The sequence below is a fragment of the Helicobacter zhangjianzhongii genome (genome assembly GCF_030249855.1).
GTDB lineage: Bacteria > Campylobacterota > Campylobacteria > Campylobacterales > Helicobacteraceae > Helicobacter_B > Helicobacter_B zhangjianzhongii.
In genome coordinates this window covers 115,343-173,013 of sequence record NZ_JANURN010000001.1, presented here as the reverse complement: position 1 = coordinate 173,013, position 57,671 = coordinate 115,343, and the positions used below count along the sequence as shown (strand labels likewise).

The following is a 57,671-nucleotide window of genomic DNA, read 5'->3' as shown; positions in this document are numbered from 1 at the left end:
TTATGCGATTTTCCCCCACGCTCTAGCCAAAGAGCTAGAATCCACCTTGCTGCGCACCTTTGGCTTTGGCTCTAGGGTGAGTATTTTGGAGCTAAGGAAGCATAAAGAGCTAGAGATGATCGCGGAGTTTATCTATGAAAATATCTTCTATCACTACACGCTTAAGCAGTGGCAATGCCGTCCAGAAGAGCTAGATCCTAGCGTGTTTGCGCGCGTGCCGATTCTCATCGCTAAAGATGATCGCTACTTCCCAGCCGACCCGTATCAAGGCATACCACTAGAGGGATATAGCGCGGCATTTGCCAAGATGATCACCAATAAGCGCATAGAAGTGCGACTTGGCGTGGAGTTTAGCGAGCTGGGATCTAGGGGGATAGATGTGGGGGCATTTGATAGGGTGTTTTATAGCGGGGCGATTGATGAGTATTTTTCCTATAAATTTGGCGAGCTGCCCTACCGCAGCCTAGAGCTAAAGACACTGCGCCTAGAGAGAGAGTATTTTGGCAGTAATTCTGTCATCAACTACCCTAAAAACTACGACTTCACGCGCATAATCGAGCATAAATACTTCCTAGATACCAAGTCCCCTCACACTATCATCACTTATGAATACCCCAAAAAGTGGCAGCTAGGCGATGAGCGATACTACCCAATGCCCACCCAAGCTGCCAAAGCTGCCTATGAAGCCTATGCTAATGAAGCTAAAAGTCTTAAAAATGTCTTTTTCATCGGGCGTTTGGGGGCTTACCAATACTACGATATGGACAAGGCGATAGAAGCAGCACTTAATCTCTATGCAAGCTTGTAGCGATACAATTCGCACATTTCACCACAAGGAGACACAATGCTACACATTCTAAAGCGCAAGCTAACGACACTTCGCCATCTGCTAAGCCAGCTCCACAGGCTTCCCTACTTGCAAGAAGCCCTAGCCGATCCAAATGGGCTTGGTGGCTTGCAGCTACGGCTCTTTAATGCGCACATTCCGCAAGCATACTACGGGATTTTCTACAATATGCTTCTACACACTGATAAAAACTCCTTAAGGGGGGGGGCAGAATCTAGCTAGCCACAAGCCTGTCTGTGTCGATTGTGGTGCGCACGCTGGGCTCATTAGCGATATTATCCTGCGATGTGGCGGGCTTGTCCATAGCTTCGAGCCTAATCCTTTCCTTTTCAAACTCCTAGAATCTAAATATACTAGCTGCAGCGATGTCATCTTGCACAATGCCGCGCTCTCCACGCAAAATGGGCAAATGGAGCTACACCTTGACTCACTCGTCTCACAAGGAAGCTACCTTGCAGGCAGTGGGGATAGCAGAGACTGGGAGTGCGGGATCACTCATCAAGTAAAGACCATAGACCTATGCGAGTATTTGCAAAAGCTTTTGCAAGAAGTCCCCAGAATCTACTTCCTAAAAATCGATATAGAAGGCGCGGAGTTTGAGATTATGCATAAGCTTTTAGACCTAGACTTGCACGAGAAAATCGAGTATATCGCGTGCGAGACACACGAGCGGTATTTCAGCGATGGAGAGCAAAAGATAAGCGACCTACGCGCGCACATCGCTAGCAAAAATGCGAAAAATATCTTGCTTGATTGGATTTAGATTCTAGGAGCTAGAATCTAAACGCTGTGGATTACTAAAGAAGCTGTGGCTGCGCCTTGCTTTGCCACGCCACTGCTAGCGCAGCGGCTCGCAATGACAAAGCTTAGATTCTAGCTCTATCTTGCTCGCGGTAGGATTTTCAAAAGTGGATTCTAGGGTTTGCAATTTGCTATCGCCCTGCAAAAGATTCTAAGATTTGCGGTGGGGCTGTGGTTGCTTTGCGGATTTTCTAAAGAAACTTCGCTTCGCTCGTTTTGGGGAAGGTTAGCGACCTTGGCGGTCGTGCCTTTCACAAAATCCGCAACACTGCGAAACACAAAACTGAAAGCGTGAGATAGCCAAGCAACTAGGCAGCAAGATTTTCAAAAGTGGATTCTAGGATTGTAGATGAGAAATCGGGGCTTTGCAAGCGCGTGCAAGGGCGCATACTAAAGCGTATGTAACCGCAGCGCGCGTGAAGCAATCGCCGATTTATCGCTACAAGCCGAATCCACCATTAAAGCACATAGTGCGCTATGTCGATGATCCTGTGCGCATACCCCCACTCATTATCATACCACGCCATAACCTTGCACATATTCCCTAGCGTAAAGCTCAAATCCTGCGCGATAATGGCACTGCGCGTGTCATTGAGAAAATCACTGCTCACCCCATAGCAAGAATCTATCCCTAAAATCCCCTGTAACGCGCCTTGAGACTCTGCTGCAAAAAGCTCATTGATCGCCCTAGAATCCACCTTTTGCGATAAATACGCGCTTAGATCCACCATAGAGACATCTGCCACAGGCACGCGCACGCTATGTCCGTGGATCTTATCCTTTAGGCTTGGGAGGACTTTGTAGAGGGCTTTTGCCGCGCCTGTGGAAGTGGGGATAATGTTTAGCCCAGCGGCGCGGGAGCGGCGTTTATCGCTTGCGTGGGCGACATCTAGGAGACTTTGGTCGTTGGTGTAGCTATGGATTGTCGTAAGGCTCGCTCGCTCAATGCCAAACTCCCTCTCAAGCAGCATAGCAATGGGAGCTAGGCAGTTTGTCGTGCAAGAGGCATTAGAGATGATAGGCTGCCCAGCATAAGCGGTGTGATTGACCCCTAGCACAAAGGTAGGGGTATCATCAGTCGCAGGGGCAGAGATGATCACGCGCCGCACGCCTTTATCAAGGTGGTGGGCGACATCGCTAGATCGCAAAAATAGCCCGCTAGATTCTATCACCACCTCTGCCCCTAACGCGCCGAAGTCTAAATCAAGCGGATTAGCACAGGAAAAAAGCGGTATCTCACGCCGAGCTAGCGGGGCTTGGGGGGCTTGCTTGGTGGATAAATCTTGCAAGGCTTCTTGGCACTTTTGCTCGATGATAAGCGTATTATAGGGGTTACCTTGCTTCAATCGCACGCTTTGCCCTAGCGCGCCGTGCATAGAATCCTTTTCTAGCAGGTAGGCGAGATTCTCCGCATTTGCCACATCATTGATCCCTACAATCTCTATATCTTGCTCCGCGCCTTTTCCAAGAGCCGCGCGCGCGATCGCCCGCCCAAGCCGTCCAAATCCGTTGATAGCGATCCTCATTGATGAGCCTTTGTGCGTGGGAATTTGCGCGTATTATACACCATTAGCACGCTTGCGCCATAGCGACTTTAGCAAAGATTTATTAGAGTTTTTTTATAATGGCTGGATTTTTTGCCCGCCTAGATTCTACTTACAGATTCTACTTTGCAAGCGCAAAGAGTTAGACTTCACACAGGAGCTTTCAATGCCCAAACGCACGGATATTACAACGATTTTGCTTATCGGCTCAGGTCCCATTGTCATAGGGCAGGCGTGTGAGTTTGACTACTCTGGCACACAAGCGGCTAAAACGCTTAAATCCCTAGGCTATCGCGTGGTGCTTATCAACTCTAACCCCGCTACGATTATGACAGACCCAGAGCTAGCAGATCGCACCTATATCGAGCCTATCACCAAAGAAGTCGTGCGAAATATCATTAAGTGCGAGAGAGTCGATGCGATTTTGCCCACGATGGGCGGACAAACCGCGCTCAATATCGCTATGGAGCTGCACGAGAGCGGGGCATTAGAAGGGGTGCAATTCCTAGGGGCAAAGCCAGAGGCGATCAAAAAGGGTGAAGATCGCCAGGCATTTAAAGAAGCGATGCTAAAAATAGGAATGGATCTGCCCAAAAGCCACTATGCCTACACAGAAGAAGAAGCCCTAAAGGCTGCTAGTGAGATCGGCTTCCCGCTCATTATCCGCGCGAGCTACACGCTAGCAGGTGGGGGCAGCGGCGTGGCGTATAATATCCAGGAGTTTAAGGCATTGGCAAAGGCGGGGCTAGAGGCAAGCCCTATTAGTGAGATTTTGATCGAAGAGTCTTTGCTAGGGTGGAAAGAGTATGAAATGGAGGTTATCCGCGATAGAAATGATAATTGCATAATCGTGTGCAGTATCGAAAATCTCGACCCTATGGGCGTGCATACAGGGGATTCTATCACCATCGCCCCAGCCCTAACCCTCACAGATAAAGAGTATCAAAGAATGCGCGATGCCAGCTTCAAAATCCTGCGCGAAATTGGCGTGGATACAGGCGGAAGCAATGTGCAGTTTGCCATAAATCCACGCAATGGCAGAATGACGGTGATTGAGATGAATCCGCGCGTATCGCGCAGCTCCGCACTTGCGAGCAAGGCTACCGGCTATCCCATCGCCAAAATCGCCACGCTGCTAGCTGTGGGCTTTAGCCTCGATGAGATACAAAATGACATTACCGGCACGCCGGCAAGCTTTGAGCCTAGCATTGATTATATCGTTACTAAAATCCCGCGCTTTACCTTTGAGAAGTTTCCAAAGGCGGATTCTACCCTTAGCACGAGTATGAAGTCTATCGGCGAGGTTATGGCGATTGGCGGGAGCTTCAAAGAGAGCTTGCAAAAGGCGTTATGCAGCCTAGAGTGTGGCTACTATGGGCTAAACTCACTCACAGATGATCTAAACCTAGCACGCAAAGAAAGCCGCCGCCCAAATGCAGAGCGGCTGCTGTATGTAGCAGACTGCTTCCGCTTGGGGCTTAGTGTAGAAGAGGTGCATAGTCTCTGCCAGATTGATAGGTGGTTTCTCTCACAAATTAGCGAGCTAGTCGCCGCGCAAGAGTCTATCACAAGCGATGTGCTAAATGACCCTGCAAGGCTACGCCGCCTAAAATCGCAAGGCTTTAGCGATAAGATGATCTGCTATGAGCTAGGCAAAAAAGAGCGGCTAGAGATGAGTGAGAGCGAGCTGTATAATTTGCGCAAAGAGATGGGCATAGTGGCGGCGTATGAGGAGGTGGATACTTGTGCGGCGGAGTTTCTTGCAAAGACGCCCTATCTTTACTCCACTTTTGTGCCGAGTGGGCGCGTTGGCTTTTTACTAAAGAAACCTGCTTCGGCTTCGCCTTGCACCGCTTCGCTGGTTTTGGCTAAAAATGGCGATTGCTGCGGCGAGTCTGCGCTCATTACCACTCAAGGTAAATCCCTTGACTCGCCTTGCAAAGCCCCATTTTTAGCTCAAAAATCCTTCCGCGAGGATATTGCCCTAGAATCCACTTTTGAAAAATGCGAACAAAAAGCACAAAAAGTGGATTCTAGGGGTAACGCTCAAAGTTTAAACAAGTCGCAGGCGGAAGGATTTTGCGATGATTTTGTGGGTTGTCAAGCGGTGGGCGAAGGGATTTACCTAAGCGGTAATGAGCAAGCCCACCGCGCAGACTCCCGCAAAAGCGCGCAAAAGCCAACGCTAGCCAAAGTTATGATCATCGGCGGTGGTCCTAATCGCATCGGTCAAGGCATCGAATTTGACTACTGCTGCGTGCATGCCAGCTTCGCCCTAGCAGATCTAGGCGTAAAAAGCATAATGTATAACTGCAACCCAGAGACCGTAAGCACCGATTATGACACCAGCGATATGCTCTACTTTGAGCCTATTGACTTTGAGCGCGTGCGAGCGGTGATTGAGAGAGAAAAGCCTGATGGCATTATCGTGCATTTTGGAGGGCAGACACCGCTAAAGCTAGCAAACTCACTCACCAAAATCCACGCCAACATCATCGGCACAAGTGCCAAAGTCATCGACATCGCCGAAGATAGAGAGAAGTTTGCCCACTTTATCAACGCACTTGGCTTAAAGCAGCCAGAAAATGGCATAGCCTATACCAAAGAGCAAGCCTTCAGCGTGGCAAGCCAGATCAGCTACCCTGTGCTTGTGCGCCCGAGCTATGTGCTAGGCGGGCGGGCTATGCGGATCGTGCAAGATGCCGATGAGCTGCGCGTGTATATGGAAGAAGCCGTGAAAGTGAGCGAGGACTCTCCTGTGCTGATTGATAAATTCCTAGATCACGCTATCGAGCTTGATGTCGATGCCATAAGCGATGGCAAGGAAGTGTATATCGGCGGGATTATGCAGCATATCGAAGAAGCAGGGGTGCATTCTGGAGACTCTACCAGCGTGCTGCCAAGTGTGAGTATCGCAGAAAATCTACTTGAAGAGATCCGCCAAAGCACGCGCAAAATCGCCCTAGAGCTAGGCATTGTAGGGCTTATCAATATCCAATACGCGATCCACAAAGACACGCTCTATATCATCGAAGTAAATCCTAGGGCTTCTCGCACCGTGCCATTTGTGAGCAAAGCAAGCGGGATACCGCTAGCAAAGGTCGCTACACGCGTAATGTGGCAAGGGGATTTGCAAGAGGCTCTAAAGTTTTATGATACGCATAATCGCATAGACTTCACCAAATCCCCACTAGAATCCAAGCCCTACACACATATCGCGGTCAAAGACTCTGTCTTTCCATTTCAAAAGCTTAGCGGTGCGGACTTGCTGCTAGGACCAGAGATGAAAAGCACCGGTGAAGTTATGGGGATTTCTACAAGCTTTGGGATAAGCTTTGCCAAGGCGCAAAATGCTAGTAAAAATACCCTGCCAAGCTCTGGCAAGCTCTTTTTATCCCTAGCAGATTGCGATAAGCCCTATGCCACACAGATTGCTAAAAGCTTCATTGAGCTAGGCTTTAGCGTGTGTGCGACTGAAGGCACGCACAGAGTGCTAGAGAGCGCGCAAATCCCATCATCGTGCGTGCTGAAAATCTCTCAAGGTCGCCCCAATATCCAAGATTTGATTATGAATAATGACATCGCGCTTGTGATAAACACCAGCGATGATAGCCAGACCAAAGATGACGCCAGAGAGATCCGCCGCCAAGTGCTTAAAAGCTCTGTGCCATACTTCACCACCATAGCCGCCGCGCTTGTAGGCGCAGAATCTATCCGCGAAATCCAGCACAATGACATCAATATCCCGCAAGCATTGCAAGACTTCTTTCAATAAGAAGCCTAAAGAGCCTTTGGCAGAGTATGTCGCGCTATTGTGTGAGCGATACGCTCTGCTAGCGTTCCGCCCAAAGGGTGCTAGCTTTGTGGTGCTATCTAAAAATGAAAAACATAAGCAAATCCTAGAATCCACTTTTGATAAACCTGCCGAAAATAAAAAAGTGGATTCTAGTGATGAAGCTTTTTCATCGTCATTGCGAGCCGACTTGTCGGCGTGGCAATCCATACAAACAAAAACACACACCCTAGAATCCACTTTTGATAAAAACGCACAAAAAATACAAAGCATAGCTTCTTTAGCAAAAGTGGATTCTAGTGATACTCCCATTTTTGCTACCGCAAAAACTATAGATTGCCACGCCACTGCTACGCAGCGGCTCGCAATGACAGAGAAAAACGCCAAAACACACAAAGCCAAACTTTCCAAACAACCGCCGATCTTCCTAGCCCAGACTGACACCACCGCCGGCTTCCTCTGCTCCTCCCCCACGCTGCTCAATCGCGCCAAGCTCCGCCCAAGTAGCCAAGCCGTGCTAAAGACATTTGCTAGCTTGCAGTGCGCCACACAAGAGCTACGAGTCCCTATATCTCACCGCCACTTTGTCCGCCGCGCGAGCAAGACAAGCGTTATCCTACCTAGTAAAAAATCCTTCCGCATTGTCAAAGAGCCTTTACATAGGGAGTTTTTGCGCTATTTTGGGGGTCTTTGCTCCACTTCTGCCAATCGCACCAAAGAGCCATTTTCCCTAGAGTTTGCTCTGCAAGTAGCCGATGTGGTGATCGTGGATTCTAGGGGGCTGTATGAGGATAAGCCAAGTGCGATCTACCGCCTATCACGCACACGCAAAAGACGCGCTAGATAATAAGGCTCAATCTCACCACAAAGGATAAGTATGGCAACACAACTAAATGCGATTAGGGGGATCTTGTAGGGATTCGGCTTTGGGTAATCATTGCACTGATTTCACAAATTTTGAGAGAACCGCAGACTTCAAGTCTAGCTCCCCCTCAAAATTTGTGAAAAACAGCACAAGCAATACCGCAAATCCTAGAATCCTAGAAGAAGAAAGCCAAGCCCCCACTCGTCATTGCGAGCTTTGCGGAGCAAAGCGTGGCAATCCATAAGCACAAAAAACGCAAAAGTGGATTCTAAGAAAAACGCCCAAATAGAGAAGCCCTAGAATCCTCGTTTTCACACAATGCGCTTTTTTGTCATTGCAAGACACTGCGCAAGCAGTGGCGTGGCAAAGCGTAGCTTCTTTAGAAAACAAGCGAAGTGGTGCTAAGTGTAGGCTATGCCAAGCTTATGGTAGAAATCGTCTTCCCAGAGACGACACTCACGCTTTTTGTCCTTGCCTTTTTGCTCTGCTACTTCTACGCACTACACTCTCCAAGCAAGCCCAAGTCCTATCTCCTTGCTCTGCTAGCTTTTGCCTTTGGCAATGCTGCAATCTATCTCAAAGAAGTCGCCTTTGTCATTATCTCTGGCTTTGGGCTAGCGCATATCGCCCTATCACTGCTTGAAAGTTTTATACGCACCAAATCCCTTACACTCACTAGGCGTATTTTTCTGCTTGATATAGCCCTAGCACTCTCTGGCGTGGTGTTTCTAGGGGCGTATGCCTACTTCACGCGCGGTGGCAGTGGGGACTACTCGAGTATGGAGGTGTATTCATCTGTGCGGCTTTTTGCCGTGCTTTTCTTAAGCGCACCTTTGCTTAGCATAGCACTGCCTGTGGCACTTGGCTTCCGCCTATATCGCGTGATAAAGGGCGATACTATCGATGTGTTTTGGGATAGTGTGGGGCTTAGCGCACTTGCCTATATGCTCGCATTTATCGCGCTTGGTATGGGGAGCTTTCATTATTTCACCCCGGCAAATATCCTAGCAAGCTTGTATCTGCTCTTTTTGCTAGGGCATTATGCGTGCATTAAGAGATGGGGATTTAGGGTAATTACCGCAGTAGTGCTGGCTATCTTGCTCACCTCATCAATCCCGCAAGGTATCCACTATCTCACTCTCTACAAAACGCAAAATAACAATATGAATGACACAATGCGCTATCTTGCTAGCTATCTTAAGAGCCACCCACACACGACCATCTACTTTGAAGGCTTTGGGCGTGGAGTGGATCGCTACTATAATGCGTGGAGTTATCCTGCGATATTTTCTATCCTGCCCACAATCTTTGGTGTAAGAGAGTTTGACATAGCCAGCAAAGAGCCTAATGGCACTTCCTTTAGCATAGATCCGCGCTCATCTCTAAGCTTTTTTAACTCCCAAGAAGTTAGCACCCCAGATTCTAGCGACTTGCTCATCATCACCGCACTAAGCGATATGGATATTGCGGATTCTAGGATTACAGAGCTAGAAAGCTCACAGGAGCTGTTGTTTAAGACAGACAATCACCCCTATTTCCCACAATACACGCTTATGAGCATAGGGGCAAAGCTCCTGCAAGATCTGGGTATTTCTCACCCTTTAAGCAATTATGGCAATCCCTACCGCCTCCCAGCCCAGAGCTATATCTTCCGCATTCCCTAGAGCAAGTAAAATGGGCAAAGTCGCGCCCTTTTGGTGTGATTTTTGAGATTTTCTGCTATAATCGCGCCTTGGCGGACGCGTAGCTCAGCTGGTAGAGCAACTGACTCTTAATCAGTGGGTCCAGAGTTCGATCCTCTGCGCGTCCACCACTTCTTACCTCCGCTTAAAGTCTTAGCAAAGTCATCTTATCTTCGCATCTATTCCACCGCTCACCACATTAGCCTATTTATTTATATCACGATCTTTGATACCCTAGAATCTAGTATTACACAAATATAAAAAATAATAATATAATACGCCAATCTTTTCACAAGGCTCATCGTGCAGACATCATTTCTCAAAGATTCTACCACGCGATCTCGTGTGGATATTTGGCGAGTTTTTCTCCTAGGGATAGTGCTATTTGTGGGATCATCTAGTGCAAAACTTGCTAATGCCACAGAGAATCACACCCTATCCATAGCCATATCCGCGCCTGTTGGTGCGCTCAATCCTCACGGCTATGGCACAAACGCAATGTTTGCGCAAAATCTCGTCTATGAGGGCTTAACCAAGCTTGATAAATCCGGCAATATTATCCCTAGTCTTGCGACCTCGTGGGACATTAGCCCTGATGGCAGAAGCTATACTTTCCACCTGCGCAAGGGCGTGCGCTTCTCTAATGGCGAGATCTTTGATGCCGATGTTGTTTTGCTTAATTTCACCTCTATTTTGCAGCACAGAGAACGCCACAGCTGGGTAGGGCTAATCCACGCGCTAGATTCTGTGAAAAAGCTTGATCCCTACACGATCGTGCTTACACTGAAATACCCCTACACACTCACACTAGATGAGCTAGCCTTTGTCCGTCCATTTCGCTTTTTGGCAAAAAGTGCTTTCCCTAGCGATCTTAATCTAACCACCTACAACCCCACCCCCATAGGCACCGGCGCGTATATGCTAGAGAGTAGCACTGCAAGCACAATAACTTTCCGCAAAAACCCTTACTATAAAGATTTTAGTAGCTCACAATCCCAAGCCAGCCCCCCTAAAACACCCTATTTTGACACCATCATCGCTAAAATCATCTTTGAGCCAAGTGCGAGATTAGCCGCCTTGCAGGCTAGACAAATTGATGCGATCTATGGGCTAGAGCTAGTCTCGCTTGATATGTTTAACACCGCGCGGAAAAATCCACGCCTACGCACCTACACAAGCGCACCGCTCTCCACCATACTCCTAGCCATAAATCCACGCACCAAAGCCCTAGAATCCACTTTTGCTCGCAAAGCCCTAGTGCAAGCCCTAGATACAAGCGCACTTATCCCAAGCGTCTTTGGCGATCTTGCCACGCAAGCTACAAGTATATATGCGCCAAACACAGCATTGCTACAATCTGTGCGATTCCCCAAGCTTCCGCCACATCAATGCGATATGGCACACACCCCCAAAGACCCCATAGAGCTAATCTACCCAAGCAACAACCCCCAGCAAAAAATGCTCGCACAAATTATCCAATCCCAAGCCAAAGCCTGTGGCATACCCCTACGCATAAAAGGCATAGAGCCTAGCGCGTATAAAAAGCATCTTATCAACAATACTTTCGAGCTTGCTTTCACGCAAACTTGGGGTGCGCCTTATGAGCCACTTAGTCATCTCTACTCAATGCAAAAAGAAGGGTATATCGAGTATAAGCTCCTGCAAGCCCTAGAATCCACGCGCGCGCAAGACTTCCACAAGCACACGACACAAGCTATCCACGCTAGCACGACTAAAGAGCTACAAGATCATCTCAACACTGCCCTATCGCTACTCTTTGATGCCTACATACTCTTCCCCATAGCCCACCAGCGCAATGCCGCCATTATGCGCAGTGAGATTAAAGGCGTAGAAATGGGCGCACTTGTAGTCGAGCTTCCTATAGCTGAGTGGTATCAATAATGCACAAAACTAGATTCTGGCATATAGCACGCCAAACACTTCAGCGCGTGCTTTACCTTATCCCTATTTTGCTTGTAGCGTCATTTGGGATTTTTATGCTACTGCGCTTAAGCGTGGGCGATCCTATCGCGCAGTATCTCACTCTATCCAATCTCCCCACCACGCAAGAAAACATCGCATTTTTAGAAGCAGAATTTGGGCTTGATACCCCTCTTATATCCCAATACATCGCGTGGCTATACAAGGCTATCACGCTAGATTTTGGGACTTCGTTTATGAGTGGAGAGCCTGTGAGTGCGGTCTTTTTCTCTCGCCTACCCATAACCTTAACGCTCGTTGGTATAGGGGTGGTGCTTATAGGGGTTTTTGCTAGCATTTTTGGGAGTATTAGCGCATTATATAAAGAGAGATTCCCAGATATTGTGATAAGTATTGTGTGTTTTATAGGGGCGTGTATGCCAAGCTTTTGGCTAGCATTTTTGCTGGTGTGGGTCTTTGCCATTACGCTAGGGTGGCTGCCTGCGGTGTGGGACTCTACTCTATCAAGCTTTGTGCTGCCTAGCATAAGTTTGGTATTTATGTCGCTTTGTGTTACGACAAGACTTTTACGCACAAGTATGCTTGAAGTGCTGGACTCTCGCTTTGTCCTCTATGCCAAAATCCGTCAGCTTCCGCGAGCAGTCATCACCTATAAGCATATTTTCAAAAATGCCATTCTCCCACTACTAGCGATAATGGGACTACACATCGGCGAGCTGCTAGGTGGTGCGCTTATTATTGAGAGTATCTTTGGGATACCGGGTATTGGGCTATATTGTATCCAAGGCATAGCCAATCACGACTATCCCATTATCCAATGCTTTGTGATCGTGCTATGCGTGGTTTTCACGCTGGCAAATGTGCTTGTTGATGTGCTATGTGCCTATCTTGATCCTAGAATTTCTCTGTAATGGATATGTATGCTAAAGCTCACTGCTATTTACACATCTTCGCCTAAAATCCACAAACACTTCCCACTACAAGGCAAGATCGCTCTTTGTGGTATCGCGCTTTTGCTACTTATATGCGCTTTTACTCCGCTTCTTAGCCCATATCAGCCCGATATGATCGATCTCTCCAAGCAGCTAGCCCCTATGAGCAAAGAGCATTTACTAGGCTGCGATCACTTGGGGCGAGATATTTTCACAAGGCTTGTTTATGGCGCGTATATCTCGCTTGGGGCAAGCCTTTGTATCATCGTGCTTGTGGTAGTGATCGGCATTTGTGTAGGTGGGGTGGCTGGGGCATTAGGAGGAGTGTGGGACAGGGTGATTATGCGCGTGTGTGATGTGTTTTTAAGTATGCCTACGATGATTTTGGCATTGTTTTTTGTGGGGGTGCTTGGCTCTGGACTATGGAATGTGATCATCGCTATAACGCTCACGCATTGGGCATTTTATGCGCGTATATCTCGCTCGCTCACGCTCTCTTTGCGATCTAAGGAGTATGTAGCTATCTCGTATATGCAAGGACAGAGCTTTTGGCAAAGCTTTAGACAGAATTTTCTCCCAAATTTATGTATCCATATACTTGTGCTTGCCACTATGGATATAGGGCATATAATGCTTCACATCGCTGGGCTATCTTTCATCGGGCTAGGCGTGCAGCCACCGCTCGCAGAATGGGGGCTTATGCTTAGCGAGATGAAAGACTCCCTATATAGCGCACCGCATTTGCTGCTATATCCCGGAGGCGCGCTTTTTATCACTATCGCGCTTTTTTCTCTGCTGGGAGAGAGCTTGAAGCGGTTTTTCACTACACATTTAGAAGATGTGCGTTATGGCTAAACCTCGGCTAGCACTCGCGCATATCTCTGTATCTTTTGGCACAAAGCCGCTGCTTACAGACATTAGCATATCGCTAGAATCTGGGCAAATCACCGCGCTTGTAGGCAGAAGTGGCAGTGGTAAAACACTCTGTGCCCTAGCCTTGCAAGGCTTGCTTCCCTCTAATCTCACACAAACTAGCGGATCTATCTTGCTTGATGACACGCCGCTTGCTACCGCGCATAAAGCTAGCGCGACTCCCATCATCGCAAGCATTTTGCAAAATCCCCGCACTTGCTTTGATCCACTTCACACGATGCAAAGCCACATTGCAGAAAGCGTGCGTGCGTGGGGCAAAGCCTATGATCCTAAGCAAATCGCTAGCTTGCTAGATACACTAGGGCTGGATTCTAGTGTGCTAGATCGCTATGCTTTTGCGATGAGTGGAGGTGAGCTACAACGAGTGATGATCGCTATCGCCCTGCTTGCAGATGCGCAATTTCTCATCGCCGATGAGCCTACAAGCGATTTAGACGCCATTGCTACGCAAGAGATTATGCAGATATTACAACGCATTTGCAAGGAGCGTGAGATAGGGATCTTGCTCATCACGCACGATACTAGGCTTATGCGCATAGCTGATAGAAGCTATCATATAGATGCTGGAAAGATCATTGATGATATAAGAGGTTTTTATAATCCATTTACACATACACCGATATATGATAGGCAAAAACTAGAATCCACTTTGAGACTTTTGCGCCTGCGACATATCAGCAAAGTCTATCCTATCACCACTGCTTCTGCCACCACTGCGCTAGATTCTATCTCGCTTGAGATATATGCAGGGCAGAGACTTGGCATTGTAGGTAGAAGTGGTAGTGGTAAAAGCACGCTAGCAAAGCTTATCGCACGCCTAGAGAGAGAGTCTAGCGGGCAGATCACCTACCCAGCGCATTGGCAGACTCACAAGAGCTTAAAGTCTCGCCGACATTTCTACTCCCATATTCAGCTACTTTTCCAAGATCCCATAAGCGCGCTAAATCCCAATCAAACTATTTGGCAGAGCCTAACGCAAGGGCTTCATCATCTCCGCGGCATTACTGATAAAGCCGCGCAAGAGCAAAAGATCTTCCCCATACTAAGCGCACTAGATTTAGACCGCGCACTTTTGCACACCTATCCTGCTATGCTTTCTGGCGGGCAAGCCGCTAGGATCAATCTCGCCCGCGCCCTTGTTGTAGAGCCACAGCTGCTAATCCTTGATGAAAGCACTTCAAGTCTTGATAGCCACACTGAAGCGATGATCCTAGATTTCATCGCTACAATGCACGCAAATAATCTCACAGACAAGCAACATCTAAGCGTGCTATGTATCACACACAATCTCGCCTTAGCACGCGCATTTTGCGATCGTATTGTGCTTATGGATTCTGGGAAGATCATTGAGATAGTCGCGCATAATGAGCCTTTCACAAGCCCACAAGGCAAATTACTAGAATCCACTTTTACTACCGCTGCCGCTTCTGCCGATAGTCGCGCCACATAATAGGACAAATAGTCGATAAATGGATCTAGATTCTAGGGCGGCTTGGATTCTCACTCTTGCTTATCTTCTCCCTCATCGCATTCCCCCTCTCTTTCTCCCTCACTCACCCCATCTCTTGGCTCATCGCTTATATCATCACTATGGCTAGTGTGGTTGAGCGATTTTGATTGTGGGATTGATTTTTTCGTCTTTGCTCCTAGGGCTTTTAATCTATCAAATCTAGATTCTAGCCCGCCCTTGCCTCGCAGCTTTGTATCCATAGCTGCTGCTGCACTTTGCGCACTTTGCAAGCCTCGCGCCATTTTGTCAAAATCACTGCACACATCGGCAAACTTATCATAAAACTTCCCGATCTCATCAAATGCCTGCTTGATATTCTTATCGCTTTGGATATGCTGCCAAGTGATAGCGATCGTCTTTAACGCCATAAAAAGCGTATGCGGCGTGGTGAGATAAATCTGCTTAGAATACGCATAGTCATACAAGCTAGAATCCGCCTCTAAGGCTAGATCTAAGATATTGTTATAGGGGATAAAAAGCAGCACAAAATCATAGGCATTTTCTATGTCTTTATAGGGTTTGCTTGCTAGCTCATCAATGCGCGCTTTGAGATTTTGCGCGATTTCTTGGGTGTTTATCTCTGTCTCATCATCGCAAGTTACGGCATTTGGCAGGGGGAATTTGGCATCGATGATGATTTTGCGCTTTTCATCAAGGCTGACAATCGCATCAGGGATATATCGCCCGCCTTGCGTGTGGAGCTGCTCTTGGAGGCTATACTGCCTACCTTGGATAAGTCCGCTACTCTCAAACACCCTTTTTAGCTGCAGCTCGCCGAAGTTTCCGCGCAGCTTTTTATCACCCTTTAGGATCCGCCCTAGCTCTTGCGCACTTTTGCTCATCTCTTGGGAGTATTTGAAGGCGTTGTCGATGTTTTCTTTCAATTTGGCTTCATTTTGCAAAAGATTTTTTTGATACTCTTCAACGCGTTGTTTAAGCGGCGTGAAAACCTCATCTAAAATCGCTTTAGAGTCCTTAGTGAGTGCGAGCTTATTTTCATTCAGCAAGGCGGTCTTTTGTAGCTCTAGGTGCTTTGCTAGCTCACTTTGCAAGGTGCTTAGAGAGAGTTTATACTGCGCTTCAAGCTTGGAGAGATCTTGCTCATATTTATCTTGCAGCTCTGTCTTTTGGCGAGTAGAGTCTGCGCGCTGCTCTTGGAGTCGCTCATTGGCAGTATTAAGCATAGCCTTTAGGCTGGCGATTTCTTGGAGTGCTTGGATATGGCTAGATTCTAGGGATTTGGCGGTGGATTCTAGGGCTTGGGTTTTGAGCCTGTCTTCTTGGCGAAGTGTCTCGCTTAAGTGCAAAGCCTTTTGTGCGGTGATATAGCGCGCATAGAGCAAAGCCCCTACCCCACCTAATCCAAACAACGCAATAAGCAAAATACTATCAAGCAATGTCATAGTGATCCTTGTGATCAAGTAGTATTGTAAGTGCTGGGTATTGTAGCGTAGAATGTAGCTAATGCGTATGAAGTAGCCCCTTTGCAAAGGGGCAGAGATTTTGGGCAATGCGCTAGAGTATTATGAAAGCCATACTAGTCATATAGAGACACTAGGTGCTAGCCAAAAGCAGCTTGACTTTGCTACTTTGGTGCATTTTGCGATCTCTCTTGTCGCGCCATTGTTTGAATACATTATGGATAGCAAGCACGAAGGCTTAATAATCGATAGGATTTTGCCTGAAATAATTGGGGTGGGTAGCAAAGCGCAGTGCAAAAAGCCCTTGCCTTTATCGCAAATGATGTAGATTTAAAGCAATTAGGCATTTTCTTAAAGAGTATTATGCGATTTTTGATCTGCTACTAGAATCCACTAGCAATGTCGATAATGTAGAAAAAGATTGCAATGGCTTTACCCCACTGCTCCTTGCCACAGAGATTGGCGAAGTGGAGTGTGTCAAAAAGCTTTTAGCCAAAGGTGCAAATAAAGAGCATAAAAATAGCGATGGCTACAATGCCTATGCGATAGCAGAGCATTTTCATCATATAGAGCTAATGAGCCTTTTGCGCTAAATACATAGCCCAAATCCTAGAATCTAGTGTCCTTCAAAAATGAGCGTGAAGTCTTCAAAGTTTGCATCATAGTTATTAGGTGCTTTAGAGCTAGGATTTGGGCTGCCCTCTAATGGGAGATCGACAAAATCATCTTGCAAGGGAGCTTTGGGGCTTGGGCTTTTTGGAGAGGTTTGGGGCTTGGGGTGTGCTTGCTTAGGCTTTGGGTTTTGGTTTGGGGCTTTTTGGAGAGGTTTGGGGCTAGAGTGCGGGGCTTGCTTAGGGGGTTTGGCATTTTGTATGCGGGCATTGATTGTGGCAGCGGATTTGTTTTTATCGTGCAGCTCTATCAATGTGCTTTGGTTTTTCACGCGCGAGTATTTGGGGATATAGGATTCTAGGGCGCGGATTTTTTTCCCAATGCTTAGATAGTAGGATTCTGCGAGTTTATTGCTCGCGCGATCTTTCTCCCATTTGAAGCCTTTGTTGTAGGATTTGATGATGTTTTTGTGATTGCCCTTGTGGTATTTATGCCAATACATCAGCGAGTCCAACGCCACTTGACTAGCAAACCTCCTATCATCGATAAGCAGCTGTCCCATAACATTGCGCGTAAAAGGCGTATCACTATAACTAGAGTAGTATTTAAGCACCACAGGGATATGCGCGTGATAAAGCCCAGCAGAAGGATCAGAAAAATTCATCATATATGCCCCAGCGCACGACTCTTGCCACGCGATTGCCGCCATTGTGTAGCCCATACCCTTTGGTGCGCCAAAGTTATAGGCGTAAATGATGTGATCTCTTTGGGCTTTGGTGAAGCGGTTGAGATTAGCGCACTCCACTTGGGGGAATTTCGCGCTAGGAGCTGCTTGCAATACGCTAAAGGCGCAGCACAGCGCAAGGATCGCAGATAGCTTGGGGGATTTCATAAAAGCCTTTTAATATTGGATTTGCTACAATGGCGCATTATACCCAAAGACAAGGACACTGATGTCATCTAGCGATTTGCAAGCAACTCAAGAGCTGCTAGTAGAGATTCTCACAGAAGAGCTTCCCGCACTCCCCTTTCTCAAAGAGTGGGGCAATATCGCGCACAAATGGGAGCAGGCATTAGCGCAGTTTCACATACAAGCCCCTTGCGAGCTACACTACACACCCCGCAGGATTGCTATTTATAGTCGTGCTTTTCCTACGCATACTGCTGCGCAGATACAAGAATTTTTTGGACCGCCTTTGGCGATAGCTTTTATTGATGGTGATAGGAGTAAGGGGCTTAGTAAAGCAGGGCTAGGGTTTTGTAAAAAGGTAGGGATGATAGATTCGACTTTGGGTGAGCAATTTGACAAGATTGAAAATTTTGTGAAAGGCACGGACAGGGAGTCCGCTAACCTTCCCCAAAATTTTCAAAACTTGCAAAGCCCCACCGCAAATCCTAGAATCTTGGGAGACAATCGGGGCGGTTTTGAAAACTCCGCACAGGATTCTAGCCCACAAGCTGAGTCCTTGTTGCAAGTAGTAGAAAAAGACGGCAAGCAAGTCCTCTATGTCCGCAAAACTCAAGCCGGACTAGAATCTAGGCAGGTGCTAGGCGAGATAGTAGTGGCATTTATCCGCTCATTACACTTTGGCAAGAGTATGCGCTGGGGGGACGCTCAAGAGGGCAGTGGGAGTGAGAGCTTTATCCGCCCGATCCGTAATATTATGATACTACTAGATTCTAGCGCGATAGATTCGGCTTTGGGTAGCCATAGCGGCGATTTTGTGGATTTTAGGGCAACCGCAGACCATCAGTCTAGCTCTGCCCCAAAATCCACAAAAAGCACCACTAGCCCCACCGCAAATCCTAGAATCTTGGGAGACAATCGGGGCGATATTGAAAAATCGGCTTCATCGTCATTGCGAGACACTGCGGAAGCAGTGGCGCGGCAATCCACACAAACATCGACACAAGCCCTAGAATCCACTTTTGATAATGCCAACGCCAAAACACAAAAAGCCCGATCACCGCAAACATTCGGTCAGCAAAGTAAAGCAGCGACACTCCTGCACCGCTCCTACACCCCCAAACAACAAGACCTCCTAGAATCCACTTTTGATAATGCCGCCCAAGAAATGTGCGCAAAGGAAGCGTGGGTGCAAATCACAGGGCTTGATGACTACTTACACAAGCTGAAAAATGGCGGCGTGATCCTTAGTGCTGATGAGAGAAAGCAGCGGATCTTAGAGCAGATCCAAGCCCTAGAATCCACTTTTAGCCTGCAAGTAGAGTTAGACTCTGCTCTTTTAGCCCAAATTGTCGCTATCACAGAGTATCCTACCGCGCTGCTAGGGGGATTTGATGAGCGATTTTTAGCCCTGCCAGAAGAGGTTATCACTACTTCAATGAAAGAGCATCAAAAATATTTTGCCGTGCGCAAAAATGGGCAGCTGTATAATGGCTTCATTGTCGTGGCAAACGCGCTTTGCGATGAGTTTAGTGCGATTATCAGCGGCAATGAACGCGTGCTAAAAGCGCGCCTAAGCGATGCAGAATTTTTCTATCGCAATGACTGCGCTATGCCATTAGACAAAAAACCTTTGGCAAGTATCGCCTATGTCGATGGGCTAGGCTCTATGCTAGATAAAACAAACAGAGAAGAGATTATCGGCGCGTATTTGGCGCGATTGTATGGGCTAGATAGCGCGATCATCACTCAAGCCCTTGCGTATGCTAAGGCGGATTTGCTTAGTGAAATGGTAGGGGAGTTTCCGGAGCTGCAGGGGATTATGGGGCATTACTATGCCCTAGCACAAGGACTCTCGCACGACATCGCTCAAGCCATTAAAGAGCAATACCTCCCAAATGGCGAGGACTCTGCCCTGCCAAGCAGCAAAATAAGCGCGATTGTAGCCCTTAGTGGGAAGCTTGAGAGCTTGCTTGGGCTTTTTAGTATCGGCACAATCCCTAGTGGCTCAAAAGACCCCTTTGCCTTGCGGCGTGCGGCAAATGGTGTGGTAAAAATCGCCCTAGAGTGGAATCTAGCCTTTGATGTGAAGCAGATCCTAGGCGATATGGCTAGAATCTGTGCCTATGATATTAGCCAAGAGAATCTCGCGCGATTGCAGGAGTTTATCATCGAGCGACTAGAATCCATTTTAGACATACCAGCACAAATTTTCCGCTCCGCTTCAAGGGGGACAAGCGCAGATCTCTGCACCATCGCTAGCAATGCCAAAGCCCTAGAATCCTTGCTTGTGCGCGATGATAGAGAAGCACTTATGGCAGTCTTTAAGCGCGTGGCAAATATCACTAAAGATATTATGGGGGATTCAGCTTGTGGGCTAGAATCGTGGATTGCTTCGTCGCGCTGTGTCGATAGACAACCAAGTCTTATCTCCTTGCGCGGCTCGCAAAACCACGATTCTAGCTCCACAATCTTAGAATCCCAAAACGAGGGCAAAAAACAAGCACAGGGTGAAAAATCCGCTTCATCGTCATTGCGAGTCTTGCGGCAGCAAGGCGAAGTCGCAGCAAGTTTCTTTAGTAAAGCCGAATCCACCAACACACAAGCGATTTTACAAAGTCTTGACACTTCACTCCTAACCCCCCCTGAATCCGCCCTCTACAACAAGCTCCTATCGCTCAATCTCCCCGCTCTCACGCATCCGCAGCATAAACTTGACGCGCTTTTTTCACTCAAAGAAGAGCTGGAGGTGTTTTTTGCTAGCGTGCTTGTCAATGATGAAGACCCAGCCTTGCGCCGCAATCGTAAATCACTACTTTATGCGATTTATGCGGAGTTTTGCACCATAGGGGATTTGAAAGAATTAGCCATTTAGGATTGCTATGCGCTTGGTGTGGTTGTGGATTATGATAGGGGCGGCTCTCCTAGCTAGCACACAAGAATCCCTAGAATCTACTATCCCTAAAGCTAAAGAAGCTCCTATATCATCACTAGATATAGGACTAAGTAGCGATACTAGTAGGACACATACATCATTTTTGCGGGTTAAAGACATTGATCTAGTCTCCTTTACCACTGCGGCGCATTTGGATTCTACTTTATTTAGTGCGCCCTTTGCCACGGGATATAGCGGACTATGGACAAAGCTATCGCTAGAGAGCGAGAGATTTTATGGATTCTACCTAGGGGGGGCGTTTTCTGCCATTGGGAAGCTTGCAGACTTTGCCGCTAGACCTATCACGCGCTATGATATGCAAACAGACCCTAGAATCTACTCTTTGCTTATCAATAACGATGAAGCAAAGGATCTCTTCTATACAAGCGATGCTGTGCATTTGCCAGCACTTTTTATAGGCTATGAGCATAAGAATATGAGCTTTCGTGTAGGGCGATATGATGCAGAATATGAGTGGATAGGAGACTACTTAGAGGGTGCGGAGATTTATGCAGATATAAAGGGTGTGCGCTTGGCACTTGGGGGATTCTACCGACAAACTTACGCCAACCCAGCAGAAAACACGCGCTATGGCTATATAAAAGATCTCTATGAAAAGCATCAAGGCTATGCGATCAATAAGCATTTTTACGCCGATGCAAATTACCAAAAAGAGCATTTTGGGCTGCGTTTATATGCAAACTATTTGGCTAGCTTGTATGTCGCTAGCGGACTTGCTGTGCGCTATACGAAGGACTTTGGATTCTGGGATTTGGGGATTAAGGCACACGGGACCTTTGTGAGTGCTGGGATACAAGACCCAAATCTTTGTGCCGACCCACAAGTCGCAGAGGAAGTGGGGCTTGCTTGCTATCAAAAGGGCAGCTTTGGCAAGCTTAATGGCGGCGTGGCGCATCTTGAAGGGCTGCTTGGCTTTGGCTACTTCCATCTCTCACTTGGCGCAGTGGTCAATGACAAAAATCAAGCCACAAATCTGCTGCCCATCTATGCGGATAATAACCCGCTTGAATACAACACTTACATTTATGGCGAGGGTGGGCGCACGGGGTATATTAAGCTTGATTATCGCGGGATAATGCTAGGCAAATCCTGTGAGCTAGGGGGGTTTATCGGGCTTGGAAGGACGATGTTTTTTGCCCCTGATGTGCATTACTCCAATCAAGTCGTAGGCGAGCTAGAGCTAGACTTCCCAAAAATCAAGTGGCACTTAACGCTTGTGTATTTAGATGAAGTGCGCTACTCTAGGACTTTGGTAAGCAAGCTCTGGGTAGGCTATAAATTTTAAACGATTAACACAATGGTTAAAAAATCTTTGTAGAATCCACTTTTCAACTATCTTTGGAGTGTAGCAAGGTGCTTGGGAACATACTTCTTGAAGACATATTTGGGGAGAATCTTTGTGGCTAAGGCGTGCCAGATCAGCATAGCCCTATGCTTAGGTGTATTGTTACACGCGCAGCCTATCAGCAAGCAAGCCTTTTTTGAAGCAGTGGAGCAAAATAGCATAAATCTCGTGCAAAACAAAGCACAATTTCAAAGCTTGCTAGAAACCCAGCGTGCGACAAACTCGTGGGAGTCGCCCTATACAGAGGTGGATACAGGCTTTGTCAAAAATGCTTTAGGCAAAAACGAAGTCTCTGTAACGGCACTTGTGATGCTCCGCCCTAAGCTTCCTTGGGTGCAAACACTTTTGCATAAGAGCCTGCGCATACAAATTGAGCAATATGATAAAGCTTATAAACTCTACAAAGAGCTAGCCTATATCGCTGCAAAACGACTCTATCTCTCCTATGTCCTTACCAAAGAAAAATACAATGTCGCGACACAAAGAGAGAGTAATTTCTACCACCAGCTACAAATCGCTAAAGCAAAGCTTGATGCAGGCAGTATGTCTAAAAAGGACTATATTAGCTTTAATAACTCCTACCTTGATGCCAAGCTTTTAAAAATGCAGACCCAAACCCAGCTCCTAGAGCTGCAGCGCACGCTACACCAGCTCCTAGGGCTTGTAGAAGCCCACACGATCGATCAAGAAAAAGTCGATGATGAGATTCTTGATAGCTTGCACGATATAGTTGTTGATAATCTACACTTTAGCTACACGCACATAGAGCCAGAATCCGCCTATAAACAGCTAGAGGTTTCACCATATTTGGATATCCTAGCCCTGCAAGCAAAGAATTATCAAACAAACGCCAAGCTCGCCAATCGCGACCGCTTTGAAGCCTTTGAGCTAGGTGGTGGGATCGCACACGCAGAGTCCAGCGACAATGCCCAGCTGCGATTTTCTATCCCGCTACCCATCACGCCCAAAAACACGCATTTAAAGCGCAAGTGGCTAGCCCTGCATAGCGGTAGTGTGCGTGAGAGCGAGATCACAAAAAACAATTTGCTCATCAGTGTGGATTCTTATCTTGATCAACTAGAATCCAAAAAAAGCTTCATAGAACTCCAGCAAGAAAATATCCAAAACAAAAAAGACCTAGTAGAAATGGGCAAAATCGCCTATGAATCGCAGAAAATCAGCTTGTTTGAATACCTAGCCTACCAAAATTCCTATATGGATAGCATTATCACGCTAGCAGATGCAAAGCTAGAGTATATAGGCATACAATCGCTACTTGAAGAAACCTTAGGGACAATGATAGGAGAAACACAATGAAACGATACATTCTAGGCGTGTTAATCGCATTTGGCACACTCTATGGCTACAAAGAAGTGCGCATAAGCCCTATCCAAGCACAAGGACTTGGGATCAAAGATATTGCCATAAAAAACCCAAGCATCACGCGAGGTGTGCCATTTAACGCATTTATTGACTTTGACAACAAAGACTCCACCACGCAAAGCTCTACCTTTGATGTTGTGGTAGTGGCGATCTATAAGCGAGAAGGTGAGCAGATACAACAGGGCAATGAGATTTGTGAGATTAGCTCTAATGAGTTAAATAATCTCTTTTTCGAGCTAGAAAACACCCAAAACAAGCACCGAGTCGCAGAAGAAATCGCCAAAAAAGATAAAGACTTATTCCAAGCTGGTGTCATCTCCCAGCGAGAATATCAGCAAAGCTATCTTGCAAGCAGAGAGCTTTATCTCAAGCTAAGTCAGCTAAGAAATACTTTCAAGCTTTTTGGGATTGATCCAGATAAACCTAGGGGGAATTTTGGATTCCGTGTTGTGGCAAGCTCTAGCGGGATCCTCTCTGTCGCGCCTAAAAATACCGGCGAGAAAATCCCAGCCTTTACCCCCTATGTAAGAATCTCTAAAAACAACAACCTCCTAGCGCGTATCAAAATCCCACTTTCTGTCTCCGACTATGTGCTACCCGGATCTAGGGTGTATAGTGAAAAAGGACAATATGTCGGTGAAATCACCACCATATCCGTAGTCGTGGATAAAAACAACAACTCCATAACCGCGATCGCCGATCTCAAAGAAGGCTCGTTTCGCGTAGGCGAGATTGCTGACATCTATATCGAAGGCAAGCAGCCCAAAGGCTCGTATATCGTGCCCTCAACGGCTGTGATTAAAAATGCTAAAGACAATCTCATCTTTGTCAAAACCCCCAATGGCTATCTCCCAAAAGTCGTGCAAGTCATAGAAAAGCGTAGTAAGTCCTTTATCATTGATGGCAAGGGCTTCAAGGGCAATGAGCAAATCGCCTCTGGCACACTTGTAGCACTAAAAGGGCTAATTAACAATATCGGGGTCGAGGGGCAATAATGCTAGCAAAAATCATCGAATGGTCTTTAATGCAGCGCATTATCATAATGATTTGCGCGTGTGCATTGCTGCTTTTTGGTGGGTATAGCTTTTTAAGCATTGCTATTGATGCATTCCCTGATGTCTCATCAACCCAAGTGCGCGTAGCTGTCAAAGCCCCAGGTATGGCACCAGAAGAAGTAGAAAACCGAGTCGTGCGCCCCTTAGAGCTAGAACTTCAAGGCTTACCTGGGCAGAAGCTCTTGCGCTCCACTTCCAAATATGCTATCGCGGATATTGTGCTAGATTTTGATGATAGTGTGGATATTTATCTCGCACGCCAGATGACAAACGAGCGGCTAGCAAATGTGCTAGCTGATCTCCCAAGTGGTGTTGATGTGCGCTTACAGCCTATTGTAACCCCACTTTCAGATATGTTTATGTTCACTATTGAGGGCAATATCTCTAATCTTGAAAAACGCCAGCTTTTAGACTTCATTATCCGCCCAGAGATTAGGAAGATCAAAGGCGTGGCAGATGTAAGCTCGCTTGGGGGCTTTGCCAAAGCCTTTGTGGTGATCCCGGATTTTAATGATATGGCGAGGCTTGGGGTAACGATAACCCAGCTAGAATCCGCTCTTGAAGCAAGTTTGAAAAATGACGGCGCAGGGCGCGTGGATCGAGATGGCGAAAACTTCTTGGTCAAAATCCAAAACGCCGCGCTCACCCCAGAGCAAATCGCCCAGCTAGCGATACAAACAAATGTAGGCTTTGTAAAGATTGGGGACTTTGCTGAAGTAAGCACAAGCTATATGACTAGGCTAGGCTTTACGACCAAAAATGGCGTAGGTGAGACGACACAAGCGATCGTGCTTTCACTTAAAGGCGCAAACTCCAAAGAAACCATAGAAAAAATCTATGAAAAATTTGATGAGCTAAAGCCTCTGCTCCCAGAGGGCGTGCGGCTAGAAGTCTTCTATGATCGCTCCGATCTCACACAAAAGGCAGTCGATAATGTTACAAAAGTGCTGATTGAAGCCATTGTGCTAATTGTGGTGCTGTTGTTTTTGTTTTTAGGGGATTTGCGTGCAGCGATTGCTGTAAGCGTGATTTTGCCCTGTGCGCTTTCTGTGGCGTTTATCTGTATGAGCCTAAATGGTATGAGTGCTAATCTTATGAGCCTAGGTGGGCTAGCCATTGCCATTGGGATTTTGGTGGATTCTGCTGTGGTGATGGTGGAAAATGCCTTTGAAAAGCTAAGCTCCAATACCACCACAACAAAGCTACACGCCCTCTATCGCGCGTGCAAAGAGATCTCTGTCTCTGTGGTAAGCGGGATCATCATCATCATCGTATTTTTTGTGCCAATCCTTACTTTAGAGGGCTTAGAGGGCAAGATGTTTGCCCCTTTGGCAAAAAGCATAGTTTTCGCCCTTTTAGGCTCTTTGGTGCTTTCAATCACTGTGATCCCCGTAGTCGCCTCTCTTGTGCTAAAGACCAAAGAGCATAAAGAAACACTTATCACGCGCTTTTTTTATAAAATCTACACGCCCACCCTACACTTTTGCCTAAGTCATAGTAAATTAGTCATTAGCTGTGCATTTGTATTTTTGTTTCTCTCGCTCTCTCTCTTTCCTTTTGTGGGTAAATCATTTATGCCAACCCTTGATGAAGGCGATGCGGTGCTTATGGTGGAGATGACACCATCTGTCTCGCTTACACAATCGCGCGATTTGCTACTGCGTATCCAAAAAACGATTAAAGAAAAGGTCCCAGAGGTCAAAGAAATTGTCGCACGCACAGGGACTGATGAGCTAGGACTTAGTCTTGATGGTCTTAATCAAAGCGATATGTTTATCTCCTTTATCCCTAAAGAAAAATGGCAGGCAAAAAGCAAGCAAGAAGTGCTTGAGAAAATCACAAAATCCCTGCAAAGCTTTGTGGGGATTAGCTTTATTTTTACCCAGCCTATTGATATGCGGATTTCAGAAATGCTTACAGGTGTGCGCGGGGATTTGGCGATCAAAATCTTTGGCGATGATATTGACAAGCTCAATGAGCTTAGTAAGCAAATTCGAGGGATTTTGCAAGGGGTGCGAGGCAGCAGCGAAGTCTTTACCACGCTTAATGAAGGGGTAAATTATCTCTACATAACCCCAGAAAAGCACATTATGAGCAATGTGGGCGTAAGTGTCGATGAGTTTGCCAAATTTATGAAATCTTCCTTAGAGGGCATTATTGTCTCCTATATCCCTATGGGCGTGGCACGCGTGCCTGTGATTATCCGCCAAGACCCAGAAATATCTACGGATATTACTAAGCTTGAAGCTTTGGAGATGTTTTCATCACGCGGCTATGTCGTGCCAATTAGCTCCATTGCTGAAATTAAAGAAGTCGATGGTCCTGTAACAATCGTGCGCGAGAACAATCGCAGAATGAGTGTCGTGCGTAGTAATGTAGAAAATCGCGATTTAGGCGGATTTGTCGATGAAGCAAAGGAAAAAATCTCCGCGCAAGTCAAGCTCCCGCCAAATTACTACATCACTTTTGGCGGGCAGTTTGAAAATCAGCAGCGAGCCAACGCACGCTTTGCGGTGGTGATCCCTATAAGCATTGTGGTGATATTTTTTATCCTCTACTTCACTTTTAAAAGCGTGCCTTTGGCATTGCTTATTTTGCTCAATATCCCCTTTGCCGTTACAGGTGGGCTTATCTCGCTCTTTTTATCTGGGGAGTATATCTCTGTGCCAGCGAGCATTGGCTTTATCACGCTCTTTGGTATCGCCGTGCTTAATGGCGTGGTGATGATAGGGTATTTTAAAGAGCTTATTAAGCAGGGTAAAAGTGTCGATGAAGCCGTAGAAATGGGGGCAAAAAGGCGGCTACGCCCTATCCTTATGACCGCCTTTATCGCGGCATTTGGGCTTGTGCCTATGCTGCTCTCAAGCGGTGTGGGAAGCGAGGTGCAAAAGCCCCTTGCCATTGTCGTGCTAGGCGGGCTTGTAACCTCTAGCTCCTTGACATTGCTACTACTGCCGGCGATGTTTAGGATCATCGCTAAACGCATACGAATCGTATAGAAAGGGAGATTATGTGTAGCTGGCTACAAATTTATGCCGATAGTAAGCTTAAAGACCACATTGTCGATGCGCTGCTAGAGCGCAGATTTAATGACTTTTATTATAGCTCTTGTGATAAATATGCCTTGCGCGATTTGCTCATTAGTCAAAGAGAGCAAGTAAGTGGGCGCAAGCAGTATGGGCGGTTTGATTTATATATCGACTATGATAGGGCTGTGGAGCTTGTAGGGTATTTTTATACCAAATACGGACGCGATGATATTAGCTGCTATATGCTGCAAAATATCACTGACTTTGAAAGCTAGCCACAGAGCTAGATTCTACCACCTAGAATCTAGCTCTAAATTTGCGCGATATGGCAGGTTTAAGATATTTGATAAGCGTATCAAATCAGCCAAAATACGCGCCTAATCAATACCAAAGGCACAAAACACCTGCGATCCGTGGATATAGCCAAATATTGGACTTTTTGCACCATTGGGGAAATAAAACACTCCAAGCCAAGCAGAATCTTGCGTGCTTGCCTTACTCCTAGCCGATAGGCTCTCCCCTGCATAATACAATCTCGCACCAGCTTCGTTACTAGCCCCTCCGCCAAAATCCTTTGCCACACACTCGCGCTTAATTTGTGTAATGATTGTGCCATTGGGGGATTGGCGGAGATTGATATAGCTATCTGTAGATTTATATTTCAAACGCAAAGACCCTAAATCTTCATAAGCCAAAGGCGAGATAGAAATACCGCTCAAAATCTCCACGCGTTCTATATTTGCATAAATCTCGTGCCCCGCATCACCCTCACCATAGAATCTATAATGTTTAAGCCGCACTTTTGCCCTAGCCGCCACGACACCAAAAATCTTTTTATCTAGCCCAAGCTCTCCTTGCAGTGCCAAGTCTCTAGCATTCAAGATAAGCACGGATCTATTTTCCCTATGCTTTGTAAAATCTATCTTCTTCAGCTCATCTATACTAATAAAACTATGATACAAAAATGGCAGCTTAAGATTTGTATCAGGGTAGAATCTTAGGCTCATTTGACTCCCCTCCATTTCGTCCTCATAGCCTTTCTCAAGCACACCGGTAAGCTCCACCTCTCCAGCAAAGCTCACTTCTTCTACACCATTAGTCCCTACACCATTAGTCCCGCTAAATGTGAGAGAATCATAACTCACTATGCCACTATCACTTAATAGCCCTGTGTGCGTCAGCTCCCTAGGGAAGCCAAAAGCTACCGCCGCTAGCAAACTCATAATCACAAAAACTCTTACCATTGCACTCCTTTGGTATTTAGGGTTTTTCCTTTGTTGATAGATTCTAGCTTGTTACCTTTGCGCGCTTGCTCTGCTATCTAGCAAAGCTTGGATACTCTTGCCAGCGGTGGTGTTTGTGTTGCCCCGATCAATGCTAGGATCAATCTTCGCACCAGAATCTAGCAAAAGCCGCACAAGCTCTATATCCCCACTCATCGCAGCAAAATACAAAATCCCCCGCCCAGAATCATCGCGCAAATTGATGTCTGCACCCTTTTGCAAATAGAGCTTTATAAGCTCGCGCTTATTACACTCATATATACCTTGCTTCTCCCAAAACTCCCCGACAAAGCCCATTTCATTGTAGTTGTTATACATTTGCACTAAAGGGATTTGCGTGCTGCCATCATAAGCTATGGTGTGGTTTGGATTTGCTTTATACTCTAAAAGAGCTTGAATACTGCGGCAAGTTTTGTTGCTAATGCGTGGATCTGTGGCGGCAATCAAGGGCGTGCGTCCTTCATTATCAACCTCTTCAGGGTTTGCGCCAAACTCTAGTAGCAAGGTGGTGATGTCTGGATTGGTAAGCCCAAGTATCAAAGCTGGTGTGCCAAAATCGTCCATAATGTTTGGGTTTATGCCATCTTTTAGTGCGGAATACACGCCATCGCTATTGCCTGCCCTAATCGCTTCAAAGAGTGCTTGGCTAGAATTGTAGCCTCGGCTATAATGGTAGCTTCTGCTTGTAGCAATGTCTTTTGAAGAAGCTTGAGTAGGGCTAGAATCTGCGCGCCGCTCAAACATCTTAGGATCGATAGAAGAATACTTTGCGGCAAAATAGGCGAGATTTTGCTTAGGTGCGCTGCGTATAGGCTCTCCCATAGCAAGTAGCACTAGCTCATAAGCGCGATAGGTTTTATATAAGCCTATGATATTTTCTAGCTTATAGATGCGCTCCTTTAGGTCCCTTTGCGTGATAGGCGTCTCAACACCTATGCTTAGCGCATCAATTTCAGCACTAAGCTTCTTTAGCGCGGCGTGATAGGGGGCTGGATCATCGATTAAGATAGCTGCTTCATAGAGATTTTTCTTAAGCTTTTTGTAGGTGATTTTTGGCTGGATAAATTGCGAGCTAGATTCTAGTGTAATGTGGCTTATGACTTCTTCATAGGATTGCTCTTGACTCTGGGCTTGGATAATGCTGTGCTTAGCACGCACGCTTACTTCTATGCTTTGAGAGAGCTCATCAAGCGCGGCACTTTTTGCCTCTTCTTGTGTGGGTGCGGTGGCAGAGCTCTCTAGCACTTGTCCCAAGCAAAGCGCGAAAGATATGGCAAAAAGCGTGATAAGTCGTAACATATAAATCCTTTGTGATATGGCAAGCCCACTTCAAATAAAATCTCTAAGTAAAATCCTAAAGTATAGCACACTGATCGTAAGCAAAAGTGGATTCTAGGCACTTTTGGGTGTTGTTATTAGAATCTACATTTCTGTCATTGCAAGCCTTGCTTTGCAAAGCGTGGCAAAGCAAGGCGAAGCCGCAGCTTCTTTAGTAATCCATAGATCCACTGCTTTTGCACTAGAATCCACTTTTGAAAAATGGATTCTAGGCTATGGATCGCCACGCCGACCTTGTCGGCTCGCGATGATGGAGAGAGTTTCATCAGCTCACGAGTGAGAGGGGGTCGGCTTGTGGTTTGGATTTAAGTGTTTTGTCAAAAGTGGATTCTAGGCTACTTGGGATTTATGCGCTATTTTTCTTTAAAGTCGCGTGATAAACGCTCCTAAACGCTGCATTAAAGGGCGTGTTGTTTAAATCACTCAACGCAAAAACCCGCAAATCCCACCTAAAGTAGAATATAGCCTATCATCTCGTGGGAAATCACTTATACCAATTTTGGATTCTATGTGCGCGTGGGGACAAGCACACAAGGGGGATATGCAAGGTTAGCATATCCTATAAACACATAAGATAATAAACACCATTTAAGCTTTACATCAGCTAAGATTCTTAAAGCGTTTTTAGAATCTTGGCAGGATTGCCGCCGACAATGACATTTGGCGGGACATCTTTTGTTACCACGCTTCCTGCGGCGATGATTGAATTTTCCCCAATGGTAACGCCCGGGCAAATCGTGGCATTTATCCCTATCCACACCCTATCTTTTATCACAATGGGCTTTGTGAAAGTCGCCTTGCGATTATAGGGGTTAAAGTCGTGATTGATTGTAGTGAGACATACCTTTGGGGCGATAAACACATCATCGCCAATCGTTATCCCACCCCTATCCATAAAAGTGCAAGATTGATTCATAAAGAAGTTTTTGCCTACCTTGATATTGCGTCCAAAATCCACATAAAAAGGCGGGATAATCCAAGTGCTAGAATCCACCTCATAGCCTACAATCTCGCTAAAAATCGCTCGTGTAGATTCTGGGCTATGATGTGCGGAATTTAGCTTATGGGTAAGCTCTATTGTCCGCAAGATAATTTCTTTAATCTTATCAAACTCCGGATCATTCATATCCACTAGCTCCCCATTTAAATCACGCGTGAAAATGTCTCTATCTGTGCGTGGCGTGGCGTTTGTTGTAGCTTTTGCTTTACTTATATCCTGCATAATCACTTCCTTTTCTCTGTTTGTTTAATCGCTTGTAAATACTCTTCATCACTTAGTTTCTGTCCCCACACTACATTAGAATCCTTATCATATTGCGTTAGGGCGATATGAGTGCCGCTAGATTCTAGCCCCGCTCCGTGCCAATGCGCTACATTTGGCGGACAAGCAATGCTCTCTCCCGTCTCTGCTTTATGCACGATTCCATTCTTTGTGCCTGTGTAAATCACACCTTGCGTTACGATAAGTGTCTGCCCAGCAGGGTGAGTGTGCCAAGCACTCCTAGCCTTTGGGCTAAAATGCACTCTTGCACCGCTAAAATTCCGCCACGCATTTTTCTCAAAAAGCATTGTAATTCTAACATCACCACTAAAGATTCTAGAATCTCCTTTCATCTCTTTTGCCTCTTTTGTAATCTCTTGCATAGATTTTTCTCCTTGTGCGAAACATACTGCCAATATACTAGCAGCAATAATTTTACTTATTTGCATACGCGCTCCTTGAAAAATATTTATACTAAATACTGCTTGAAAAATGCTGTGATTTTTGCAAAGGGGATAATATCTAGCTTATCGTATAAATCCGTGTGTGAAGCGTTTTTGACGATGAAAAGCTCCTTATTTTTCCCTTTAAGCTTTTTATACGCATCTTCGCTAAAATACCTACTATGTGCCTTTTCTCCGTGTATCAAAAGCACCGCATTTTCAATTTCATCGCTATAAGTTAGAATCGGCATATTCAAAAAGGGCAGCATTGAAGTGCGATTCCACCCACCATTAGAAGCTAGTGAGCGTTTGTGGTAAGCGCGAGGTGTTTTGTAGTAGCTATGATAGTCTTTTACAAATTCTGGTGCATCGCTTGGCAGCGGATCTATCACGCCTCCTGCTAGGGCATACACACCGCTTTTATAGTCTTTTAGCCTTTGGTCTGCTAACTCTTTTCGCTTTTTATTCCTTGCTTCTTTGCTATTTTCTTTATCAAAATAGCCATTTGCATACACACAACTCATATCATACATCGTAGAAGCAAGGGTAGCCCTAATGCGTGGGTCATTTGCCGCAGCATTAATCGCAAAGCCCCCAAAGCCACAAATCCCCACAACGCCGATTTTACTAGAATCCACATTTGGATAAAGGCTTAGAAAATCCGCCGCCGCACTAAAATCCTCTGTATTTATATCAGGCGAAGCGACATAGCGAGGAAGCCCACCACTCTCACCTGTAAAGCTTGGGTCAAAGGCTAGAGTGATAAAGCCACTTTCTGCTAGAATCTGTGCGTAAAGTCCGCTTGATTGCTCCTTTACAGCACCAAAGGGACCACTTAGTGCGAGGGCTGGGAGTTTAGAATCTTTACTTGGATTTTTTGGCAGATATAAATCAGCGGCAAGTGTGATTCCATAGCGATTGTGAAAGGTTACTTTTTGATGAAGCACCTTAGAGCTTTTAGGAAAAGTCTTATCCCATTTTGTGCTAAGATTTAGCTTTTCTTCTCTAAATTTTTGTGTGCTAGGGCTTTGAGCTTTTGGGCTACTTTCTTTTGCTAAAAGCGTGTTGCCTATAAGTAATGCTCCTGCTCCTATGCCAACTTTTTGTAAAAAATCTCTGCGATTTTGTTTTGTTTTCATTATGTGTCCTTTAAAATGGATGTGAAATATAGAATCTTATTTGATTCTGTGTGTAAAAGTATAAAGCCTGACACCTAGTGTCTGTCAAGGGGAAAATGCAAGATTTTTGAACTTATTTAGACTAGGGCTTGAAAGCAGCTAGAACTTCAAAGTTAAGTTTAAGGCTAAGGAAATATAGCCTATTTGACTAAGGGCGATTTAGCAGTAGCTTAACACTGCTTTTCACACCCCTTATAATCCCCACTTTGCGGATTAAAGGTATCCACGCCTTTTTCTATCATCTCATCATACAATCCAATTTTTGTCTCTAGCTTTTGTGAAATCTCTTGCAGTGAAGCGATGTGCGTTTGCAAATTTGTGTAGCTTTTTTGCAGTAATGCCCTGCGTTTTGGTGCAGTTTTAATACCCCCGCTTAAAGCCTCCGCATACTCGCGAATTTCTTTTAGACTCATTCCACATTGTCTAAGCCACTCTATCCACCTAGCCCACTCCATATCACTTTTTGCAAAGTAACGCACACCATTTTCATCACGCTCTATAAAGGGGAACAGTCCCTTATCAAGCCAGAATCTAATCTTTCTTGATGGAATCCCTGTCATTTTCTCAACTTCTATGATTGTGTATGCCATTTGTTTTCCTTGTCGTTTCTTGTAATTATAGGGTAAAAGTGAATAACCCCTAACAATCCCAGCCAAAAAGGCTTTTATTACTATCAAGTCGTGTGATAGAATCTCTCTCGTTTTGCGTTAAGCTAAAGTCAAAGAGTGCGAGATTTTCTTGCAATCGCTTTAAACTTGAAGCCTTTGGTATCACGCTTATGCCCTTATCTAGCAAAAATTTCAAAGCAATTTGTGCGGTGCTTTTATGATGTGCTTTTGCTATGCCCTGCAAAGTCGCATTTGTAAAAATGCCATTTCTCCCACAAGCTAAAGGACTCCACGCTTGCAAGTGAATATGCTTAGATTCTAAAAATTTTTGCAATGTGTGTTGCTGGAAGAAAATATGTGCTTGGACCTGATTTAGCACAGGCTTAACACGCACAGAATCTAAAAAATCCTCCAAAAATCTGCCATAAAAATTTGAGATTCCAATTGCGCGTATAAGCCCTTTGCGATACGCCTCTTCACAGGCTTGATACATTTCTTTAGCATTTGCGTAAGGCTCGTGGATTACAAGCAAATCTACATATTCTAGCCCAAGATTTTGTAGGCTACCCTCTATGCTTTGCCACGCCTTTTTGTAGGGCATACTAGATGAAAGCTTTGTGGTGATGAAAAGATCGTTTCTTTGTAAGTGTTGCAGACTCTGTGCTATGGCTATGCCTAGCTCCTTTTCATTTTTATACATTTGTGCGGTATCAAAGAGTCTGTATCCAATGTGCAGGGCATTTTGCATTATTTTCACACCCTTTTGCCCACAAAGCTCATAGGTCCCAAGCCCAATGCTAGGCATTGTAATGCCATTATTTAGGGTGATGTATTGCATTATTTTCCTTTAATTTCTGCCATTGTTATTAAGCAAAGCCTGAAGCATATCTCTTAGGCGTTTAGATTCTGCGCTTTGTGTGGTGCTAAGGCGTAAAAGTGGAAAATTGTGCTTTTTGCAAATGCTATCTTTAAGCCTATCGCGATTTAGCTGCTTATGTGTATGGTGAAACGCATAGCCATCAATCTCAACAGCAAGCAAAGGCGTTTTATCCATAATATGATAGATGATAAAATCAAAATGTGTGAGTGGATTTTGCGCATAGAGCTTTTCTTCTTGCGTGAGAGCTTCATCTATTTTAATGACTTTAGCAAGGGGTATGTGCGGCAAAACATCAAGGCTATGGTAAGAATCTTGCTGGAGTATGTCCTTGATAAAAGCAAAGGCAATATTTTCTGAATCAAATTGCGAGATACGCCTTTTGCCCTTGAGATACAATTCTCTTGCTTGTGCATTTGCTTTATAGAGTAGATCAAAGATTGAATAAACTTTGCTTTCTATGGGTTTTGCACTTTGATAGGTGATATAACGGATAAAGTCATTGATATTTGTGTTTTGTTTATGGCACACATCATAAGATACGATGAGTTTTAGCTGTTTTTTAGCTCGTGTAATGGCGACATTTAGCATTTTGCTATCATCGATAAAATCATTGCTTTGATTATCGGTAGTTGCGATGATGATAAGGTCTTTTTCTCTGCCTTGATATTTATGCACAGTGTCTGCTTCAATCTCGCCCACTACTTTTTGTAAATGTGCTTTTTGCTCATTATAGGGAGTGATAATGCCTATTTCGTGCGACTCTATGGTGGTGCTTGGCAGGATTTCATTGGCAATAATGTCAATTTCTCTTTGATTATAATGCCCCCTTGCGTGATTACCAGCAGGACTGATATACACCTCTAGCACATTTGCTTCTCCATTATCTTCACTTAAAATGACAAGTGCATTGTCATAAAACTTTTGATTGCAAAAATTGATGATTTTAGGATGGCAGCGATAATGCTCTTTAAGCAAAACTCTAGGGGCATTTGGCAAAACACTACACACAGAGCTTAAAAAAGAATGCTGCGCATAGTCATAGCGTGAGGGGATTTTATAGTGTGTAGTGATCTCTTGGATTTGTTGAGATGTTGCAGAATCTATCACATTTGGTAATTGCTTTGTATCTCCTACAATCACAATATTTCTAGCCACACTTAGAGCCAAAACACCTGTTACTAAATCTACCTGCGAGGCTTCATCAATGATTAAATAATCAAAGAGAAAATCTCGCCCAAAACAATTTTTGATAGCGTGTGTGGTGCTAAAAATTATGGGGTATTCATCGCAAAACTGCTCTGCATTATTAAACATATCCTTTTCGCTAAAAATAGGTCTTTGTGTGCGATTGTCGTATCTAATCCGCACAGATTCACGCAAAAGGGTAAAAGAATATTCTTGCAAATGCTCTAGTGTTTGTGCAATGCGTAATGCCTCTAGGCGTTTTGTATCGTGGGTGAGTGTTTCCTTGGCAGTAGCGATACTTTGCACATAATAAGCGTATTCAAAATGTTGGATAATATCTTGCAAAGGAAGTTTATAAAAAGCAAAATTTCCAATGTGTTGTATCAAGCAGAGTTTGCATACAAGCAAAAAATATCGCCAACCTTTTGGGGTGTTTTCAAAAGCGATCTTTGTCTTGAGTAAAAGGGTAGAATCCTTTTGCAAAGATGTCAAAAAATGTGGATATATCTGTAAATTTTCTTGCATTGTAAAATGGCGAAACTCTAGCTCTAATGCACTAAGAAGAGATTTTTGCTTTGCGATAGCATTTTGTAAAGTAAAAATCTCTTGTGCTTGTGTGTTGAGCTTTTGTATGGCTTGATAGAGTGTGTCCTTTTCCTCTTGTGTGATGGATTGTGCAAAATCTGGGTAGATATGTGATTGATTTTGCAAAAACTGCTTGATATTGTCTTTTTTACCAAGCTTTGCGCATAGATGTGTCAAGCCATATTTTTCTAGCTTCATAAAGACATTATCTGTCGCGGCGTTATTGTTGGAAACCACAGCTACATTTTTGCCAAGAAATATAATATTTGCAATGATGTTTAATATACTTTGTGTTTTGCCTGTGCCAGGAGGTCCTTCTATGATACTTACTTGAGATTCTAAAGCATTGTAAATTGCTTGAAATTGTGAAGCATTTAAGCCAAATGGCGAAAGTATGGGAGAATCCATATCATTCTTGTGTGGCTGACTTGCGCATAAATAATGACTCAAAACACTCTCTTTTGCTACCATATCTATTTTGTTGTATGCCTTTGAGAGAAGCGACTTATTTTCCTCATTTTTTACCCCTACGATAGTAGCCAACTCTTTGCAATACAAAAAAACATCGGCATTACAGCCTTTTGTATCTGGTAATAGCATTGTCGTTTCTAGCAGTTTTGTTGTCCCATTGTCAAAAAATATTTTGCAATACTTTTCAAAAATAAGGGCAAATTTAGCATTATAAATACCAAGCTTCTCTGGCTTTGTGTGCTTTTGCGGATTTGTAAGAAAGATGACTTTGTCGTGTTTGTAGGTATAAGTTTTTGCCGTATTAGCAAATGTGATGTGCCATAGATTATCTTGCTCTTTTATGCTTGTAATAGATTCTGTTTTGTCTTCACCATTAAGCAAAATCAAAAACTTTATGCTATCCATAAATATCTCATAATAATTGAGCTACCTAGCATATCCCTCTCATAGATTCTACTAGCAGCGCGATCTACACGCGATCAAGGTAGCTCTTTAGTGCCTTATTATGCTCGTTTGGCATCTTTAGGCAGTGTGCCAAGGTGAGTGCGCAGAGTCTCAAGGTAGAGCTGGTAGTTGGCATTAGCGCGATCTTGTGGGCGAGTGGGGTGGTGGATATGATAGCCCACAGCGCAAAACTTCAGCCTAGCACTTCTCCCCCCGGCAAACAAAAATCTAGCTACAAACTCCCAATCTTCTGACCCGTGTCCTGTGAAGCGTTCATTAAACCCGCCTATTTTCTCAAAATCTGCTTTATAAAAGCTCATATTGCAGCTCCCAACATTTGCCTTGACACTTTTGGTGAAGCTTTTGGCACTTTTTTGACTACATAGATAAATAATCCACGCTAGAAGCGTGCAGCGATAAGCCTTCCAGCTTTTGTATTTAAAGCCCTCTTTATACGCGCTTGTATCGCCGCTAGTGCGCTTGGCTAGAATCTCCTTGGTAGTATTCTCACAAAGCATTGTGCGAGAGCCGCCTAGGCAGAATCCACTTTTGGCAAAGCGCAGATGATCCGCGATAAAGTGTGAGTCTAAAATCATATCGCCATCGATTAAGATAATATACGCTTCTTTAGCCGCGGTAATGCCTTTATTGCGGCTAGCACTTGCGCGAAAGCCCTTGTCTTCTTGCCATATATGTCGCAAGGGGCAGGGGAAGTGCTTGGCATAGGATTCTATAAGGATTCTAGTCTCTTCCGTGCTGCCATCATCAGCGATGATGACTTCTGCTGGGAGCGGGGAGAGATCTCGCACAGAATCTAGCACCAAAGCTAGGCGATCGGGGCTATTGTAGGTGGTGATGACAAGGGAGACATCGCTAGGATTTGGTAGGGGGGGGGGATAAGTAATGCCGTGGGATTTGAGCATAGCAAGATAGCGTTTGTCATTGATCGCTAGGGCTTGTGGGTTGATATTGCTCTCGTGGTGGATATGGTATGCCACTGCGCTAAAGGTTACGCGCTTTAGCTTGCCGCCTTGGAGCAAAAGCCGCGCGACAAAGTCTGTATCATCTCGCCCCCAGCCTGTATAGCCCTCATCAAATCCGCCTAGCTTCTCCCAATCACTTTTATAAAAGCTCATATTACAAGTGCGCACGACAGGCTTGAGATATGGACTCTTGCGTAAATAGCGTGCGGTGGTGGAGCGCAAGTTTGCCAAATATGCCATAAATGCTAGGCGGTGAGACTTAGCCTTTTTATGCGCAAATGCTAGGCGGTAGGCTGTGCTCTGCTGTGGGGCTTGTGCTTTGGCGGCTAAAATCTCTTGGGAGACTTTATCGCTTAGCCCTGTCCTAGAGCCTTGCAAAACCACGCCCCTTTTGGCGAATCGCAAATGATCGGCGATAAAGTGGGGGTCTAAAATCATATCGCCATCGATTGTGATGATGTAATCTTGTGTAGCGGCTTTTATGCCCTTGTTGCGACTAATGCTAACGCGAAAGCCCTTGTCTTCTTGCCATATATGTCGCAAGGGACAGGGGAAATCTTTTGCGTAAGATTCTATAAGGATTCTAGTCTCTTCCGTGCTGCCATCATCAGCGATGATCACTTCTGCTGGGAGTGGGGAGAGATCTCGCACAGAGTCTAGCACCAAAGCTAGGCGATCGGGGCTATTGTAGGTGGTGATGACAAGGGAAGCACCTAGAGAAGTGCTTGCTGGGATTGTGTCGGTCTGCATTGGGGGTTGGTGGGAGAGTGTTAGGCAAGTGCTTGGCTAGGCTATTTGAAAGTCGTGCCGCCATCGATGACGATTGTCTGCCCTGTGAGCCAGCCACTTTGAGCAGAGTCGCATAAGAAATACGCTGCGCCTGCTAGATCTTCTGGTGCGCCCATACGATTAAGCGGAGATTGCTCTTCAACTTTTGCACGCACTTCCGCATAGTCTGGGAAAGCACGCAGCGCATCTGTATCGATCGGTCCGCCGCTCACAGCATTGACGCGTATGCCCCACTCGCCAAGCTCAGCGGCAGCGTATTTGACCATTGTCTCCACGGCGTTTTTGCAGTTGCCGTGTCCTGCGTAGTTTGGCATATACACAAGATTGCCTGTGGAGCTTAGGGAGATGATAGAACCCCCACCCACTTCTTTCATACGCTTTGCCGCTTCTTGCGCCCCCACGACAAAGGCTAGCACCGTGGCGGTGTAAATGTTGTTTAGCCCCCTAGGACGCAGGCGCATAAATGGTCCAAACCCGCCAGCCACACTCTTGCCATAAATGATGGCATTGCTTACAAAAAAATCCACTCGATCAAAATCGCTATCAATCTTGCTAAAAAGCTCGCTATACTGCTCTGGCTCTAGGACATTGAGCGGATAGTAGCGAGCCTTGATACCAAAAGTGGATTCTACATCTTTGGCGATTTTATCTGCTTCTTCTTCGTTTTTGTTGTATGTGAAAGCCACATTGACGCCATTTTGCGCGAATTTATACAAAATCGCCTTGCCGATACCGCGTGTCGCCCCTGATATGACAAGCGTTTTGCCTTTCATTTGATTTGAGCTTGCTTGAGATTGTGTCATTGCTTCACCTCATAATGTCGTAATGTCTGCTCGATGTAGCGTAGATTTTCCGCGCTAGGAGAGAGCAGCGGCAGCCGATATTCTAAGCTTGATAGAAGCCCTGATAGATACATCGCTGCTTTGATAGGGATAGGATTGCTCTCGCAAAACAAAGCACAATTTATAGCATAAAGTTCATTATTTATAGCTTTTGATTCTTTGAATTTTCGCTCTAAAGCTAGGTGTGTGAGGGTAGAAATTTTATCTGGCAAAAGATTTCCTGTAACGGAGATTACGCCGCTTCCACCATTAGCAAGTATGGGATAATTGATCGCATCTTCTCCGCTAAATATCGCAAAATCTGGCGCAAGTGTGTTTAGCTCGACTATGCGCTCCATAGAGCCGCTAGCTTCTTTGATAGCGGTGATATTTGGCACATCATTATAGAGTCGTATCGCCGTGCTTGGCTCGATATTGACTCCTGTGCGAGAGGGGACATTATAGAGCATAAGGGGGATTTCCACCGATTGTGCTACGGCTTTATAGTGCTGGTATAGCCCCTCTTGGGTGGGCTTGTTGTAGTAGGGACTCACGCACAAAATCCCATCCGCACCGCATTGCTGCGCAAATCGCGCTAGCTCTATGGCTTCAGCAGTGGAGTTGCTCCCAGCACCTGCTAGCACCTTTGTGCCGCTATTTTTGCAGACACTCACGGCAATTTCTATGCATTCTTTATGCTCATTGTGCGAGAGCGTGGCAGACTCTCCTGTGGTGCCCACAGGCACGCACGCGTCCATTCCATAGCGGATTTGCCGCTTTATGAGTGAGATGAAGCACTCCGTATCGATCTTGCCGTTTTTAAAGGGCGTGATAAGCGCGCTCATCGCGCCGTGTGGCATTTGATCTGCATAAGACATTTTCACTCCTTTTTATCGCATAAAATAGCCACACTTAGCGTGTCTTCCACAAAATACTTTTGTGCCACGCGTGTGAGATCTGCTAAGGTTAGCTTGCTAAATTCTTCTTCATAGCGCAGAAGTGGGGCTACATCATCACGCACCAAAAATGCCCCAAATAGCCCCGCCACCGAGCTTGACTTTTCTAGTGAATACACAAAGCTTGCCTGCATATTACGCTTGGCAGTATCAAGCTCCTCTTGCGTGATCTGCCCCTGCTTCACACGCTCCAAAATCCCTAGAATCTCCTTTTGCAATGTCTTTGCCCGCACCTTTTCATTGCCCGCTGCCATAATCATAAACACCCCAGAATCCTTAAGCCCCATAGCCGAAGCCGACACTTCACTAGCGAGATTGCGCTTATCAACTAGCTCGCTATCAAGCAAGGCGGACTTACCGCCACTTAGCACCTCTGCAAGCGCACTTAGCGCGATTTGATCAGTGTGAGAAAAATCAGGAATCTTATAACCCATAATGAGCCACTCAATTTGTGTGGGCTTTTTGACAATGACTTCTCGGTAGCCATCTTGCTCTGGCTCTTCTATGCGGACTTTTGGGATAGATTTTGCCGCAGGAATCGCGCCAAAATGCTTACTCGCAGAAGCAAAGACTTTTTGCGGCTCAATATCGCCTGCCACGACAATAACAGCGTTATTTGGCTGATAATAAGCATTGTAAAACTCTCTAATATCCCCAATCTCCCAGCCTAAAATATCCCCCATAAATCCAATAGGCGTCCAGTGATAGGAGTGGTGCAAAAACGCGGTATTAAAAAAGCGGAAATACAAATACCCAAGCGGCGAATTATCCGTGCGCCATCTGCGCTCCTCTGCGACCACCTGTCGCTCTGGCTGAAACTCCTCATCTTTTAGCGAGAGATTGCGCATAAGCTCGGCAAATAGCCCCAAAGAAGTGTCAATATGCTCTGCGCTTGATTTGATGAAATAGCGCGTATAGTCAAATCCTGTGGAAGCATTATCCACACCGCCAAAGCCTTTTACAATTTTGTCAAACTCCCCTGCTTGAAGCTTTTTGGTCGATTTAAAGCTCAAATGCTCAAGCATATGCGCTATGCCGCTCTTACCTAAAATCTCATTCCTAGAGCCGACTTTGTAGAAAATATCGCTCTCTATCACGCCACTACCATTATCCATAGGGATAACGACAATCTGTAAGCCATTATCTAAAGTCTTTTGCTCATATTTTGGCAGCACACTCTTCCCAAGTCCTATACTCATCAACACTCCTAGTAATAATACAAATCGCATAGATTCTAAGCTACAAATCCGCACCAACAGCCTGCGCGATAGAGTCAAACCCATCAGCCTTAAGCAAGGCAGAAAGCTCGCGATTGATTTTGGCACAAAGGCTTGGTCCTTGATATACAAGCCCTGTATAAACCTGCACAAGCGATGCGCCTAATTTAATCCTACTATATGCTTCTTTCGCATCAGCAATTCCACCCACGCTAATGAATATCGCATTTTTGTGTGTTTTGCGCAGAGCCTTTGCCACAGCAGCAAACATCTCTCTACTTTTTTCGCATAAAGCAGCCCCACTAATGCCGCCGTGCTTAGGATTGGCGATCAATGAAGTATCCGTAGTTGTATTAGTAGCGATAATCCCACTCGCACCAGAATCCAACGCTCTCTCACACACACTTAACGCAAAATCCCTATCCATATCTGGCGCGATTTTTAAAAAGAGTGGCTTTTGTGTCTTTTGAGCTGCCATTGTGAAAAGGGATTCTACGAACTTTTCATTTTGTAAATCCCGTAGATTAGGGGTATTTGGTGAAGAAAGATTGAAAGTATAGTAGTCGCCCACTTCTAGCATATCCTCTAAAGTTTTTTGATAATTTAGCGCGGCATCTTCTTCGGTGATGTCTTTATTTTTCCCGATATTTATGCCAAGAGGGATACAAAATGGATAGAGACTCTTCAGCTTTGTGGTAGCTGCGATACTGCCTAGATTATTAAACCCCATAGCATTTTGCAAGCTTTGCTCATTTTCGTGGCGGAAAAGGCGCGGCTTTGGATTCCCATTTTGAGGGATTTTAGTGATTGTCCCAAGCTCCAAATGCCCAAACCCAAGCGTAGTCAAAGCCTTGACATATCGCCCATCTTTATCAAAGCCAGCCGCCAAGCCAATGGGATTATAAAAACGCAAGCCCAAAATCTCTTGGGCTAAGCTCTCATCACCATAGGCACAAAAACGCAGCAGCACATCATCACCAAAGGGCAGCGCGCGCAAAGCTTTCAAAGCCTTTAGCGAGAGATGATGCATCTTCTCTGCATCACATTTAAACAAAAGCGGTCGCAATGTTTGATACATTTCCATACTTACTCCTTCACTACTTTAAGATCACTATGCAAACTAGCCAAATGCTGATAATGCAAAGCCGATGCCAAGCCCTGTGCCACCTCATCATCATTTAAAGAGCGCACCAAACGCGCTGGATTCCCTATGATCAGGCTTTTGGGTGGGAATTTCTTGCCTTTTGTAACGACACTTCCAGCCCCCACAATACTCTGCGCACCTATAACCGCCATATCCATAACAATCGCACCCATACCGATGATACATTCTGCTTCTATATGGCAGGCGTGGATTATGCAATTATGCCCAATGGTAACATTCTCATCAATAATCGTGCTGCCATCAAAATCCTGTGTCGCATAGCCAATATGAATGATGCTATTGTCTTGGATATTGCTACCACTGCCGATATGGATTCTAGCTCCATCAGCACGGATTACACTACCATACCACACACTCACGCTCTCCCCTATCTCCACTTCGCCTATGATTGAAGTATGCGGCAAGATCACAGCACTTTGTGCGATCCTGGGAGATATGCCATTAAAACTAGCGATCATTATGATTCTCCTACCATTCTTTGTAGCAATTTCTTAGCCTTAGCTTCTTTTTTGTTTGAGCTATGGATTTCATTGACATATTGCTCATAAACGATTTGTGAAGAGATGGGATTCTCCTTGGGGGTGGGGATTTTGCGATATTCGCCATCACTTAAAAGCTCGTGAGCTTGGACATTATCGCTAAGCTGGATAGTTAGAATCTCTATAAGCCTATCAGCGACTGCCTTATTAGTCGCTGGGGTAAGTAGCTCCACCCTTCTTTCAAGGTTGCGCGGCATAAGATCCGCACTAGAGAAAAATACCCTTTCTTTAGCGTGAGCGAAATAGTAGATTCTAGCGTGCTCTAAATATTTGCCGATGATCGAGCGCACGCGGATATTATCACTCATACCCTTAACCGCAGGACGCAAGCAGCACACGCCACGGACAATAAGATCAATCTGCACGCCAGCCTTTGAGGCTTCATACAATGCCTTTATCACATCAGTATCAACAATGGCATTTGCCTTAAGGATAATGCGCCCTTCTGCACCAAAGCTAGATTCTGTCTTGATAAGCTCTAAAAGCTTTGACTTGATCTGCGTAGGCGCGACACATAGAGTATCAAGCCTTGTCTTGTGCGAGCTACCTGTGGAGAGCGAGTGGAAAAGCTTAACGACATCATTGCTAATTGCTTGATTGCTCGTAAAAAGGCTTATATCTGTGTAGATTTTAGCCGAAGCGGTGTTGTAGTTCCCCGTGCTTAAATGCACATATTCTGTGAGCTTATCGCCGACTTTTTTAACCACAAGCGCGACTTTGGCATGCACTTTAAGGGCAGGCACACCATAGATGACATGCGCTCCAGCAGATTCTAGCGCACGCGCCCAATGCAAGTTATTTTCCTCATCAAAGCGCGCTTTAAGCTCGACAAGCACGGTTACTTGTTTTTCTTCTGCGGCTTGGATTAGGGCTTTGACAATGGGGGAGTTTTTCCCCACACGATAGAGCGTCATACGGATAGATAGCACATCTTTATCCTTCGCAGCCGTGGTGATGAAATCCACCACCGGATCAAAGCTTTCATAAGGGTGAAATGCAATAATATCGCCAGATTCTATGGTATCTAGGATATTGCCTTCAGGATTTATAGGTGGGAGAGTTTTAGGCACAAATGGCGTAGAGCCTAAATGCGCAAAATCTTTCGCCCCTACAAGCTCCCACATCGCCCCAAGATTAAGCAAAATCGAGTAAGAATACACATCTTCAGGCACAACTTCCACTTGCTTTTGGACAAATTCTTTCAGCTCTACCTTGCCCTCTCCTATCTCTAAGCGCGTGATCTCTCCTCTTCTCCTAGCACGCAGCCCCTCGCTCATTAGCTGCATAAAATCATCAGCTTCATCTTCTTCTATCTCAAAATCCGCATTGCGCGTTACTCGAAATGGCACATAATGCTCCACACTATATCCTAAGAAAAGCTCCGCGGCAAACTCCCCTACAATCGTCTCTACCGGCACAAATACCCCACCATCAAGCTCGACAAATCTCTTTAGCACACGCGAAATCCGCACGATACCAAACTTCAGCTCCTTAGTCTCGTTATGCCGTAGCTCGATAGCTATACCAAAGCTTAGGTTATTTAAATGCGGAAATGGGTGGGTAGAATCCACTACAATAGGCACGATCACCGGATAGAGATAGCGTAAGAAATACTCTCTTAACTGCACTTTTTGCGATTTGTTTAGCTCGCTAAAAACCTTTATCTTCAAGCCCTCTTTGTCCAGCCCTGCTTGTATCTGGCTAAAAAGCTCTTGCACTTGGGCTTTTTCACTATGCAAATACTCGCGGATATGAGCAAGCTGCTGGGCAGAAGTGAGTCTATCGGCACCGATTTCGCTAATCCCGCTTGCATAGAGCTTTTTAAGCCCCGCCACACGGATCATATAAAACTCATCGAGATTTGTGCCATAAATAGCCAAAAACTTCAATCGATCAAGTAGCGGGAGCTTGGTATTCTTTGCTTCATTAAACACACGCGTATTGAACCGCAGCCACGACAACTCTCTGTTGAAAAACATTGTATCCACTATCTCCATAACGCCTCCTTACCCATAGTGTCGCTAAACTACACGCCTTGTAGTCGTAGTTATTGTATCTTATGTATCTTAAAATCCCCCAAACCTAGCACAACTAGAATCCATAACCACCACTCATACAAAACTGGATTCTAGATAGAAAAATCATAAAGACACAAGCTCACAGCAAACGCATAGCCGCTAAATATAGGATCGCCATAGGCACGCGCATCAACACCGCGCAAAATCACCAAAGGATATGAGTAGCTGCCCTCAAGCTTTAGCCCAAATCCTCGCACAATATTAACAAACAATCCAGCATTAAAGCTTGCGCCGTGAATGTTGTATTGTTTAGTATCATTGGGGAATTGTATATGCTGCAGCTTCCAGCTAATCCCAACGCTTGGCACGACATAACGCGCGATGAGATACGATGCGCGCACGCCAAAGCTTAGTGAGTAATCCTGTGCTGCCACGCCATTGACATAGCCACCTAGCATAAAATTATGCCAATGCATTCCACGCTCCAGCCCGAAAAACACCCCACGCGCTATGTGATCAACGCCCCTAGAGACGCGCGTATTTGTGGCACTATCGACTACGCTTAAGGCTTTGGTTTGTATATGACTTTGGGAATAGCCTATGGAAAATGACCCATACGATGACTTGCTAAGAGCTATGGGCTGATAGAGAGATGGCGATCGCTTGGTAACCTTGCTAGAATCTGTTTGAGATAAGCTAGATTCTAGTGATGTGGATTCTAGGGGCTGGGTGGCAGAGTCTTGCTCACTTGGGGCTAAAGGTCGCGCACTAGATTCTACACAAGCTAGCAGCATCACACCAAATAAGCCCAAAGCATTTTTCATCATTTTTCTCATTTCTAAACCTTAGAAGAAGTAGAATCTAGCCTTAAGGCAGATTTGAAGGCAGACTTGCAATAAGCCTATCTAACACCTTGACAAATTCCTCAAAGCTTCCAATATCAAGACGCTCTTGCACGGAATGCGGCGCAAGGATCGTAGGACCAATGCTCGCCATAAGCACAGATCCCAAGCCCATTTGCGCAAACCGCTCCTGCAGTATCCCACACTCTAGCCCTGCGTGGATCTCACCGATCTCTGTATGTCTCCACTCAAATGCCTGTTGGATACATTGCAAAATAGGGTGATCATCGGCAAGCTGTCGCTGCCACGGCGCGTAAAAGCCACTTATTGTAGCAAGTTTTTGACAAAATCGCCCCGAAATCTCAAGGATAGAAGTGCGCATAGATTCTAGGAGATCATCTTTATTGGCGCGGGCTTTTAGCGTGAAATCTAGGTGCTGATCGTGCGTGCGTGCTAGGGCAATATTAAGCGAGCTAAGGATTATGTGCGCATCTTGCTCCCACACCCCCTGCCTAAGCTCTCTCACAAAATGCGCAAGATGTGCCATCTCATAGCCTAGCACGCGGGCTTTTTTGCTAGGATTTTCTGTCATCTTTAGCACAAAGCCAGCGTTTGGACCCACAAATATCCGCCACACTTGAAAATCTCGGCTAGATTCTAGAGCGATATGGTGGATTAGCGTAGAATCCACTTTTTCCATAGTCATCAAAGCGTGCAAGGATTGTGCGCAATGCAGCGCGATCTCTTGCGTGCTAAAGGCTATTTGCGCATTAAGCCCCACGGCTATGGAGTTTGACTTTTCACCTGCTTGCAAATGTGTAAGGATTATCCCACTTTTTTCACCTAAACACTCGCCAATCCAGCCAAAAACTGCGAAAAACTCTGCTAAGCTTGACTTGATATTTTTATGTATATCCACGCCACTATGCCCCCCACTAAAGCCAAAGCTCTCGATCCACACACCGCCATAGACATCGTAAGTTGTAGCAGCAAAAGAGCAGAGCGCATCAAAGCCGCCTGCACAGCCTACAATCACCTCACCAAAGACTTCGCTATCAAGGTTAAGCAAAAACGGAGCTTTGATAGGAATTGCAAGCGCGTTTGCCCCGCACAGCCCCACTTCTTCATCGTTAGTAAAAAGCACTTCAAAATCCCCGCCCCCACGCTCCATACACCATAAAATCGCTGCGATAGCCGCGCCATTATCCGCGCCAAGTGAAGAATCTCTAGCGCGTAAAAATTGTCCTTCTTCCACTAGCTCTAATGCCCTATCTTCCGCAGCCACGCCCACACCCACCATATCATAATGCGCCTGCAAGCACACCTTAGGACGCATTGCAGTAGAATCCAAAATGCTAGGCTTGCTAGCATAGATATTGCCAGCTTCATCTATGCAAATCTTAAAGCCTAGCCGCTCACATTCCGCGCATAAAAATTCGCGCATAGCCTGTGTATGATAAGAGCGATGGGGGATAGAGCAAAGCTTATAGAAATACTCTAGCGCACTCATTGCTCCTCCATAAGCGTTTGTATTGGGAGTTTTTTCTTGCTAAATTCCACGATTTTGCCGTGATACCTTGCATAAACCTGTGCTAATGGCATTGCAGGATAGAGCCTTGCAATCTCTTTGTAAGGCATATCCATAAACCACCTCTGCACATCTTCATAGCTCTCCATTTCCCAGCCAAGTCCAGCCAATAGCCTAGCACTATAACTATCCACCACCATAATCTCCCTACCACACGCATAATTCAAGATAGAATCCGCACTTTCAAATCCTATCCCCTTGCGCTCTAAAAGCCACTTCCTGCTAACCCCCTGCTGAAAGCTTGCAAAATCGCCAAAATCCTCTACAATCGCTCGCGCTAGCGCGATGATTCTTGCACTTTTTTGTCGATAAAGCCCGCTTGGAGCGATAAGATTCTCAATAGAATCTATCTTTGCAAGATTATGCAAGCTTGTATCATCGCTAAGTGTCAAAATCCCGGAACCCTTGAGATTTGCTAAAGAAATTTTGACTTTTTCCCACTTGGTGTTTTGCGTCAAAATCGCGCCCACAACCACTTCAAAGCCCAAAGCCCCCTCCCACCACCATTGATGTAAGCCCTTCAGCAAATCCAAATTTTTAAGCCTAGTCAGTAGCTCTATACTATTTATATCCACGCTTGCAACCTTAGTAGTTTTAGGCATTGTAGCAGAAATTTAAGCCCCAAAAGTGTAGAATGCCGCATTTATAGGGCGGAGAAGTGTGTGCGAATTGACGAAGTTTTAATGAAGCGATGTATAGATAAAGCGTGGGAATACCAAACACTAACCTTACCAAACCCCGCTGTCGCTGCTATGGTATATGATGATAATGGGGAGATTTTAAGCCTAGAAGCGCATCAAAAAGCAGGGCTACCTCACGCGGAAGTTTTGGCAGTTTTTTGGGCTTTTGTGCAAATATATGCGAAAAGTAAGCAAAAAAACTTGCATTATCAAAAAGTGGATTCTAGCCTAGAATCCACTTTTGCCACAAGCCACACCACCCCTCCACAAGCACTTGGAGAGCTTGAAACACTTGCGCCATTGTGGCAAGATTTCCAAGCAACACACACGGAGTTTTCTCACATCGCCCTAGAGACTCTACCCCTACACTCCCACGCTATCCACGCTTTCATCGCTGCTTATCATAATGGTGCATTCTATGATAAGACAATCTTGCTCACCCTAGAGCCTTGCAATCACTTTGGCAAAACCCCTCCGTGCGCCCAGCTTATCGCGCAAATCGCGCCCAAACGCGTGCTTATCGCTGCGCGTGATATATGGGGAGAAAGTGCCAATGGTAGCAAGAGATTGCAAGAAGCTGGCGTAGCAGTAGAATTCATCACAAATACATCTCTAAAAAAACAAGCCCAAAATGTGCTTTATCCATTTTTGTGCCTAAGAGAATCTAGGCGATTTGTTGTATTTAAGCTTGCAGAGCGGCTTGATGGTAGCTACAAAAATGGGCAAATCTCCGGGGATCTATCGCGCATTTTTACGCATAATCAACGCACCATAGCCCAAAGCCTAATCATCTCCGGAGCGACTGCAAGGGCAGATAGACCAAGGCTTGACACCCGCTACGCCACGCCTCCTTATGCCAACACGAGCGTGCCAAATGTGGGGATTTTCACACGCAAGGATATTGATAGCAATATCCCACTTTTTCATATAGATTCACGCTCTGTGCGTATATATGATGATAAAACTTTGCAAGAGCTACCCAATGGCTTTCATATCATTGAAGGCAGCTTGCAGCTCTTTAGCCATATATATCCCTTGCTTAAATCCCCCTTGCTCCTACTTGTGCATCTCTCCCCAACTATCGCCCAAGCTCCGCAAACCTTGTGCCAAAGCATAGCGCGTGATATATCTTGTGAGATCCTGCATACAACCACACTTGGTAAAGACCTGCTTCTATGGCTAAAGCCCTAAGATTCTACCAGCTAGCTGATGGCTATGCCTACAATAGCGATAGTTTATTGCTGCTTGATTTTGCCGCGCAATTTTGCAAAAACACGCCAAAAAATATCCTAGATATGGGGGCAGGCTGCGGGATTTTAGGGATTTCGTGTGCGCACTATTTCCACGCCCAAGTAGTCGCCATAGAATCCCAGCCCAAAGTCGCCTTGCTTGCTGCTATCAATGCCAAAACCGCTCCATTTCACACACACAATGAGTCAAGCACGCCTAAAGGCTCCTGTCAAGTGCTTTGTGCAAACTTTTTAGATAAAGCCACGCCACAGCAGGCATTAGCCCTACTTGCCACTATGCACAATCAAGCCCAAAAGAATCCAGAAGAAAACACACAAGAAAACTCAGCCCAAACCCCCAGAATCCACCTCCACACGCCAAAGTCAAAGTCTAGCCCAAAGTTTGACCTCCTAATCGCCAATCCACCATTCTACCGCGATGGCGCACTTAAATCTACCAATGAATTTTTACGCCAAGCACGCTATGAAAGCCAGCTGCCCCTGCAAGCGTGGATACACCAGAGCAAAAGACTTCTAACCCCGCGCGGGGCTTTGGTGTTTTGCTTCCAAGCAAGCGAGATTGCACGCGTGCTAGAAGCCCTAAAGCAAGAGAGCTTTACTTGTGAGATCTTGCGCTTTGTCTATCCCCTGCCATCTAAACGAGCGAAAATCGCGCTTTTTTACGCAAGGCTAGATTCTAGGGCGCAGATGCACATAGAGCCGCCACTTTTCACACACAACTCCCCAAAGCAGAGCGACTTCACGCAAGAAGTCGCGCGCATTTATGCTGCCTATCGCACACATAGTATCAAAGTATATGCGCAAGACATAGTAGATCCTATACTTTTAGACCATTGTCGTGAAACCTTAACAATAATCCCCCATCAAGCCACAGCACACTGACCACAGAAACAAGGCTTATTTAGTAGCTTCCTTTAGACTTGCATTTGTTTTTTCTTGCGCCTCTAGGAGTCGCTTGGCTTCGCCATTTAGCATAAACTCTTCATCATAGGCTTTTTGGATCACGGAGCGCACAATTTGGAGCTTTGATGCATTGGCTTGTCCGGGCAGCATATCAAGCACGATCCCATATAGCTGGATATTATGCGTGATTTCTTCAAACATCTTATTGCGTGCTTTTATATACATTTCTTCATCAGCCATATAGCGCGCTAGCTCCACTTGCACTCGATCAAAGATAATATGCCTCATAGTATTAAGGCGCACACGCTCTTCTATAATCTCACGCGCCCTTTCAAGCTGCTGTCCCAAATCATTGCGCCCCATATATGCTAGCACGCTCACAATCAAAATAAGCGCATCAATATCCGCCCCAAGCGAGTGCGTCTTCCAGCGGATAATATAGGCTTCTATAAACGAAAACTTCTTATATTCTAGCTGCGCACTCATTATTTATCTCCTTTATAGACATTAAGCGCGGCGGGGGCTTGGGTGGTTGGCATCATTTCTAGGCGATTGATATTGATATGCTTTGGCAAATACGCCACAAAGCACACCGCTTGTGCCACATCTTCTGGGCTAAGGGGTGTCGTGCCAGCATAGACAGAATCCGCTCGTTCCTTATCGCCCTTAAAGCGCACGAGAGAAAATTCACTCCCACCGGCTAAGCCCGGCTCAATATCGCTTACACGGATATTTTTATCATACAAATCCGCGCGCAGATTTAGACTAAATTGCTTCACAAATGCCTTGCTCGCGCCATAGACACTGCTGCCCGGATATGGATAGCTTCCGGCGATTGATCCCATATTGATGATATGCCCCTTTTTGCGCGCCACCATAGCAGGCAAAACTCTATGTGTAAGCCGCACTAACGCTAGGATATTGACACTAATCATCTGCTCCCAATCTTCTATCTTGCACGCATTTGCAGGCTCTAGTCCAAGAGCTAGCCCAGCATTATTGACAAGCACATCAATCCCACTAAGCTCGCTCTCGCCATCACCCCCAAGCCCAAAGCCCTTAAGCGCGCTAGAAATCCCCTTACTCAAAGCACAAGTATCCACCACATCACACGCCACAATCGCACAAGACTCTGCCCCAAGCTCTCGCTGCAAGTCTAATAGCTCCTGCTCTCTGCGCGCTGTGGCGATGACCTTCGCCCCCCTAGCCACAAATGCGACCGCACACGCCCTACCAAATCCAGATGATGCCCCAGTGATTACCACGACCATAGCAGCTCCTTAATCTGTAAGTTATATTTGAACTAACCTTCATTGATACTTGTATTATATCTTTACCAATTTGCTATTTTGTTTTCTACTTTTTGTGCAAAATATGCAAATACTCGGTAGTTTTACTCTGCTTTTGTGGGCGATTAGAGTCTGCTTTAAACCGCTGATACTCCTGCTTCGCACAAGCATATTGCCCATATTTTCTCATAAGATTTTCTATCCTCTCTAAATCCAAAAGCCCTTCATCATTGTAGCTTAAAAATATCCATTGAAATTGTGCTTTTTGCAGCAAAGATTCAAGGGCGTTTTCCACATCACCCTTTTTGCACCACGCTGATTTTTCATACGCCCTTAAACCCGTTTTGCCCCGCGGGGTAAAGTCATCATACAAAGCAATGGTATTTAATAGATGATAATTTGCCCCATATTCTCTAGCATTATAAGGCGGATCAAGGTAGAGTATATCGCCACTTATTGTAGTAATCAAATCATTGGCATTTTCATTAAAAACTTGATGAGAATTTTGCGTGAGCTTAAATGTTGCCGGGCTTAAAACAAGCTCTTTTGTCGCGCTTTTTTTAAGCCTTTTTAAAAATGCCCCATACACACAAGCTGTGTTTGCCACGCTATCGCTAGATTCTAAAAGTGAAGTAAGGAGGAAGTAAAATTCATTTTGCGTGATGAAATTTTCATTGTGCCATTGTGTGATTTTCTGCCTTATACTATCGATTTTCATCGCATTTTCATCGCTGAAATATTGCCTTCCACTCCCCCCACCAAGGGCGTAATGCGTGAAAATCTTTCCCTTTTTTAAAGGCGTGTTATTGAGTGTTTCTATTAGCTCATCTGCACGAATAATGGGAGTGTGATTAGCAATATAATTTTGATTTAGCACGAAGCTATAATATTCTTTGTCATTACTTATGACTTGCTTGACTTTTGGTTTAAAAGCCTTGCCCACAGCCCCACTTCCAGCAAATAAATCGCAAAAAATGGAATCTTGCAAAGGCTTGGCATTATGCTTTTTGAGTGTGGATTCTATGCTTTGCTGCAAAAATGGCAGTAGCTTAAGCTTTGAGCCTATGTAATTCATACATCTCCATAAAGTTTTGCACTGATAAAGTCCGCTGCTTCTTTTGCGATTTTTCTCGCACTTTCTTTGCGATATGCCACGGGATCATACTGATAGCAGCCCACACAGCCTAGCCCACCTTCACTTTGGGCGATGTAACGCTCATCACCAGCATAAAAGTCATAAGGGTTACCCTTGATATTTTTCGCACTCCAGCGTGTGTTTGTCTCTTTGCAAGTTTTGCAAATTTGGCGTTTGATGTCATTTGCCGCTTTGCATAAAGGCTGAAAGTCTTCAAATTCTTGCATTGCTAGCTCACTCACACGCATAGAGTCTTTGCGTCCATCTTTGTGGTCAATCTCAATTGTCGTATTTTCACTTTTGCCACAAACGCCTAGCATTACGCATTTTTGGGATTTATAAAAATCTTTAATATCTTTTCGTATGTTTTGGTTAAAAGTTTTAAGCGGATTAAACCCTTGCAATCTTATGGCGTCAATGGAGTTTCCGCTCGTGCGAGTTTTGTCAAACTCTAGGATATATGTTTTGGCTAAATTACTACTAGCTCTACACCAGCTTCCACCATTGCCGAGCTGTAAATCCTTATAATCTCCTACAAACTCACCCACGCCAACCCACCTTGAAAAGCCTTTTTCATCAGGCTTAGCAAGTTCTAAAAATAAATCCATTTTGCTTTTTTTCATAATTTTATGTTTTCTAGTCCCATTCCAATCTCACCAAGTTGCTACCCAGCTTAAAGCGTTAGTTGCCCTCAAATCAATCACTTTACAGCGATTATTATAGGTGCTTTTGGCATAGCTTTTGCTTAATATTTGCCCACTATCACACTTAAGGAGTCTTTATGATATATCAAATAAAAGCCCCTATTTTGGGATTTGAGCATATTACAAGTATCGAGCTTACTAGGCTAGATGAGCATTTCGCCAAGATCACAAGTCAAGACAAAAGCCTTGAGATGATGCTAGTCAATCCCTACTCCTTGCGCGAGTATAGCTTCACAATCCCGCGCTATATAGAAATGCTCCTAGGGCTTGATAGGGACTCTAGCGTGCTTGTGTATTGCATTGTCATCTTGCAAAGAGATGTAGAAGAATCAATGGTGAATTTCCTAGCGCCGCTCATTTTCAACACCAAAGACAAAGTCGCTGGGCAAGTCGCGCTATCGATGATGGATTATCCGGACTTTGGCTTCAAAGATACGCTAAAATCCTTTCTCCAAAAGGGCGCATAATATTTAAGCAACAGGAGCGGCGATGATTGTTATCACAGGAGGTGGCACAGGCGGGCATCTCGCCATAGCTAGGGCATTAGCACAGGAGCTGCAAAACCGCGAGATTCCAGCGATTTATATAGGCTCGCTCTATGGGCAGGATCAAATGTGGTTCGCTGGGGAGTCTGAGGAGGATTGGGCTTTTGAGAATCGCGTTGGCTTTTGGGCTAAAAATGGCGATTGCGGCGGCGAGTCTGCGGTCACTACCGCTCAAGGTAGCTCCCTTGCCTCGCCTTGCAAAGCCCCATTTTTAGCTCCAAAATCCTGCCGCGAGCAGACTGCCCCAGAATCCACGAAAGTGGATTCTAGCTCCAAGCCCCAGAATCCACTTTTCCAGCAATGCTACTTCCTAAACACCTCCGGCGTAGTCAATAAAAAGGGCATTAAAAAGCTAGCAAGCATTTATGCCCAGCTGCGAGCGGCATTGCGTGTGCGTAAAATCTTTGCCAAGCATAAGGTGCGAGCAGTCATTAGCGTGGGAGGATTTAGCGCGGGACCTGCGAGCCTAGCGGCAATCCTGCTTAGAAAACCTCTCTTTATCCACGAGCAAAATGCTATCCAAGGCAAGCTAAACTCCTTGCTAGCTCCCTTTGCTAAGGCGGTGTTTAATTCATTCCGCCCGCCATTCCCACCCTATCCTATCAAGCAAGAAGCCCTGCAAAGTCGCAGAATCCGCACGGAGTTTCAAAGCATTATCTTTATCGGTGGCTCGCAAGGCGCAAAGGCGATCAACGACCTAGCTCTGCAAGCCGCGCCAAAGCTGCTAGCAAGGGGGATACGCATTATCCACCAATGCGGAGAGAGAGATTTAGATCGCGTGAGAGAAGCGTATAAAAAAGTGGATTCTAGGCTTGTAGAATCTAGCGACCCAAAAGCCCTAGAATCCTCGTTTGACAGCCCTGCACCTAGGCTCACACTTTTTGGCTTTGACAAAGACCTAATCAAGCATTTAGACAAAGCGGATATATGTGTGGCGCGCGCTGGGGCGTCAAGTATCTGGGAGAATGCCGCCCTATCTCTGCCCACCATCTATATCCCCTATCCCTACGCTGCAAATAACCACCAGCACCACAACGCTAGCTACTTCACGCGCCAAGGGCTTGGGCTAATGATCACCGAGCAGGATTTATCTACCCCCACGCAAGCAGCACAAAAAGGCGCGGATACAGCGGATACAAAAGTGGATTCTAGTAAAACTTGCGCGGATATACGAGCTATGGATTTAGAGAAGTTTTTCACACTACTTTCCCAGCTAGAAAGCAATCTTGAAGCGATTTCTACCAATCTTAGCAAAACTATCACAGAAAATGGCGCGCAATCTATCATCACCCAAATCCTAGCAGCCCTAGAGCCCTCCACTGCCAAAGCCGCAGCAGCCAAGCCTACTTAAGCGGTCGTTGTAGAAAAATTTGCTATAACTAAACCACAACACACAAAGGGACATAATGATAAAAGTCGGGATTCTAGGGGCAAGTGGCTACACGGCAAATGAGCTTGTGCGCATACTATTAGGACACAAAGAAGTAGAAATTGCTTGGCTAGGCTCACAAAGCCAGATCGATAAGCCCTACCACCACAGCTATCAAAACTTCTTCCAAATCCTACCGCTCTCTTGTATCGATGCAAGCGAGCTAGAATCCTTATGTAAGCACATTGATGTGCTATTTTGCGCTACGCCGCATAATTTCTGCGCCACGATTCTCACACCAAAAGTCCTAGAATCCACAAAAGTCATCGATCTAAGCGCGGATTTTCGCCTGCGCGATATAGAGACTTTCGCCGCGCATTACCACACCACACACGCCAATCCAACCCTACTAGCCCAAAGTGTCTATGGGCTTTGCGAGCTAAATCGAGCACAGATCAAGCCCGCACGCCTTGTGGCAAATCCGGGCTGCTACCCTACTTGTAGTATTCTCTCCCTAGCTCCCCTACTTGCCAATAATCTCATCGACCTAGATTCTATCATCATCGATGCTAAGTCCGGCACCTCAGGTGCAGGGCGCAAGGCGGCTTTGGATAGCTTGTTTTGCGAGGTGAATGAAAGCTTCAAGGCATATAGCATCACCTCTCATCGCCACACACCAGAGATCGAGCAAGCCCTAAGCGAGATCGCCAAAGAGCCGATTACCCTAAGCTTCACGCCCCATCTTGTGCCGATGAATCGCGGGATTTTAGCTACAAGCTATGCGCGATTGCGCGATCCAAAAGTGGATTCTACTGCTCTGCGCCATATCTATAAAGACTTCTATAAAGGAGAGTATTTCGTGCGTGTGCTAGACCACGGACTTAGCGCGCAAACGCGCTGGGTGAAAGGAAGCAATTTCATCGACATAGCTCCTTATGTCGATACACGCACCAATCGCATAATCATCACCGCAAGTATTGATAATCTCATCAAAGGCGCGAGCGGTCAAGCGGTGCAGAATATGAATATTATGTGCGGATTTAGAGAATCTAGCGGACTTGAAGCCGCACCGATGTTTCCATAATCCCATAAAGGCATTAGATGAAGACAAACCAAAAAGCAAAGATTCTAGCAAATCTCCATATCCGCCCTATGCGCCTAGATGACTATGAGCAAGTCGCTATGCTATGGCAGCAAATTGAAGGATTCTATATCCGCAGCATTGATGATTCTAAAGAGGGTGTAGCACGCTTTCTTGCACGCAATCCCAACACCAGCGTAGTCGCCGTGCTAAAAGATGAAGATCAAAAAGAGTGGATAATCGGCAGTATTTTATGCGGACACGATGGGCGATATGGTAGTCTCTACCATGTATGCGTGCATAAAGATTTCCGCCAAATGGGCATAGGCTCGCGTATGGTAGAAGCCGCCCTAAACGCGCTCAAAAAAGAGCAGATCTCTAGCATTTCTCTCATCGCCTTTAGCGAAAATATCATCGGCAATACCTTTTGGAAGAAGCAAGGCTGGGCTAGCAAGCCAAATGCCAATCGCTATGAATTTAGCCTAAATCCTGCCAACATCTCCCATAAAATCGATAGCCCAAACCCCAAAAACTAAGGAGTCTCTATGTCAAAATCCACCAAAAC

51 protein-coding genes, 1 tRNA gene and 3 pseudogenes (2 of these 55 running past the window's edge) are annotated in these 57,671 nt (G+C 45.5%); 30 read left to right on the top strand and 25 right to left on the bottom strand.

The window, feature by feature from the left end:
• The 3 genes in view from glf to NYG90_RS00795 are tightly spaced (at most 43 nt apart) and all read left to right on the top strand, a layout consistent with a single transcriptional unit that may run on beyond the window.
• Positions 1-808, top strand: partial view of a UDP-galactopyranose mutase gene (glf, locus tag NYG90_RS00805; protein ID WP_285264548.1) — the 3' portion only. 299 nt of this gene lie to the left of the window's left edge; 808 of the gene's 1,107 nt are visible here — the last part of the coding sequence; the start codon falls outside the window, past its left edge; its stop codon occupies positions 806-808.
• Positions 809-844: 36 nt separating this feature from the next.
• A complete protein-coding gene (locus NYG90_RS00800; RefSeq protein WP_023929617.1) occupies positions 845-1,069 on the top strand; it encodes a hypothetical protein in 225 nt (74 codons plus the stop codon).
• 43 nt (positions 1,070-1,112) lie between these two features.
• Entirely contained in the window at positions 1,113-1,610 is a 498-nt protein-coding gene (locus tag NYG90_RS00795) for an FkbM family methyltransferase (protein WP_350338538.1), read from the top strand.
• A 496-nt stretch (positions 1,611-2,106) separates the two neighbouring features.
• Here NYG90_RS00795 and gap read toward each other — a convergent pair whose 3' ends face one another.
• Positions 2,107-3,174: a type I glyceraldehyde-3-phosphate dehydrogenase gene (gene gap / locus NYG90_RS00790; protein ID WP_285264547.1), complete on the bottom strand. Its 1,068-nt coding sequence runs from the start codon at positions 3,172-3,174 to the stop codon at positions 2,107-2,109.
• 184 nt (positions 3,175-3,358) lie between these two features.
• Here gap and carB point away from each other — a divergent pair, with 184 nt between their 5' ends.
• The 9 genes from carB to NYG90_RS00745 all read left to right on the top strand — a co-directional run bounded on the left by carB (position 3,359) and on the right by NYG90_RS00745 (position 14,788).
• Entirely contained in the window at positions 3,359-6,967 is a 3,609-nt protein-coding gene (gene carB / locus NYG90_RS00785) for a carbamoyl-phosphate synthase large subunit (RefSeq protein ID WP_285264612.1), read from the top strand.
• Positions 6,924-7,832 carry an L-threonylcarbamoyladenylate synthase gene (locus NYG90_RS00780; RefSeq protein WP_285256276.1) on the top strand — a complete coding sequence of 303 codons (909 nt, stop codon included), beginning with the start codon at positions 6,924-6,926 and terminating at the stop codon, positions 7,830-7,832. The genes carB and NYG90_RS00780 overlap by 44 nt, the downstream gene beginning before the upstream one ends.
• 46 nt (positions 7,833-7,878) lie before the next feature.
• Positions 7,879-8,094 carry a hypothetical protein gene (locus NYG90_RS00775; RefSeq protein ID WP_285264546.1) on the top strand — a complete coding sequence of 72 codons (216 nt, stop codon included), beginning with the start codon at positions 7,879-7,881 and terminating at the stop codon, positions 8,092-8,094.
• Between the two features lie 154 nt (positions 8,095-8,248).
• Complete coding sequence (locus NYG90_RS00770; RefSeq protein WP_285256274.1) at positions 8,249-9,514, top strand: hypothetical protein; 1,266 nt, start codon at positions 8,249-8,251, stop codon at positions 9,512-9,514.
• Between the two features lie 73 nt (positions 9,515-9,587).
• Positions 9,588-9,663 (top strand) — tRNA-Lys (locus NYG90_RS00765).
• Between the two features lie 172 nt (positions 9,664-9,835).
• Positions 9,836-11,434, top strand: a complete 1,599-nt coding sequence (locus tag NYG90_RS00760) for an ABC transporter substrate-binding protein (protein ID WP_285264545.1) — start codon at positions 9,836-9,838, stop codon at positions 11,432-11,434.
• Positions 11,434-12,384 (top strand): ABC transporter permease subunit, encoded by a 951-nt coding sequence (locus NYG90_RS00755; protein ID WP_285256272.1) that lies wholly within the window; start codon positions 11,434-11,436, stop codon positions 12,382-12,384. The genes NYG90_RS00760 and NYG90_RS00755 overlap by 1 nt, the downstream gene beginning before the upstream one ends.
• 9 nt (positions 12,385-12,393) lie before the next feature.
• Entirely contained in the window at positions 12,394-13,260 is an 867-nt protein-coding gene (nikC, locus tag NYG90_RS00750; protein WP_285256271.1) for a nickel ABC transporter permease subunit NikC, read from the top strand.
• Positions 13,253-14,788 (top strand): ABC transporter ATP-binding protein, encoded by a 1,536-nt coding sequence (locus NYG90_RS00745; RefSeq protein ID WP_285256270.1) that lies wholly within the window; start codon positions 13,253-13,255, stop codon positions 14,786-14,788. The genes nikC and NYG90_RS00745 overlap by 8 nt, the downstream gene beginning before the upstream one ends.
• 50 nt (positions 14,789-14,838) lie before the next feature.
• On the opposite strand, the gene NYG90_RS00740 is transcribed toward NYG90_RS00745, so the two are convergent.
• Positions 14,839-16,251 (bottom strand): DNA recombination protein RmuC, encoded by a 1,413-nt coding sequence (locus NYG90_RS00740; RefSeq protein WP_285264544.1) that lies wholly within the window; start codon positions 16,249-16,251, stop codon positions 14,839-14,841.
• Between the two features lie 100 nt (positions 16,252-16,351).
• On the opposite strand from NYG90_RS00740, the gene NYG90_RS00735 reads away from it, so the two are divergent.
• Together NYG90_RS00735 and NYG90_RS00730 are read left to right on the top strand one after the other, a co-directional pair.
• Positions 16,352-16,597 (top strand): hypothetical protein, encoded by a 246-nt coding sequence (locus tag NYG90_RS00735; RefSeq protein WP_285256268.1) that lies wholly within the window; start codon positions 16,352-16,354, stop codon positions 16,595-16,597.
• A 10-nt stretch (positions 16,598-16,607) separates the two neighbouring features.
• Positions 16,608-16,862, top strand: a complete 255-nt coding sequence (locus NYG90_RS00730; protein ID WP_350338537.1) for an ankyrin repeat domain-containing protein — start codon at positions 16,608-16,610, stop codon at positions 16,860-16,862.
• 23 nt (positions 16,863-16,885) lie between these two features.
• Here NYG90_RS00730 and NYG90_RS00725 read toward each other — a convergent pair whose 3' ends face one another.
• Positions 16,886-17,773 (bottom strand): hypothetical protein, encoded by an 888-nt coding sequence (locus NYG90_RS00725; RefSeq protein ID WP_285256267.1) that lies wholly within the window; start codon positions 17,771-17,773, stop codon positions 16,886-16,888.
• A 61-nt stretch (positions 17,774-17,834) separates the two neighbouring features.
• Between NYG90_RS00725 and glyS the strand changes: the two genes are divergently transcribed.
• The 6 genes from glyS to NYG90_RS00695 all read left to right on the top strand — a co-directional run bounded on the left by glyS (position 17,835) and on the right by NYG90_RS00695 (position 27,831).
• Positions 17,835-20,663 carry a glycine--tRNA ligase subunit beta gene (gene glyS, locus NYG90_RS00720; protein ID WP_285256266.1) on the top strand — a complete coding sequence of 943 codons (2,829 nt, stop codon included), beginning with the start codon at positions 17,835-17,837 and terminating at the stop codon, positions 20,661-20,663.
• 7 nt (positions 20,664-20,670) lie between these two features.
• Entirely contained in the window at positions 20,671-22,029 is a 1,359-nt protein-coding gene (locus NYG90_RS00715) for an outer membrane family protein (RefSeq protein WP_285264543.1), read from the top strand.
• 87 nt (positions 22,030-22,116) lie between these two features.
• Positions 22,117-23,406 (top strand): TolC family protein, encoded by a 1,290-nt coding sequence (locus NYG90_RS00710; RefSeq protein WP_285256264.1) that lies wholly within the window; start codon positions 22,117-22,119, stop codon positions 23,404-23,406.
• Positions 23,403-24,467: an efflux RND transporter periplasmic adaptor subunit gene (locus NYG90_RS00705; RefSeq protein WP_285256263.1), complete on the top strand. Its 1,065-nt coding sequence runs from the start codon at positions 23,403-23,405 to the stop codon at positions 24,465-24,467. Before NYG90_RS00710 ends, NYG90_RS00705 begins: the two co-directional genes overlap by 4 nt.
• On the top strand, positions 24,467-27,526 hold the full coding sequence (locus NYG90_RS00700; protein ID WP_285256262.1) for an efflux RND transporter permease subunit: 3,060 nt from the start codon (positions 24,467-24,469) through the stop codon (positions 27,524-27,526). Before NYG90_RS00705 ends, NYG90_RS00700 begins: the two co-directional genes overlap by 1 nt.
• Positions 27,527-27,537: 11 nt before the next feature.
• Positions 27,538-27,831: a DUF3240 family protein gene (locus tag NYG90_RS00695; protein ID WP_115011024.1), complete on the top strand. Its 294-nt coding sequence runs from the start codon at positions 27,538-27,540 to the stop codon at positions 27,829-27,831.
• 102 nt (positions 27,832-27,933) lie between these two features.
• Here NYG90_RS00695 and NYG90_RS00690 read toward each other — a convergent pair whose 3' ends face one another.
• Both NYG90_RS00690 and NYG90_RS00685 read right to left on the bottom strand, forming a co-directional pair.
• Complete coding sequence (locus tag NYG90_RS00690) at positions 27,934-28,800, bottom strand: hypothetical protein (protein WP_285256261.1); 867 nt, start codon at positions 28,798-28,800, stop codon at positions 27,934-27,936.
• A gap of 51 nt (positions 28,801-28,851) precedes the next feature.
• Positions 28,852-30,138: an ankyrin repeat domain-containing protein gene (locus NYG90_RS00685; RefSeq protein ID WP_285264542.1), complete on the bottom strand. Its 1,287-nt coding sequence runs from the start codon at positions 30,136-30,138 to the stop codon at positions 28,852-28,854.
• Positions 30,139-30,241: 103 nt separating this feature from the next.
• Here NYG90_RS00685 and NYG90_RS00680 point away from each other — a divergent pair, with 103 nt between their 5' ends.
• Positions 30,242-30,457 carry a hypothetical protein gene (locus NYG90_RS00680; protein WP_285256259.1) on the top strand — a complete coding sequence of 72 codons (216 nt, stop codon included), beginning with the start codon at positions 30,242-30,244 and terminating at the stop codon, positions 30,455-30,457.
• Positions 30,458-30,595: 138 nt separating this feature from the next.
• Positions 30,596-30,730, top strand: a pseudogene (locus NYG90_RS00675) (winged helix-turn-helix transcriptional regulator); the annotation flags it as partial.
• Positions 30,731-30,790: 60 nt separating this feature from the next.
• On the opposite strand, the gene NYG90_RS00670 reads toward NYG90_RS00675, so the two are convergent.
• The 16 genes from NYG90_RS00670 to NYG90_RS00595 all read right to left on the bottom strand — a co-directional run bounded on the left by NYG90_RS00670 (position 30,791) and on the right by NYG90_RS00595 (position 48,725).
• Positions 30,791-31,399 (bottom strand): sugar O-acetyltransferase, encoded by a 609-nt coding sequence (locus NYG90_RS00670; RefSeq protein ID WP_285256258.1) that lies wholly within the window; start codon positions 31,397-31,399, stop codon positions 30,791-30,793.
• Between the two features lie 2 nt (positions 31,400-31,401).
• Entirely contained in the window at positions 31,402-31,887 is a 486-nt protein-coding gene (locus tag NYG90_RS00665) for a cupin domain-containing protein (protein WP_285256257.1), read from the bottom strand.
• A gap of 20 nt (positions 31,888-31,907) precedes the next feature.
• Entirely contained in the window at positions 31,908-33,020 is a 1,113-nt protein-coding gene (locus NYG90_RS00660; RefSeq protein WP_285256256.1) for an alpha/beta hydrolase, read from the bottom strand.
• Positions 33,021-33,229: 209 nt separating this feature from the next.
• Positions 33,230-33,649, bottom strand: coding sequence for a MerR family transcriptional regulator (locus tag NYG90_RS00655; protein ID WP_285256255.1), 420 nt, complete (start codon positions 33,647-33,649; stop codon positions 33,230-33,232).
• Between the two features lie 49 nt (positions 33,650-33,698).
• Complete coding sequence (locus tag NYG90_RS00650; RefSeq protein ID WP_285256254.1) at positions 33,699-34,505, bottom strand: aldo/keto reductase; 807 nt, start codon at positions 34,503-34,505, stop codon at positions 33,699-33,701.
• A gap of 9 nt (positions 34,506-34,514) precedes the next feature.
• Complete coding sequence (locus NYG90_RS00645) at positions 34,515-37,193, bottom strand: AAA domain-containing protein (RefSeq protein ID WP_285264541.1); 2,679 nt, start codon at positions 37,191-37,193, stop codon at positions 34,515-34,517.
• Between the two features lie 98 nt (positions 37,194-37,291).
• Positions 37,292-38,965 (bottom strand): glycosyltransferase family 2 protein, encoded by a 1,674-nt coding sequence (locus tag NYG90_RS00640; RefSeq protein ID WP_285256251.1) that lies wholly within the window; start codon positions 38,963-38,965, stop codon positions 37,292-37,294.
• Between the two features lie 41 nt (positions 38,966-39,006).
• Positions 39,007-39,807 carry an enoyl-ACP reductase gene (locus NYG90_RS00635; RefSeq protein WP_285256250.1) on the bottom strand — a complete coding sequence of 267 codons (801 nt, stop codon included), beginning with the start codon at positions 39,805-39,807 and terminating at the stop codon, positions 39,007-39,009.
• The gene (gene dapA / locus NYG90_RS00630) at positions 39,804-40,685 is read right to left on the bottom strand and encodes a 4-hydroxy-tetrahydrodipicolinate synthase (protein ID WP_285256431.1); all 882 of its coding nucleotides are present in this window, start codon (positions 40,683-40,685) and stop codon (positions 39,804-39,806) included. The genes NYG90_RS00635 and dapA overlap by 4 nt, the downstream gene beginning before the upstream one ends.
• 20 nt (positions 40,686-40,705) lie before the next feature.
• Positions 40,706-41,980, bottom strand: a complete 1,275-nt coding sequence (locus NYG90_RS00625; RefSeq protein ID WP_285256249.1) for a M16 family metallopeptidase — start codon at positions 41,978-41,980, stop codon at positions 40,706-40,708.
• Positions 41,981-42,020: 40 nt separating this feature from the next.
• A complete protein-coding gene (gene pyrD, locus NYG90_RS00620; protein ID WP_285256248.1) occupies positions 42,021-43,082 on the bottom strand; it encodes a dihydroorotate dehydrogenase (quinone) in 1,062 nt (353 codons plus the stop codon).
• Positions 43,083-43,084: 2 nt separating this feature from the next.
• Entirely contained in the window at positions 43,085-43,621 is a 537-nt protein-coding gene (locus NYG90_RS00615; RefSeq protein WP_285256247.1) for a gamma carbonic anhydrase family protein, read from the bottom strand.
• Complete coding sequence (locus NYG90_RS00610; RefSeq protein WP_285264540.1) at positions 43,621-45,699, bottom strand: RNA degradosome polyphosphate kinase; 2,079 nt, start codon at positions 45,697-45,699, stop codon at positions 43,621-43,623. The genes NYG90_RS00615 and NYG90_RS00610 overlap by 1 nt, the downstream gene beginning before the upstream one ends.
• A 131-nt stretch (positions 45,700-45,830) precedes the next feature.
• Positions 45,831-46,556 (bottom strand): hypothetical protein, encoded by a 726-nt coding sequence (locus NYG90_RS00605; RefSeq protein ID WP_285256245.1) that lies wholly within the window; start codon positions 46,554-46,556, stop codon positions 45,831-45,833.
• Positions 46,557-46,587: 31 nt separating this feature from the next.
• The gene (locus tag NYG90_RS00600) at positions 46,588-48,072 is read right to left on the bottom strand and encodes a M20/M25/M40 family metallo-hydrolase (protein ID WP_285256244.1); all 1,485 of its coding nucleotides are present in this window, start codon (positions 48,070-48,072) and stop codon (positions 46,588-46,590) included.
• Positions 48,069-48,725: a 3-methyladenine DNA glycosylase gene (locus tag NYG90_RS00595; RefSeq protein ID WP_285256243.1), complete on the bottom strand. Its 657-nt coding sequence runs from the start codon at positions 48,723-48,725 to the stop codon at positions 48,069-48,071. The genes NYG90_RS00600 and NYG90_RS00595 overlap by 4 nt, the downstream gene beginning before the upstream one ends.
• A gap of 108 nt (positions 48,726-48,833) precedes the next feature.
• Between NYG90_RS00595 and ribD the strand changes: the two are divergent.
• Both ribD and NYG90_RS00585 read left to right on the top strand, forming a co-directional pair.
• A pseudogene (gene ribD, locus NYG90_RS00590) lies at positions 48,834-49,673 on the top strand (bifunctional diaminohydroxyphosphoribosylaminopyrimidine deaminase/5-amino-6-(5-phosphoribosylamino)uracil reductase RibD); the annotation flags it as partial.
• 332 nt (positions 49,674-50,005) lie between these two features.
• Positions 50,006-50,962 (top strand): tRNA1(Val) (adenine(37)-N6)-methyltransferase, encoded by a 957-nt coding sequence (locus NYG90_RS00585; protein ID WP_285256242.1) that lies wholly within the window; start codon positions 50,006-50,008, stop codon positions 50,960-50,962.
• Between the two features lie 15 nt (positions 50,963-50,977).
• Here the strand turns inward: NYG90_RS00585 and NYG90_RS00580 are convergent, their stop codons facing one another.
• The 4 genes from NYG90_RS00580 to NYG90_RS00565 all read right to left on the bottom strand — a co-directional run bounded on the left by NYG90_RS00580 (position 50,978) and on the right by NYG90_RS00565 (position 54,030).
• Positions 50,978-51,469, bottom strand: coding sequence for a hypothetical protein (locus NYG90_RS00580; RefSeq protein WP_285264539.1), 492 nt, complete (start codon positions 51,467-51,469; stop codon positions 50,978-50,980).
• Positions 51,469-52,254, bottom strand: a complete 786-nt coding sequence (locus tag NYG90_RS00575) for an SDR family NAD(P)-dependent oxidoreductase (RefSeq protein ID WP_285264538.1) — start codon at positions 52,252-52,254, stop codon at positions 51,469-51,471. Before NYG90_RS00575 ends, NYG90_RS00580 begins: the two co-directional genes overlap by 1 nt.
• Positions 52,255-52,339: 85 nt before the next feature.
• The gene (locus NYG90_RS00570; protein ID WP_285256239.1) at positions 52,340-53,347 is read right to left on the bottom strand and encodes a DNA adenine methylase; all 1,008 of its coding nucleotides are present in this window, start codon (positions 53,345-53,347) and stop codon (positions 52,340-52,342) included.
• Positions 53,344-54,030 (bottom strand): restriction endonuclease, encoded by a 687-nt coding sequence (locus NYG90_RS00565; protein WP_285256238.1) that lies wholly within the window; start codon positions 54,028-54,030, stop codon positions 53,344-53,346. The genes NYG90_RS00570 and NYG90_RS00565 overlap by 4 nt, the downstream gene beginning before the upstream one ends.
• Positions 54,031-54,188: 158 nt before the next feature.
• Between NYG90_RS00565 and fliW the strand changes: the two genes are divergently transcribed.
• The 6 genes and pseudogenes from fliW to argJ form a co-directional block, all read left to right on the top strand.
• On the top strand, positions 54,189-54,578 hold the full coding sequence (fliW, locus tag NYG90_RS00560; RefSeq protein ID WP_115011002.1) for a flagellar assembly protein FliW: 390 nt from the start codon (positions 54,189-54,191) through the stop codon (positions 54,576-54,578).
• A 22-nt stretch (positions 54,579-54,600) separates the two neighbouring features.
• Positions 54,601-54,732 (top strand): annotated as a pseudogene (locus NYG90_RS00555) (glycosyltransferase); the annotation flags it as partial.
• Complete coding sequence (locus NYG90_RS00550) at positions 54,724-56,007, top strand: UDP-N-acetylglucosamine--N-acetylmuramyl-(pentapeptide) pyrophosphoryl-undecaprenol N-acetylglucosamine transferase (RefSeq protein WP_285256429.1); 1,284 nt, start codon at positions 54,724-54,726, stop codon at positions 56,005-56,007. The pseudogene NYG90_RS00555 and the gene NYG90_RS00550, both read left to right, overlap by 9 nt.
• 52 nt (positions 56,008-56,059) lie before the next feature.
• Entirely contained in the window at positions 56,060-57,109 is a 1,050-nt protein-coding gene (gene argC, locus NYG90_RS00545) for an N-acetyl-gamma-glutamyl-phosphate reductase (protein WP_285256428.1), read from the top strand.
• A gap of 17 nt (positions 57,110-57,126) precedes the next feature.
• The gene (locus tag NYG90_RS00540) at positions 57,127-57,642 is read left to right on the top strand and encodes a GNAT family N-acetyltransferase (RefSeq protein WP_285256237.1); all 516 of its coding nucleotides are present in this window, start codon (positions 57,127-57,129) and stop codon (positions 57,640-57,642) included.
• A gap of 9 nt (positions 57,643-57,651) precedes the next feature.
• A protein-coding gene (argJ, locus tag NYG90_RS00535) for a bifunctional glutamate N-acetyltransferase/amino-acid acetyltransferase ArgJ (protein WP_285264537.1) crosses the window boundary here: on the top strand, positions 57,652-57,671 show its start. It continues 1,357 nt past the right edge of the window; 20 of the gene's 1,377 nt are visible here — the first part of the coding sequence; its start codon is at positions 57,652-57,654; its stop codon lies beyond the right edge, outside the window.

What these genes read in the sequence shown, in the direction of transcription:
- NYG90_RS00800 (WP_023929617.1), top strand. Translation starts at nt 845, where the DNA reads ATGCTACACATTCTAAAGCGCAAGCTAACGACACTTCGCCATCTGCTA.
- gap (WP_285264547.1), bottom strand. Translation starts at nt 3,174, where the DNA reads ATGAGGATCGCTATCAACGGATTTGGACGGCTTGGGCGGGCGATCGCG.
- carB (WP_285264612.1), top strand. Translation starts at nt 3,359, where the DNA reads ATGCCCAAACGCACGGATATTACAACGATTTTGCTTATCGGCTCAGGT.
- NYG90_RS00780 (WP_285256276.1), top strand. Translation starts at nt 6,924, where the DNA reads ATGACATCAATATCCCGCAAGCATTGCAAGACTTCTTTCAATAAGAAG.
- NYG90_RS00775 (WP_285264546.1), top strand. Translation starts at nt 7,879, where the DNA reads ATGCGATTAGGGGGATCTTGTAGGGATTCGGCTTTGGGTAATCATTGC.
- NYG90_RS00755 (WP_285256272.1), top strand. Translation starts at nt 11,434, where the DNA reads ATGCACAAAACTAGATTCTGGCATATAGCACGCCAAACACTTCAGCGC.
- nikC (WP_285256271.1), top strand. Translation starts at nt 12,394, where the DNA reads ATGCTAAAGCTCACTGCTATTTACACATCTTCGCCTAAAATCCACAAA.
- NYG90_RS00745 (WP_285256270.1), top strand. Translation starts at nt 13,253, where the DNA reads ATGGCTAAACCTCGGCTAGCACTCGCGCATATCTCTGTATCTTTTGGC.
- NYG90_RS00740 (WP_285264544.1), bottom strand. Translation starts at nt 16,251, where the DNA reads ATGACATTGCTTGATAGTATTTTGCTTATTGCGTTGTTTGGATTAGGT.
- NYG90_RS00725 (WP_285256267.1), bottom strand. Translation starts at nt 17,773, where the DNA reads ATGAAATCCCCCAAGCTATCTGCGATCCTTGCGCTGTGCTGCGCCTTT.
- glyS (WP_285256266.1), top strand. Translation starts at nt 17,835, where the DNA reads ATGTCATCTAGCGATTTGCAAGCAACTCAAGAGCTGCTAGTAGAGATT.
- NYG90_RS00715 (WP_285264543.1), top strand. Translation starts at nt 20,671, where the DNA reads ATGCGCTTGGTGTGGTTGTGGATTATGATAGGGGCGGCTCTCCTAGCT.
- NYG90_RS00705 (WP_285256263.1), top strand. Translation starts at nt 23,403, where the DNA reads ATGAAACGATACATTCTAGGCGTGTTAATCGCATTTGGCACACTCTAT.
- NYG90_RS00700 (WP_285256262.1), top strand. Translation starts at nt 24,467, where the DNA reads ATGCTAGCAAAAATCATCGAATGGTCTTTAATGCAGCGCATTATCATA.
- NYG90_RS00695 (WP_115011024.1), top strand. Translation starts at nt 27,538, where the DNA reads ATGTGTAGCTGGCTACAAATTTATGCCGATAGTAAGCTTAAAGACCAC.
- NYG90_RS00690 (WP_285256261.1), bottom strand. Translation starts at nt 28,800, where the DNA reads ATGGTAAGAGTTTTTGTGATTATGAGTTTGCTAGCGGCGGTAGCTTTT.
- NYG90_RS00685 (WP_285264542.1), bottom strand. Translation starts at nt 30,138, where the DNA reads ATGTTACGACTTATCACGCTTTTTGCCATATCTTTCGCGCTTTGCTTG.
- NYG90_RS00670 (WP_285256258.1), bottom strand. Translation starts at nt 31,399, where the DNA reads ATGCAGGATATAAGTAAAGCAAAAGCTACAACAAACGCCACGCCACGC.
- NYG90_RS00665 (WP_285256257.1), bottom strand. Translation starts at nt 31,887, where the DNA reads ATGCAAATAAGTAAAATTATTGCTGCTAGTATATTGGCAGTATGTTTC.
- NYG90_RS00660 (WP_285256256.1), bottom strand. Translation starts at nt 33,020, where the DNA reads ATGAAAACAAAACAAAATCGCAGAGATTTTTTACAAAAAGTTGGCATA.
- NYG90_RS00655 (WP_285256255.1), bottom strand. Translation starts at nt 33,649, where the DNA reads ATGGCATACACAATCATAGAAGTTGAGAAAATGACAGGGATTCCATCA.
- NYG90_RS00650 (WP_285256254.1), bottom strand. Translation starts at nt 34,505, where the DNA reads ATGCAATACATCACCCTAAATAATGGCATTACAATGCCTAGCATTGGG.
- NYG90_RS00645 (WP_285264541.1), bottom strand. Translation starts at nt 37,193, where the DNA reads ATGGATAGCATAAAGTTTTTGATTTTGCTTAATGGTGAAGACAAAACA.
- NYG90_RS00640 (WP_285256251.1), bottom strand. Translation starts at nt 38,965, where the DNA reads ATGCAGACCGACACAATCCCAGCAAGCACTTCTCTAGGTGCTTCCCTT.
- NYG90_RS00635 (WP_285256250.1), bottom strand. Translation starts at nt 39,807, where the DNA reads ATGACACAATCTCAAGCAAGCTCAAATCAAATGAAAGGCAAAACGCTT.
- dapA (WP_285256431.1), bottom strand. Translation starts at nt 40,685, where the DNA reads ATGCCACACGGCGCGATGAGCGCGCTTATCACGCCCTTTAAAAACGGC.
- NYG90_RS00625 (WP_285256249.1), bottom strand. Translation starts at nt 41,980, where the DNA reads ATGAGTATAGGACTTGGGAAGAGTGTGCTGCCAAAATATGAGCAAAAG.
- pyrD (WP_285256248.1), bottom strand. Translation starts at nt 43,082, where the DNA reads ATGGAAATGTATCAAACATTGCGACCGCTTTTGTTTAAATGTGATGCA.
- NYG90_RS00615 (WP_285256247.1), bottom strand. Translation starts at nt 43,621, where the DNA reads ATGATCGCTAGTTTTAATGGCATATCTCCCAGGATCGCACAAAGTGCT.
- NYG90_RS00610 (WP_285264540.1), bottom strand. Translation starts at nt 45,699, where the DNA reads ATGGAGATAGTGGATACAATGTTTTTCAACAGAGAGTTGTCGTGGCTG.
- NYG90_RS00605 (WP_285256245.1), bottom strand. Translation starts at nt 46,556, where the DNA reads ATGAGAAAAATGATGAAAAATGCTTTGGGCTTATTTGGTGTGATGCTG.
- NYG90_RS00600 (WP_285256244.1), bottom strand. Translation starts at nt 48,072, where the DNA reads ATGAGTGCGCTAGAGTATTTCTATAAGCTTTGCTCTATCCCCCATCGC.
- NYG90_RS00585 (WP_285256242.1), top strand. Translation starts at nt 50,006, where the DNA reads ATGGCTAAAGCCCTAAGATTCTACCAGCTAGCTGATGGCTATGCCTAC.
- NYG90_RS00580 (WP_285264539.1), bottom strand. Translation starts at nt 51,469, where the DNA reads ATGAGTGCGCAGCTAGAATATAAGAAGTTTTCGTTTATAGAAGCCTAT.
- NYG90_RS00575 (WP_285264538.1), bottom strand. Translation starts at nt 52,254, where the DNA reads ATGGTCGTGGTAATCACTGGGGCATCATCTGGATTTGGTAGGGCGTGT.
- NYG90_RS00570 (WP_285256239.1), bottom strand. Translation starts at nt 53,347, where the DNA reads ATGAATTACATAGGCTCAAAGCTTAAGCTACTGCCATTTTTGCAGCAA.
- NYG90_RS00565 (WP_285256238.1), bottom strand. Translation starts at nt 54,030, where the DNA reads ATGAAAAAAAGCAAAATGGATTTATTTTTAGAACTTGCTAAGCCTGAT.
- fliW (WP_115011002.1), top strand. Translation starts at nt 54,189, where the DNA reads ATGATATATCAAATAAAAGCCCCTATTTTGGGATTTGAGCATATTACA.
- NYG90_RS00550 (WP_285256429.1), top strand. Translation starts at nt 54,724, where the DNA reads ATGTGGTTCGCTGGGGAGTCTGAGGAGGATTGGGCTTTTGAGAATCGC.
- NYG90_RS00540 (WP_285256237.1), top strand. Translation starts at nt 57,127, where the DNA reads ATGAAGACAAACCAAAAAGCAAAGATTCTAGCAAATCTCCATATCCGC.